The sequence below is a fragment of the Streptomyces sp. NPDC091371 genome, from assembly GCF_040684275.1.
GTDB lineage: Bacteria > Actinomycetota > Actinomycetes > Streptomycetales > Streptomycetaceae > Streptomyces.
This window is the reverse complement of the sequence record NZ_JBFBFP010000005.1, coordinates 110838-166772: the sequence shown is the minus strand read 5'-3', so window position 1 is coordinate 166772 and position 55935 is coordinate 110838. Positions and strand designations below refer to the sequence as shown.

Annotated in this window: 55 protein-coding genes and 1 pseudogene (2 of these 56 running past the window's edge); 28 read left to right on the top strand and 28 right to left on the bottom strand. The window is 72.2% G+C overall.

Annotation, left to right across the window (positions count from 1 at the left end):
• Positions 1-317, top strand: partial view of a DUF4240 domain-containing protein gene (locus AB0O21_RS09080; RefSeq protein ID WP_365168324.1) — the 3' portion only. The gene continues 202 nt to the left of window position 1, outside the view; only the last 317 of its 519 coding nucleotides appear in the window; its start codon lies off the left edge, out of view; its stop codon occupies positions 315-317.
• Positions 318-322: 5 nt separating this feature from the next.
• On the opposite strand, the gene AB0O21_RS09075 is transcribed toward AB0O21_RS09080, so the two are convergent.
• Positions 323-1093, bottom strand: coding sequence for an SDR family oxidoreductase (locus tag AB0O21_RS09075; RefSeq protein WP_365168124.1), 771 nt, complete (start codon positions 1091-1093; stop codon positions 323-325).
• An 86-nt stretch (positions 1094-1179) separates the two neighbouring features.
• Between AB0O21_RS09075 and AB0O21_RS09070 the strand changes: the two genes are divergently transcribed.
• Positions 1180-1839 carry a TetR family transcriptional regulator gene (locus AB0O21_RS09070; RefSeq protein WP_365168121.1) on the top strand — a complete coding sequence of 220 codons (660 nt, stop codon included), beginning with the start codon at positions 1180-1182 and terminating at the stop codon, positions 1837-1839.
• A 37-nt stretch (positions 1840-1876) separates the two neighbouring features.
• Here AB0O21_RS09070 and AB0O21_RS09065 read toward each other — a convergent pair whose 3' ends face one another.
• Positions 1877-2344, bottom strand: a complete 468-nt coding sequence (locus AB0O21_RS09065; protein WP_365168119.1) for a hypothetical protein — start codon at positions 2342-2344, stop codon at positions 1877-1879.
• Positions 2345-2533: 189 nt separating this feature from the next.
• Entirely contained in the window at positions 2534-3943 is a 1410-nt protein-coding gene (gene glnA / locus AB0O21_RS09060) for a type I glutamate--ammonia ligase (RefSeq protein WP_365168116.1), read from the bottom strand.
• A gap of 184 nt (positions 3944-4127) precedes the next feature.
• On the opposite strand from glnA, the gene AB0O21_RS09055 reads away from it, so the two are divergent.
• Positions 4128-4598, top strand: a complete 471-nt coding sequence (locus AB0O21_RS09055) for an RDD family protein (protein WP_365168114.1) — start codon at positions 4128-4130, stop codon at positions 4596-4598.
• A gap of 87 nt (positions 4599-4685) precedes the next feature.
• Here AB0O21_RS09055 and AB0O21_RS09050 read toward each other — a convergent pair whose 3' ends face one another.
• The 5 genes from AB0O21_RS09050 to AB0O21_RS09030 all read right to left on the bottom strand — a co-directional run bounded on the left by AB0O21_RS09050 (position 4686) and on the right by AB0O21_RS09030 (position 8046).
• Positions 4686-5384 carry a DUF4191 domain-containing protein gene (locus AB0O21_RS09050; protein WP_365168112.1) on the bottom strand — a complete coding sequence of 233 codons (699 nt, stop codon included), beginning with the start codon at positions 5382-5384 and terminating at the stop codon, positions 4686-4688.
• A 10-nt stretch (positions 5385-5394) separates the two neighbouring features.
• Positions 5395-5592, bottom strand: coding sequence for a hypothetical protein (locus AB0O21_RS09045; protein WP_365168322.1), 198 nt, complete (start codon positions 5590-5592; stop codon positions 5395-5397).
• Positions 5593-5783: 191 nt separating this feature from the next.
• Positions 5784-6734, bottom strand: coding sequence for a lipoyl synthase (gene lipA / locus AB0O21_RS09040; protein WP_365168110.1), 951 nt, complete (start codon positions 6732-6734; stop codon positions 5784-5786).
• 108 nt (positions 6735-6842) lie between these two features.
• Positions 6843-7658 carry a lipoyl(octanoyl) transferase LipB gene (lipB, locus tag AB0O21_RS09035; RefSeq protein WP_365168108.1) on the bottom strand — a complete coding sequence of 272 codons (816 nt, stop codon included), beginning with the start codon at positions 7656-7658 and terminating at the stop codon, positions 6843-6845.
• Positions 7659-7701: 43 nt separating this feature from the next.
• Positions 7702-8046: a hypothetical protein gene (locus AB0O21_RS09030; protein ID WP_365168106.1), complete on the bottom strand. Its 345-nt coding sequence runs from the start codon at positions 8044-8046 to the stop codon at positions 7702-7704.
• 173 nt (positions 8047-8219) lie between these two features.
• Here AB0O21_RS09030 and AB0O21_RS09025 point away from each other — a divergent pair, with 173 nt between their 5' ends.
• On the top strand, positions 8220-9659 hold the full coding sequence (locus AB0O21_RS09025) for a regulator (protein ID WP_365168103.1): 1440 nt from the start codon (positions 8220-8222) through the stop codon (positions 9657-9659).
• 64 nt (positions 9660-9723) lie between these two features.
• Complete coding sequence (locus tag AB0O21_RS09020) at positions 9724-10158, top strand: hypothetical protein (protein WP_365168101.1); 435 nt, start codon at positions 9724-9726, stop codon at positions 10156-10158.
• A gap of 49 nt (positions 10159-10207) precedes the next feature.
• Here AB0O21_RS09020 and AB0O21_RS09015 read toward each other — a convergent pair whose 3' ends face one another.
• The 3 genes from AB0O21_RS09015 to AB0O21_RS09005 form a co-directional block, all read right to left on the bottom strand.
• On the bottom strand, positions 10208-11467 hold the full coding sequence (locus AB0O21_RS09015) for an FAD-dependent oxidoreductase (RefSeq protein WP_365168099.1): 1260 nt from the start codon (positions 11465-11467) through the stop codon (positions 10208-10210).
• A 165-nt stretch (positions 11468-11632) separates the two neighbouring features.
• On the bottom strand, positions 11633-12520 hold the full coding sequence (locus AB0O21_RS09010) for a TIGR01777 family oxidoreductase (protein WP_365168096.1): 888 nt from the start codon (positions 12518-12520) through the stop codon (positions 11633-11635).
• A gap of 89 nt (positions 12521-12609) precedes the next feature.
• Positions 12610-13320 carry a VIT family protein gene (locus tag AB0O21_RS09005; protein ID WP_365168320.1) on the bottom strand — a complete coding sequence of 237 codons (711 nt, stop codon included), beginning with the start codon at positions 13318-13320 and terminating at the stop codon, positions 12610-12612.
• Between the two features lie 144 nt (positions 13321-13464).
• Between AB0O21_RS09005 and AB0O21_RS09000 the strand changes: the two genes are divergently transcribed.
• Positions 13465-14559, top strand: a complete 1095-nt coding sequence (locus tag AB0O21_RS09000) for a PP2C family protein-serine/threonine phosphatase (RefSeq protein ID WP_365168094.1) — start codon at positions 13465-13467, stop codon at positions 14557-14559.
• Between the two features lie 120 nt (positions 14560-14679).
• Here the strand turns inward: AB0O21_RS09000 and AB0O21_RS08995 are convergent, their stop codons facing one another.
• On the bottom strand, positions 14680-14931 hold the full coding sequence (locus AB0O21_RS08995; protein ID WP_365168092.1) for a hypothetical protein: 252 nt from the start codon (positions 14929-14931) through the stop codon (positions 14680-14682).
• Between the two features lie 106 nt (positions 14932-15037).
• Here AB0O21_RS08995 and AB0O21_RS08990 point away from each other — a divergent pair, with 106 nt between their 5' ends.
• Positions 15038-15409, top strand: a complete 372-nt coding sequence (locus tag AB0O21_RS08990) for an ArsC/Spx/MgsR family protein (protein WP_365168090.1) — start codon at positions 15038-15040, stop codon at positions 15407-15409.
• A 129-nt stretch (positions 15410-15538) separates the two neighbouring features.
• Here AB0O21_RS08990 and AB0O21_RS08985 read toward each other — a convergent pair.
• Positions 15539-15592: pseudogene (locus tag AB0O21_RS08985) on the bottom strand (hypothetical protein); the annotation flags it as partial.
• A 56-nt stretch (positions 15593-15648) separates the two neighbouring features.
• Between AB0O21_RS08985 and AB0O21_RS08980 the strand changes: the two are divergent.
• Positions 15649-17040 (top strand): PLP-dependent aminotransferase family protein, encoded by a 1392-nt coding sequence (locus AB0O21_RS08980; protein ID WP_365168087.1) that lies wholly within the window; start codon positions 15649-15651, stop codon positions 17038-17040.
• Between the two features lie 21 nt (positions 17041-17061).
• On the opposite strand, the gene AB0O21_RS08975 is transcribed toward AB0O21_RS08980, so the two are convergent.
• A complete protein-coding gene (locus AB0O21_RS08975; protein ID WP_365168083.1) occupies positions 17062-17523 on the bottom strand; it encodes a GNAT family N-acetyltransferase in 462 nt (153 codons plus the stop codon).
• Between the two features lie 320 nt (positions 17524-17843).
• On the opposite strand from AB0O21_RS08975, the gene AB0O21_RS08970 reads away from it, so the two are divergent.
• Positions 17844-18446 (top strand): dihydrofolate reductase family protein, encoded by a 603-nt coding sequence (locus AB0O21_RS08970; protein WP_365168318.1) that lies wholly within the window; start codon positions 17844-17846, stop codon positions 18444-18446.
• 31 nt (positions 18447-18477) lie between these two features.
• Positions 18478-19014 (top strand): hypothetical protein, encoded by a 537-nt coding sequence (locus tag AB0O21_RS08965; RefSeq protein ID WP_365168081.1) that lies wholly within the window; start codon positions 18478-18480, stop codon positions 19012-19014.
• Here the strand turns inward: AB0O21_RS08965 and AB0O21_RS08960 are convergent.
• On the bottom strand, positions 19007-19939 hold the full coding sequence (locus AB0O21_RS08960) for a Gfo/Idh/MocA family oxidoreductase (RefSeq protein ID WP_365168316.1): 933 nt from the start codon (positions 19937-19939) through the stop codon (positions 19007-19009). The genes AB0O21_RS08965 and AB0O21_RS08960 overlap by 8 nt on opposite strands.
• A 224-nt stretch (positions 19940-20163) precedes the next feature.
• Here AB0O21_RS08960 and glnII point away from each other — a divergent pair, with 224 nt between their 5' ends.
• The 3 genes from glnII to AB0O21_RS08945 all read left to right on the top strand — a co-directional run bounded on the left by glnII (position 20164) and on the right by AB0O21_RS08945 (position 22584).
• Positions 20164-21183, top strand: coding sequence for a glutamine synthetase (glnII, locus tag AB0O21_RS08955; RefSeq protein ID WP_365168078.1), 1020 nt, complete (start codon positions 20164-20166; stop codon positions 21181-21183).
• 133 nt (positions 21184-21316) lie between these two features.
• Positions 21317-21646 (top strand): hypothetical protein, encoded by a 330-nt coding sequence (locus AB0O21_RS08950; protein ID WP_365168075.1) that lies wholly within the window; start codon positions 21317-21319, stop codon positions 21644-21646.
• Positions 21647-21984: 338 nt separating this feature from the next.
• Positions 21985-22584 (top strand): winged helix-turn-helix domain-containing protein, encoded by a 600-nt coding sequence (locus AB0O21_RS08945; RefSeq protein ID WP_365168072.1) that lies wholly within the window; start codon positions 21985-21987, stop codon positions 22582-22584.
• Between the two features lie 96 nt (positions 22585-22680).
• On the opposite strand, the gene AB0O21_RS08940 is transcribed toward AB0O21_RS08945, so the two are convergent.
• Together AB0O21_RS08940 and AB0O21_RS08935 are read right to left on the bottom strand one after the other, a co-directional pair.
• Positions 22681-24045: a PepSY domain-containing protein gene (locus AB0O21_RS08940; RefSeq protein ID WP_365168313.1), complete on the bottom strand. Its 1365-nt coding sequence runs from the start codon at positions 24043-24045 to the stop codon at positions 22681-22683.
• 217 nt (positions 24046-24262) lie between these two features.
• A complete protein-coding gene (locus tag AB0O21_RS08935) occupies positions 24263-24967 on the bottom strand; it encodes a hypothetical protein (RefSeq protein WP_365168069.1) in 705 nt (234 codons plus the stop codon).
• Positions 24968-25032: 65 nt separating this feature from the next.
• On the opposite strand from AB0O21_RS08935, the gene AB0O21_RS08930 reads away from it, so the two are divergent.
• From AB0O21_RS08930 to AB0O21_RS08920, 3 genes are all read left to right on the top strand, one after another.
• Positions 25033-25632, top strand: coding sequence for a rhomboid-like protein (locus tag AB0O21_RS08930; protein WP_365168066.1), 600 nt, complete (start codon positions 25033-25035; stop codon positions 25630-25632).
• On the top strand, positions 25629-26474 hold the full coding sequence (locus AB0O21_RS08925) for a tyrosine-protein phosphatase (protein WP_365168063.1): 846 nt from the start codon (positions 25629-25631) through the stop codon (positions 26472-26474). Before AB0O21_RS08930 ends, AB0O21_RS08925 begins: the two co-directional genes overlap by 4 nt.
• A gap of 591 nt (positions 26475-27065) precedes the next feature.
• The gene (locus AB0O21_RS08920; protein WP_365168311.1) at positions 27066-29021 is read left to right on the top strand and encodes a hypothetical protein; all 1956 of its coding nucleotides are present in this window, start codon (positions 27066-27068) and stop codon (positions 29019-29021) included.
• A 100-nt stretch (positions 29022-29121) separates the two neighbouring features.
• Here AB0O21_RS08920 and AB0O21_RS08915 read toward each other — a convergent pair whose 3' ends face one another.
• Positions 29122-29391, bottom strand: a complete 270-nt coding sequence (locus tag AB0O21_RS08915) for a hypothetical protein (protein ID WP_365168060.1) — start codon at positions 29389-29391, stop codon at positions 29122-29124.
• A 119-nt stretch (positions 29392-29510) separates the two neighbouring features.
• On the opposite strand from AB0O21_RS08915, the gene AB0O21_RS08910 reads away from it, so the two are divergent.
• From AB0O21_RS08910 to AB0O21_RS08895, 4 genes are read left to right on the top strand one after another with little or no spacing between them, the layout of a single operon-like run.
• Positions 29511-30416, top strand: a complete 906-nt coding sequence (locus AB0O21_RS08910) for a metal-dependent hydrolase (RefSeq protein ID WP_365168057.1) — start codon at positions 29511-29513, stop codon at positions 30414-30416.
• The gene (locus tag AB0O21_RS08905) at positions 30413-31462 is read left to right on the top strand and encodes a PDR/VanB family oxidoreductase (RefSeq protein WP_365168054.1); all 1050 of its coding nucleotides are present in this window, start codon (positions 30413-30415) and stop codon (positions 31460-31462) included. The genes AB0O21_RS08910 and AB0O21_RS08905 overlap by 4 nt, the downstream gene beginning before the upstream one ends.
• Before the next feature lie 23 nt (positions 31463-31485).
• Positions 31486-32202, top strand: coding sequence for a TetR/AcrR family transcriptional regulator (locus tag AB0O21_RS08900; RefSeq protein ID WP_365168051.1), 717 nt, complete (start codon positions 31486-31488; stop codon positions 32200-32202).
• A 25-nt stretch (positions 32203-32227) separates the two neighbouring features.
• Positions 32228-32764: a GNAT family N-acetyltransferase gene (locus tag AB0O21_RS08895; RefSeq protein ID WP_365168049.1), complete on the top strand. Its 537-nt coding sequence runs from the start codon at positions 32228-32230 to the stop codon at positions 32762-32764.
• On the opposite strand, the gene pulA is transcribed toward AB0O21_RS08895, so the two are convergent.
• Both pulA and AB0O21_RS08885 read right to left on the bottom strand, forming a co-directional pair.
• A complete protein-coding gene (pulA, locus tag AB0O21_RS08890; protein WP_365168046.1) occupies positions 32751-38108 on the bottom strand; it encodes a pullulanase-type alpha-1,6-glucosidase in 5358 nt (1785 codons plus the stop codon). The genes AB0O21_RS08895 and pulA overlap by 14 nt on opposite strands.
• 119 nt (positions 38109-38227) lie before the next feature.
• Positions 38228-39922: a carbohydrate-binding module family 20 domain-containing protein gene (locus AB0O21_RS08885; RefSeq protein ID WP_365168043.1), complete on the bottom strand. Its 1695-nt coding sequence runs from the start codon at positions 39920-39922 to the stop codon at positions 38228-38230.
• A gap of 480 nt (positions 39923-40402) precedes the next feature.
• On the opposite strand from AB0O21_RS08885, the gene AB0O21_RS08880 reads away from it, so the two are divergent.
• The 3 genes from AB0O21_RS08880 (at position 40403) to AB0O21_RS08870 (ending at position 42258) form a co-directional block, all read left to right on the top strand.
• A complete protein-coding gene (locus AB0O21_RS08880) occupies positions 40403-40990 on the top strand; it encodes a hypothetical protein (protein ID WP_365168040.1) in 588 nt (195 codons plus the stop codon).
• Positions 40991-41451: 461 nt separating this feature from the next.
• Positions 41452-41727 carry a hypothetical protein gene (locus tag AB0O21_RS08875; protein ID WP_365168038.1) on the top strand — a complete coding sequence of 92 codons (276 nt, stop codon included), beginning with the start codon at positions 41452-41454 and terminating at the stop codon, positions 41725-41727.
• A gap of 147 nt (positions 41728-41874) precedes the next feature.
• Entirely contained in the window at positions 41875-42258 is a 384-nt protein-coding gene (locus AB0O21_RS08870) for a VOC family protein (RefSeq protein WP_365168035.1), read from the top strand.
• Positions 42259-42830: 572 nt separating this feature from the next.
• Here the strand turns inward: AB0O21_RS08870 and AB0O21_RS08865 are convergent.
• From AB0O21_RS08865 to AB0O21_RS08845, 5 genes are read right to left on the bottom strand one after another with little or no spacing between them, the layout of a single operon-like run.
• Positions 42831-43856 (bottom strand): LacI family DNA-binding transcriptional regulator, encoded by a 1026-nt coding sequence (locus AB0O21_RS08865; protein WP_365168032.1) that lies wholly within the window; start codon positions 43854-43856, stop codon positions 42831-42833.
• Positions 43841-45442: a glycoside hydrolase family 13 protein gene (locus tag AB0O21_RS08860; protein ID WP_365168030.1), complete on the bottom strand. Its 1602-nt coding sequence runs from the start codon at positions 45440-45442 to the stop codon at positions 43841-43843. The genes AB0O21_RS08865 and AB0O21_RS08860 overlap by 16 nt, the downstream gene beginning before the upstream one ends.
• 47 nt (positions 45443-45489) lie before the next feature.
• Complete coding sequence (locus AB0O21_RS08855) at positions 45490-46362, bottom strand: carbohydrate ABC transporter permease (RefSeq protein ID WP_365168309.1); 873 nt, start codon at positions 46360-46362, stop codon at positions 45490-45492.
• 5 nt (positions 46363-46367) lie between these two features.
• Positions 46368-47402 carry a sugar ABC transporter permease gene (locus tag AB0O21_RS08850; RefSeq protein ID WP_365168027.1) on the bottom strand — a complete coding sequence of 345 codons (1035 nt, stop codon included), beginning with the start codon at positions 47400-47402 and terminating at the stop codon, positions 46368-46370.
• 9 nt (positions 47403-47411) lie between these two features.
• Positions 47412-48686 carry an extracellular solute-binding protein gene (locus tag AB0O21_RS08845; RefSeq protein ID WP_365168025.1) on the bottom strand — a complete coding sequence of 425 codons (1275 nt, stop codon included), beginning with the start codon at positions 48684-48686 and terminating at the stop codon, positions 47412-47414.
• Between the two features lie 222 nt (positions 48687-48908).
• On the opposite strand from AB0O21_RS08845, the gene AB0O21_RS08840 reads away from it, so the two are divergent.
• The 3 genes from AB0O21_RS08840 to AB0O21_RS08830 all read left to right on the top strand — a co-directional run bounded on the left by AB0O21_RS08840 (position 48909) and on the right by AB0O21_RS08830 (position 52572).
• Positions 48909-50540 (top strand): glycoside hydrolase family 13 protein, encoded by a 1632-nt coding sequence (locus AB0O21_RS08840; RefSeq protein ID WP_365168023.1) that lies wholly within the window; start codon positions 48909-48911, stop codon positions 50538-50540.
• Positions 50541-50566: 26 nt separating this feature from the next.
• On the top strand, positions 50567-51607 hold the full coding sequence (locus AB0O21_RS08835; RefSeq protein WP_365168020.1) for a LacI family DNA-binding transcriptional regulator: 1041 nt from the start codon (positions 50567-50569) through the stop codon (positions 51605-51607).
• Between the two features lie 74 nt (positions 51608-51681).
• On the top strand, positions 51682-52572 hold the full coding sequence (locus AB0O21_RS08830; protein WP_365168018.1) for a phosphatase PAP2 family protein: 891 nt from the start codon (positions 51682-51684) through the stop codon (positions 52570-52572).
• A 15-nt stretch (positions 52573-52587) separates the two neighbouring features.
• Here AB0O21_RS08830 and AB0O21_RS08825 read toward each other — a convergent pair whose 3' ends face one another.
• Genes AB0O21_RS08825 through AB0O21_RS08815 form a run of 3 tightly spaced genes read right to left on the bottom strand, consistent with a single transcriptional unit; the run spans position 52588 to position 54763 of the window.
• The gene (locus AB0O21_RS08825; protein ID WP_365168016.1) at positions 52588-53658 is read right to left on the bottom strand and encodes a hypothetical protein; all 1071 of its coding nucleotides are present in this window, start codon (positions 53656-53658) and stop codon (positions 52588-52590) included.
• The gene (locus tag AB0O21_RS08820; RefSeq protein ID WP_365168013.1) at positions 53658-53918 is read right to left on the bottom strand and encodes a DUF397 domain-containing protein; all 261 of its coding nucleotides are present in this window, start codon (positions 53916-53918) and stop codon (positions 53658-53660) included. Before AB0O21_RS08820 ends, AB0O21_RS08825 begins: the two co-directional genes overlap by 1 nt.
• Positions 53915-54763, bottom strand: coding sequence for a helix-turn-helix transcriptional regulator (locus AB0O21_RS08815; protein WP_365168010.1), 849 nt, complete (start codon positions 54761-54763; stop codon positions 53915-53917). The genes AB0O21_RS08820 and AB0O21_RS08815 overlap by 4 nt, the downstream gene beginning before the upstream one ends.
• Before the next feature lie 107 nt (positions 54764-54870).
• On the opposite strand from AB0O21_RS08815, the gene AB0O21_RS08810 reads away from it, so the two are divergent.
• Both AB0O21_RS08810 and AB0O21_RS08805 read left to right on the top strand, forming a co-directional pair.
• Entirely contained in the window at positions 54871-55335 is a 465-nt protein-coding gene (locus tag AB0O21_RS08810) for an ATP-binding protein (protein ID WP_365168008.1), read from the top strand.
• A gap of 207 nt (positions 55336-55542) precedes the next feature.
• Positions 55543-55935: the beginning of a helix-turn-helix domain-containing protein gene (locus tag AB0O21_RS08805; protein ID WP_365168006.1), read on the top strand. The gene runs 495 nt beyond the window's last position; the window shows 393 of its 888 coding nt (coding positions 1-393); the start codon lies at positions 55543-55545; its stop codon lies beyond the right edge, outside the window.

The following is a 55935-nucleotide window of genomic DNA, read 5'->3' as shown; positions in this document are numbered from 1 at the left end:
ACGGGGCGAGCGACGACGCGTTCGACTACTTCCGCTGCTGGCTGATCGGCCAGGGGCGGGAGGTCTTCGAGGGCGGTGTGCACGACCCGGACCAGTTGGCCGAGCTGCTGGGCGAGTTCGACGAGGAGATCGACGGGGACGGCGAGGAGCTGGGGTACGCCGCCGACGAGGCGTACGAGCAGCTGACCGGGGTCGTGGCGCCGGATCTGGGCGTCCCCCTGCAACCGGCGGAGCCGGAGGGCGCCCCGCTGGACTTCGAGAACGAAGCCGTGCTCGCGGAGCGCTTCCCCCGGCTCTGGGACCGTTTCCGGTCATAGTCCTCTCAGTAGTGCGTGCCGCCGTCGATACGGATCTCCGTACCGGTGATGAAGGCGCCGTCCTCGGAGCCCAGCATGGCGACGACGCCGGCCACGGTCTGCGGGCCGGCGAAGCCCTGGCCGAGGGCCGGGGCGAGCTTGGCGAACAGCGACCAGTCGGTGTCCTCGGGCAGGCCGGGGCCGGTGCCGGTGGTCATGCCGCTCTCGATGGAGCCGGGCGCGACGGACACGAAGCGCAGGCCCTGCTTGCTGTACTCGGCGGCCAGCGCGTGGGTCATGGACTGGATGCCGCCCTTGCTGGCCGCGTAGGCGGACATGTAGGGGTGCGCGAAGGACGCCGAGGTGGAGCTGAAGTTCACCACGACCGGCTGCTCGCCCGCGAGGAGCGCCGGCAGCGACTCGCGGATCATCAGGAAGGTGCCGGTCAGGTTGACCGAAATCACCTGGTTCCACAGGTCGAGCGTGGTCTCGTGGGTGTGCGCGGAGCGCAGGATGCCCGCGGCGTTGACCAGTACGTCGATCCCCGTGAGGGAGTCGACGGCGGCGGCGACGCCCGTCTTGACCGAGGCCTCGTCGGATATGTCGAGGACCGCGGTGGTCAGCCGGTCCGCGCGGCCGTCGGCAGCCGCCTGCTCGGCGGTGGCCTTGAGGCCGGCCTCGTTGACGTCCACGGCGTGGACGCGTCCGCCCTCGGCGAGGATGCGGTGGACGGTGGCCTGGCCGATGCCGGAGCCGCCGCCGGTGATGAGGACGCGACGTCCTTCGTAACGGTTCATGGGGTGAGCGTACCGAAGGGATGGCACGTTTTGCCAGGCTGTCAAAGCATGCAATCAGTGCTGGGCGCGGGAGGTAGTCTTCACCCGTGAGATCCCCTCGTCCGTACTCTCCCCAGGCCGGCTCCGGAGCCCAGTCGCTGACCGAGCGCCGCAAGGCAGCCACCCAGCTCGACATCGCCCGCGCGGCCTGCGAACTCTTCGCCGAGCGCGGCCCCGACGCCACCACCGCCGAGGACATCGCCCATCGCGCGGGCGTCGCGCTGCGCACCTTCTACCGCTACTTCCGCAACAAGCAGGAGGCGGTGGCCCCGCTCCTCGCGGGCGGCGGCGACGCCTGGCGCGCGCTGCTCGCGGAGGAGGACCCCGGCACCCCCCTGCCCGAGGCCCTGGAGCGGGCCGTCACCCGGGCGCTGAGCGACCTCCAGGCCATAGAGGAGGGCCTGGAGGTGACCCGCGGCCTGCTGCGCGCGGCGGCGGACGACGAGGCCCTGCGGGCGGTCTGGTACCGCGTGAACCAGGACTCCGAGGAGCGCCTGGCCCCGGTGATCGCCCGGCTGGCCGGGGAGGAGGCCGACGGGATGGGCGTACGCCTGCTCGCCGCGGCGGCGACGGACGCCATCCGCGTCGCCCTGGAGCTGTGGTCGGCCACGGACGGCCCGGTCACGGGCCCCGGCTCCCCCGCCGAACTCGCGGTCCGGTGCCTGCACGACCTGACCGGCGCGATGCCCCTGCTCCGCCGGGGCTGAGCAGGGGCATCGCACTCGGGGGTGCGGTCAGCGGCGGTCAGCGGCCGCCGCCCCAGTCGCCACCGCCCCAGTCGCCGTTGCCCCAGTCACCGTTGCCGCCACGGCCGTCGTTCCAGTTGCCCCAGTCACCGTTGCCGCCACGGCCGTCGTTCCAGTTGCCCCAGTCACCGTTGCCGCCGCGACCGTCGTTCCAGTTGCCCCAGTCCCAGTCGCCGTTGCCGCCGTAGCCGCCACGGCCGTCGTTCCAGTTGACGTCACGCCAGTCGTTCCAGTTGGAGTCGCGCCAGTAACCCCAGTCGTCGTTGTAGCCGCCGTAGCCGCCGACTCCGCCGGTGTCCCAGCACCAGCTGGGCCGGTCACGCCAGTCGCGGTCACAGCACCAGTTCCACCTGGCGTCCGAGCGGTTGGAAGGGTACCGCCAGCAGTCGTAGCCCCCGTCGCCCCCGCCACCGCCGCCCCCCGTGAGGGCCGACGCCGAGGCGCCGGCGGCCGGAAGCACCCCCATGACGATTCCCGCAGCCCCTGCCATGACTGCCGCAACGATCCTACGGCGCATTTCCATGCACCTCCGAACATGTCGCTTATCGGGCCTTTAGGTCATTTCCACCCTCACTCCGCCCCGCCGAGCTGTCAAAGCGGAAAGGCCCCCCACCACTCTCCGAAGAGAGCGGTGGGGGGCCTTTCACCAGGCACTTTAGAGGTCGAAGTACAGCTCGAACTCGTGCGGGTGCGGACGCTGCGCGATCGGGGCGATCTCGTGCGTGCGCTTGTAGTCGATCCAGGTCTCGATCAGGTCCGGGGTGAAGACACCGCCGGCGAGGAGGTACTCGTGGTCCTCCTCCAGCGCCTTGAGGACGTCCTCCAGGCTGGTCGGGACCTGCGGGACGCTCGCGTGCTCGTCGGGCGAGAGCTCGTAGAGGTCCTTGTCGATCGGCTCCATCGGCTCGATCTTGTTCTTGACACCGTCGAGGCCCGCGAGCAGCAGCGCCGCGAAGGCGAGGTACGGGTTGGACGACGGGTCCGGGGCGCGGAACTCGACGCGCTTGGCCTTCGGGTTCGAGCCCGTGATCGGGATGCGCATGGCGGCGGAGCGGTTGCGCTGCGAGTACACCATGTTGACCGGCGCCTCGAAGCCCGGGACCAGGCGGTGGTACGAGTTCACCGTCGGGTTGGTGAAGGCCAGCAGCGACGGGGCGTGCTTGAGGATGCCGCCGATGTAGTAGCGCGCGGTGTCCGACAGGCCCGCGTAGCCGGCCTCGTCGTAGAACAGCGGCTCGCCGTTCGCCCACAGCGACTGGTGCACGTGCATGCCCGAGCCGTTGTCACCGAAGATCGGCTTCGGCATGAAGGTCGCGGTCTTGCCGTTGCGCCAGGCGACGTTCTTCACGATGTACTTGAAGAGCATCAGGTCGTCGGCCGCGGCGAGCAGCGTGTTGAACTTGTAGTTGATCTCGGCCTGGCCACCGGTGCCGACCTCGTGGTGCTGACGCTCGACCTGGAGGCCCTGGGCGTCCAGCTCGAGGGAGATCTCGGCGCGCAGGTCGGCGAAGTGGTCGACCGGGGCTACGGGGAAGTAACCACCCTTGTAGCGGACCTTGTAACCACGGTTGTTCTCCTCGGAGCCCGTGTTCCAGGCGCCGGCCTCGGAGTCGATGTGGTAGAAGCCCTCGTTCGCGGAGGTCGCGAAGCGCACGCTGTCGAACACGTAGAACTCGGCCTCGGGGCCGAAGAACGCGGTGTCGGCGATGCCGGTGGAGGCGAGGTACGCCTCGGCCTTCTTCGCGATGTTGCGCGGGTCGCGGCTGTAGGCCTCACCCGTGATCGGGTCGTGGATGAAGAAGTTGATGTTGAGCGTCTTGTCCTTGCGGAACGGGTCCAGACGCGCGGTGGTGATGTCGGCACGCAGAGCCATGTCGGACTCGTGGATGGCCTGGAAGCCGCGGATCGACGAACCGTCGAAGGCGAGCTCCTCCGCCGGGTCGAATGCCCGAGCCGGGATCGTGAAGTGCTGCATCACACCGGGCAGGTCGCAGAAGCGGACGTCGACGAACTTGACGTCGTTCTCCTCGATGTACTGCTTCACTTCGTCGGCGTTCTGGAACATCCAACTCCTCCTACTCCCACCCCGGGGCAGGGGCGGGCTTTATAGCTCGTGGTGCGTCAGTGCGGTGCCGCACGCTGACCCGACCATAAGCAGGCGGGATTTCTCAAGCATGACCCATTTGTTTCGCTCAAGTTAACCAGGGTCCGCTCGGAGAGCCGTGGAGCACCACCGGTACCGTGGTCGGGTGGACAACAGGCAAGCAATCGGATCCTGGCTCTCGGGCCCCCGCGCGGCCGCCGAAGAGATGGGCGTCGACTACGGCCATCCGGGGCAACGCCTCGGCCTGCCGCAGGAGGGCCCCGGCTCCATGGCCCGCTTCGGACGGCGGCTGGGCGCGATCGCCCTCGACTGGATCGGCTGCGAGCTGATTGCCTACGGCCTCATCACGGGCGGTGGCGATAAGGGCGCGCTGGCCAACTGGACGTACGCGCTCTTCCTCACACTCACCCTCCTGACGGTCGGCACCGTGGGCTTCACGCCCGGCAAGCGAATCCTGGGCCTCCGCGTGATCTCGGAAGACGGCGGGCGCCTGGGCATCGTCCGAGTGGTCGTGCGCACACTGCTCATGGCCCTGATCGTCCCGGCCCTGGTCCGGGACCGCGACGGCCGCGGCCTGCACGACCGCCTGGCCCGCGCGGTCCAGGTGCGGATCTAGCGCCCGGAGTACGGAATCAGGGGCGCCCCCCGGGCCGGTCGGCTCGGGGGGCGCCCCTGTCTCGTATACGAAAATCAGGTCAGCGGGTCAGCGCATCTTCCCGCCGCGTGGCATGCGCATGCCCTTCGGCATCGGGCCCTTCGGCAGGGGCATGTTCGACATCAAGTCGCCCATGGCGCGCAGCTTGTCGTTGACCTCGGTGATCTGGGGGCCGGCCAGGACGCGCGGCAGCTTCAGCAGGGTGGTGCGCACCTTCTTGAGGGGCACCTCGCCTTCGCCCGTGCCCACGATGAAGTCGTGCACCGGCACGTCGGGCATGATGCGGGCCATCTTCTTCTTCTCGTTCGCGAGAAGGAGCTTCACCCGGTTGGGGTTGCCCTCGCCGATCAGCACGACGCCGGCCTTGCCGACGGCCCGGTGGACGATGTCCTGGCTCTTGTTCATCGCGATGGCCGGGGTGGTCGTCCAGCCCCGTCCCACGTTGTCCAGTACGGCCGCGGCCGCTCCCGGCTGCCCCTCCATCTGCCCGAAGGCAGCCCGCTCGGCCCGTCGTCCGAAGACGATCGCCATCGCGAGGAACGCCACCAGGAAGCCCAGGATGCCCAGGTAGACCGGGTGGCCGATCAGGAAGCCGATCGCAAGAGCGACACCGAAGGTGACGATTCCCACGCCCGCGACGATCAGACCGACCTTCGGGTCGGCCTTGCGCGTCATCTTGTACGTCAGGGCGATCTGCTTCAGTCGCCCGGGGTTCGCAGCAGTCTCTGCGTTTGACTTCCTCGCCATACAGCGAAGTTTACGTGGCCTGCGGGGTCCGGGTCGCCGCGGCCTCAAGTACGTGTTCGGTTTCGACGCGGTCCTTGGCCCGGCGCCGGTCCTCGAGGACCGCCGTCCAGGCGTTGCGGCGGGCGCCGCTCATCAGCAGGGATTCGAGGCCCCGGAAGGCGTCGGACAGGGACGGGATGGCGATGGCGCGTACGGGCGCGGCCTGCATGATGTCGATCCCTTTCACGGTGCCGTGTGTGCGGTGCGTGGAATTATCGTCACTGACTGGTGTTACCAGCGCATGACCGGCCGGTCAAACGTGATGAAAGATTGACGCGGCCCGCCGGGCTCTCCCTCGAGAAAGAGCCTAGGGGCCGCGTCGACGCGGGGTTACCCGTTAGTAAGGATTTGTGCGCGACTTCACACGCTTGCGGCGCGCTTCTCCATCGCCTGGGTGTAGAGGCGGCCCGCACGGTACGAAGAGCGGACCAGCGGGCCCGACATCACGCCGGAGAAGCCGATCTCCTCGGCCTCCTGCGCCAGCTCGACGAACTCGGCCGGCTTCACCCAGCGCTCGACGGGGTGGTGCCGCGGCGAGGGGCGCAGGTACTGGGTGATGGTGATGAGCTCGCAGCCGGCCTCGTGGAGGTCCTTCAGCGCCTCGCTGACCTCCTCGCGCTCCTCGCCCATGCCGAGGATCAGGTTCGACTTGGTGACCAGGCCGTAGGCGCGGGCCTGGCGGATCACGTCGAGGGAGCGCTCGTAGCGGAAGCCGGGGCGGATCCGCTTGAAGATCCGGGGCACCGTCTCGATGTTGTGCGCGAAGACCTCGGGGCGGGAGGCGAAGACCTCCTCCAGCAGCTCCGGGACCGCGTTGAAGTCGGGGGCCAGCAGCTCGACCTTGGTGTGGCCGGCCTCGCGGCCCGCCGTCTGCTGGTGGATCTGGCGCACGGTCTCCGCGTACAGCCAGGCGCCGCCGTCGGCCAGGTCGTCGCGCGCGACGCCGGTGATGGTGGCGTAGTTCAGGTCCATGGTGACCACGGACTCGCCGACGCGGCGGGGCTCGTCGCGGTCCAGGGCCTCGGGCTTGCCCGTGTCGATCTGGCAGAAGTCACAGCGCCGGGTGCACTGGTCGCCACCGATGAGGAAGGTGGCCTCGCGGTCCTCCCAGCATTCGTAGATGTTCGGACAGCCGGCTTCCTGGCACACCGTGTGCAGTCCTTCGCCCTTCACCAGGGCCTGCATCTTGGTGTACTCGGGGCCCATCTTCGCCCGGGTCTTGATCCACTCGGGCTTGCGCTCGATGGGGGTCTGGGCGTTACGGACCTCGAGGCGCAGCATCTTGCGTCCGTCGGGTGCGACTGCGGACACGACCGGCTCCCTGTGACTTCGATTCTTCGGCGTCCACCAGGGTACGCCCGTAATTCGTACGCTCTTACGTCCGGCCAACCTGCGGCGGCCCGGACCCATTCCCGGCCGCTAGCCGCCCACCGCGGGCTCTATCTCGCGGGGCTTCAGCTCCGCGTGCTCCAGTACGTCCTTCAGGTGGCGTTCGACGACCGGCAGCACCTCGGCGATGGTGACCTCCCGGCCCAGTTCGTACGAGAGCGAGGTCACACCGGCGTCCCGGATTCCGCAGGGGATGATCCGGTCGAACCAGGTGGCGTCCGGGTTCACGTTGAAGGAGAAGCCGTGCATCGTGACGCCCTTGGCGACGCGGATGCCGATGGCGGCGAGCTTGCGGTCCTCGCGGCGCTGGCCGGCGTTGGACGGGGCGTACTCGGGGCCGTGGAGCCGGGCGTCGAACTCGTCGTCGCCGGTGCGCGGGTCCTGCACGGGGGCCGTGAAGTCGAGGGTGAGCCCGCCGATCGCCGGGCGGTCCTCGATCGGGTCGCCCAGCACCCAGACCCCGGAGCGGCCCTCGATGCGGGTGGTCTCCAGGCCGAACTCGGCGGCGGTGCGGATCAGGGCCTCTTCGAGGCGGCGGACGTGTGCGACGACGTCCACCGGGCGGGGCAGCTTCATGATCGGGTAGCCGACGAGCTGGCCCGGGCCGTGCCAGGTGATCTTGCCGCCGCGGTCCACGTCGATGACGGGGGTGCCGTCGAGGGGGCGCTCGCTGGGGTCGGTGCGGCGGCCGGCCGTGTAGACCGGCTCGTGCTCCAGCAGCAGGCAGGTGTCGCCGATCTCGTCCGCGAAGCGCGCCGCGTGCACCCGGCGCTGTTCTTCCCAGGCCTCGGTGTACTCGACGGATTCGGGTCCGAAGCCCAGATGGACAAACCCAAGCTCAGCCACCGCAGCGCCTCCTCGTTGAACCTGCTGTGTGCACCTATCGCACTCAGCAAGGGTACGGCGGCCCCGCGGGCGGCTCGGCGGGGGTCGCTGAAGGGGTCGGCGGCGGGGGCTGCGGCGGGGCCTCCAGCGGGGGCCACGGGAGCTGTTTCGGCCTGCGCCGGCTCTTCGTCGGCCGGTCCGGGTCCTCGTCGGCGCGCGGCAGCCGGCGGTGGCCCTCGGAGTGGTCGTTGACCCAGCCGCACACCCCGCACGCGTAGCGCCCGTCGAGCCCCGCGATGAGGGTGCCGCAGCGCCTGCACTCGGCTTCGGTCAGCTCGGGCGGAGGCAGCGGAGCGGTGGATTCGGGTCGCTCCTCGGGGAGGTGCGCCCGGTGGGGCCGACGGGTCATGGGCCGCACCCTACGCGGGTGGAGGGGGTCGGTCCGTAAAGAGCCCTACGCATTCTGCACACGATCGGATGAATGTAGGGCAGAGAGGGCGGTGTGAGCGGAGTTCGCCGCTACATTCACGCCGTTCACAGGGCCGGGACTCCGGTCCGTCACGTCAGGAGACCGTGGAGCCGATGACGGAACGACCTGCCCAGCGCGTCCCCAACCGGCAGCTCGCGGCGCTGATCGCGGAAGCCGGGTTCTCCAACGCCGGGCTAGCCCGCCGCGTCGATCAGCTCGGCCTGGAACACGGTCTCGATCTGCGGTACGACAAGACGTCCGTGACCCGGTGGCTGCGGGGGCAGCAGCCGCGCGGGACCACCCCCGCGCTGATCGCGGAGGTCTTCACCCGGCGCCTCGGGCGGCGGCTGTCCGCGCAGGACCTCGGGCTCGACGCCTGCGCGCCCGTGTACGCGGGGCTGGAGTTCGCGGCCACCCCCGAGGAGGCCGTGGACATCGCGAGCGGGCTGTGGCGCAAGGACTCCGGCTCGCACGCCGAGCTGCGGAAGATCGCCTTCACCCCGGCCGGGCTGGTCGTGCCCAGCCGTGACTGGCTGATCGGGCGGGCCGACGAGCGGGTGGGCCGCGCCGCAGAGCCGGCGGCGGCCCGCGTGCCGGTGCAGGGCCGGGCCTCGGTGCCCCGGCAGCGGCAGATCGACCGGGGTCCCGGGCAGCGGGTGACGGGCGGGGACATCGCCGCGCTGAGATCGGTGAGCGAGCTGTTCCGCACCCTGGACCACGCCTACGGCGGCGGGCACGCCCGGCAGGCGCTGGTGCGCTACCTGGAGCACGAGGCGGAGCCGATGCTCCGCGGGACCTACGGGGAGACCACCGGGCGCCGGCTGTTCGCGGCCGCCGCCGACCTGACCCGGCTCGCGGGCTGGACCTCGTACGACATCGCCGCGCACGGACTCGCCCAGCGCTACTTCGTGCAGGCGCTGCGCCTCGCGCAGGCCGCGGGCGACCGGCCGTACGGCTCGTACGTGCTGGTCACCATGAGCCGGCAGGCGGTCTACCTGGGCCACGGCCGGGAGGCGGTGCAGCTGGCCCGCGTCGCGCAGCAGGGCGTCGGTTCGGGCCCGCCGCCGGTGGTGCAGGCGCTGCTGCACTCGGCGGAGGCGCGGGGGCACGCGGTGCTCGGCGAGGTCCGGGCGTCGACGGCCTCGCTGGTGCGGGCGGAGCGGGCGCTGGGCGCGGCCCGGCCGGGGGACGACGTGCCGCACTGGGCGCGGTTCTACGACGAGGCGCAGCTGGCGGACGAGTTCGGGCACTGCCACCGGGACCTCCAGCAGTACCGGGCCTCGGCGCAGCACGCGGAGCGGTCGCTGCAGCTGCGGGCGCCGGGGTACGCGCGGTCGCGGCTGTTCTGCCGGGTGGTCCTGGCGACGGCGCGGCTGGGGCTGGGCGAGCTGGACCAGGCGTGCGCGCTGGGAGCGGAGGCGGCGCAGCAGGCGATGGAGATGCGGTCGGTGCGGGCGGTGGAGTACGTACGGGACTTCGAGCGGCGGCTGGAGCCGTACCGGGACGCGTCGGCGGTGCGGACGTACCGGGACCGGGTGGCGGCCTTGTCGTGAACACTGGGGGCGGGATGCCGGCCTCCTCTTGCGTGAAGATCATCCGCTGTGCGACGGTCCGCGCATGAGAGACGCGATGCGCCGCAAGATCGGCATCGTCGCTGGGGTGTACCTGGCGATCGCCCTGCTTCCCGGGCTCTGGGTCGAGGGCTTCCTCGGTGAGGATCCGGAGTTCGCCGACGTGGCCCTCGAGGGGATCATGGCCACCGCCGTGCTGGTCGTGCTCGGGCAGATCATCCTGATCAGCCCCAGCTCGGACTGGCGCCGGGCACCGGTGGGCGCCGTTCTGCTCCTCTCGGTACTGGGCTACGTCCAGGACTTCCTGCTCTGGCTGCTGATCTCCTGGGCCTTCGCGGAGATGGAGTCCTCGCTGCACGTGGACGGCCTCGGCACCATCGCCCTGGCGGCGCTCCTCACCCGGGGCCTGAGCCTGGCCCTGCTGTTGCTGCTGCCGCCGAGCGCGGAGCACCGGGAGGAAGCGGTCGCGGAGACCGCGTGAGACGAGGCCCGGCCCCGGGACCGGGGCCGGGCCTCTGCACGGGTGGTTCTCAGGCCGCCACCGGAACGGCGGGCTCCGCGGCGGCCGGGAGCGGGATGCCGAAGTCGCGCAGGACGGCGGTGGTGGCGCGGCGGGCCGAACGCAGGGCGCCCTGGACGGTGTTGGTGTCGCGGTGGTCACCGCACACGTACAGCCCGGCGAGGACCCGCACCGGGCGCCGCGGGTCGCGCGGCGGGGGCATGGCGGGGACGGCCTCCGGGGTGTGGTGGACGGCCAGCAGTTCCCAGTCGCGGGTGGTGCGGTCGTAGAGCCGGGCGAGGCGCGAGGCGACCGTACGGACGGGTGGTGGCGGGCCGAGCACGGTGGTGGTGACCAGGCTGCGGCCGGCCGGGGCCCGGGTCGGGTCGACGGCGCTCATCACGGTGGTGTGGGAGACGGGCCACTTGGGGTCCCCGTCCAGGAGCAGCGAGCCGTCCCAGGGCAGGGGTGTGGCGGTGGCGTGGTGCAGGACGGTGACCTCGTGGAAGGCGGGTACGCGCAGGCCGGGCAGGAGTCCGGCGGCGGCGCGGGCGCCGGTGGCGAGGAGCACGGAGCGGCAGCTGAAGTCGCCGTGCTCCTCGGTGGTGACCAGGTTCGTGGCGACCGAGCGGACCCGGACCCCGGTCCGGACGGTGCCGGGCGGCAGGGCCTCGGCGAGCAGGTCGGGCAGGGTCGCCGCGCCGCCCTCGGGCACGGCGAGGCGGCCGCGGGCGAAGGTGCGCAGGGCGAGGTCGGCGACCCGGCTGGAGGTGGTGAGTTCCGGGTCGCGGAGCAGGGTGGCGAGCAGCGGCCGGAGCACTCCGTTGACGGTGCGCGGCGGCAGGCCGCGGGCGCGCAGGGCGGCGTGCGCGGTGCGTTCGGGCCGGGCGAGCAGTTTTTCCTCGGGCAGGGCGGCGAGCCGGCCGAGGGCGGCGCTGAGCCGGGCCTGGTCGAGGGAGCCGCTGGCCAGGGCGCGGGCGGGGGTGAGGGCGGCTGCCCGCAGTTGCCTTCCGTCGGTGTGGACGAGGACCCCGGGCGCGAAGGGCCGCAGGGTCAGGGCCTCCAGGCCGGGGGTGTGTTCGAGTTCCGTGTACGAGGTGTTGAGCAACTGGCCGACCCGGTCCAGCCGGAAGCCGTCGGCGGACACGGTGGCCATCCGGCCGCCGGGGTCGTCGGCGGCCTCCAGGACGGTGACCGTGACCCCCGCTGCGATCAGGTGGTGCGCGGCCGCGAGTCCTGAGACTCCGGCTCCTACGATGACTACGTCTGCGTGGTTCGAGCTGCTGAGCACGTGCCCCTCCCCGAGGTCGGCGCGGCTGTGTGGGGATCCTCCTTCCCCCAACCGGCTCCGCGGGAACCCGAGTTCGGCGTGCTATTACGGTCGGTTCCGGTCGCACGACGGTCGCATCAGGGGCACGAACGGTCGCACGGCGGTCGCCGCTGAGCTTCTTCGAGTTCAGAGAGCGGCGCGGATGGCGTCCTCGATACCGGGGTCGCGGAAGGTGAAGCCGGACTCCAACAGCCGTGCGGGGCGGACCCGCTGACTGCCGAGCACGTCCGAGGAGAACTCCCCCAGCACGATGCGCAGGGCCGGCGCCGGTACGGGCAGCAGCGCGGGGCGCCGCAGCACCCGGGCCATGGCGGCGGTGACCTCGCGGTTGGTCAGCGGCTCGGGGGCGGTGAGGTTGACGGGGCCTTCGAGGGAGGGGGTGTCGATGATGTGGCGCAGGGCCGCGATCTCGTCGTGGAGGGAGATGTGCGACCAGTACTGGCGGCCGTTGCCGAGCCGGCCGCCGATGCCGGCGCGGAACACGGGGAACAGCCGCCCCCAGGCCCCGCCTTCGCGGGCCACGACCAGGCCGGTACGGGCGAACGCGGTACGGATCCCGGCCTCCCGGGCGGGGGCGGCGGCCGCCTCCCACTCCACGCAGACGGAGGGCAGGAACCCCTCTCCGGCGGGGGCGCTCTCGTCGACGGCCCGTTCGCCGGTGTCGCCGTAGTAGCCGACGGCCGTGCCGACGACGAACACCTGCGGCGGCTCGTCCAGGGCGGCCATCGCCCGGGCCAGGGCGGCGGTGCCGAGGACCCGGCTGTCGCGGATCTCCTTCTTGTACGCGGCCGTCCACCGTCGCTCGCCGACCCCGGCCCCGGCCAGGCCGACGACGGCCCCGCAGCCGGCCAGTCCCGCCGGGTCCACGTAGCCGCGCGCCGGGTCCCACCTCGCTTCGTCGCCTGCGGCGGGCTCGCGGCGCACGAAGCGGACCACCTCGTGCCCGTCCTCCCGGAGGGACCGCACGAGGGCACTGCCGATGAGCCCGGACGAACCGGTGACTGCGATGCGCATGCCGTTATCCTGCCGGGTCCCGCCGCGGTTCGGCAGCCCGGCTCCGCCGGGACCTGGGGCTCCGCCCCGGGGCCGGGCGGTAGCCCGGTTCAGGCTGTGGTGCCCAGCCAGGTGCCGACGCCGTACGTGACGGCCATCGCCAGCGCGCCCCCGCACACGTTCCGCAGCACCGCGCGGAGCGCAGGGGCCCCGCCCAGCCGTGCGCTCAGCACCCCGCACAGGGTGAGCGCGGCGAGGACGGCCGCCACCGTCACCGGGACCCGCTCCGAAGGCCCCGGCAGGATGATGGCCAGCAGCGGCAGCAGCGCACCCACGGTGAAGGCGATGAGGCTGGCGAAGGCCGCGTGCCACGGGTTGGCCAGTTCGTCGGGGTTGATCCCGAGCTCCACCCGCGCGTGGGCCCGCAGCGCGTCCCGTTCCGTCAGCTGCTCGGCCGCCTCCCGGGCCACGGACCGGCTCAGGCCCCGCGCGGCCAGCAGCTCGGTGAGTTCGTCGAGCTCCGCTTCCGGCTCCTCCGCGAGCTCCCGCCGTTCCAGGTCGAGCGCGGCCCGTTCGGAGTCCCGCTGCGAGCTGACGGAGACGTACTCCCCCGCCGCCATCGAAAGGGAGCCCGCCAGCAGTCCGGCGATCCCCGCGGCCAGGATCGCCGGGCGCGAGGTGGTGGCCCCGGCCACGCCGACCACGAGGCCCGCGGTGGAGATGATGCCGTCGTTGGCGCCCAGCACGCCCGCGCGCAGCCAGTTCAGCCGGGTGCTGATCTCCCCGCTCTGTGAACCCCCGCCCGTACCGTGCGCCTCGATGTGCGCCCGTGTCGGGGTCTTCCCGGAGTTCGGTGGGCCTTCGTCTGCCGTCACGCCACCACTGTCCCGGCACGCGCCCCGCCGGGCCACCCGGCGGGCCCGGTCCGGGGTGCGCGGGCCCGGCCCCCGTACCAGGGTGGAGGGGTGAGACGCGGACGCGAGGAACCGGGCTGGCTGCGCGGGGAACCGCCACCGCGCTGGGCCCGGCTCGCGCCCGCGGTGGCCCTGGTGGTGCTGGTGCTCGCCCAGGCCCTCACCCCGGGCGACGTGGAGATCGGCTTCTTCCTGGCCGGCCTGCCCCCGGTGGCCGCCTTCGCGTACGGCGCGGCCGGCACCGCCTTCTTCGCGGGCCTCGTGCTCCTGCTGATCGGGGCGCCCGGCCTGGGCATCGCTCAGGCCCGGGGTACGGACCTGGCCACGGTGGCCGCCGTCGGGGTGCTCAGCGTGGTGATCGCCTGGGTGCGGCGGCGCCGGGACGCGCAGCTGGTCAGCGTCCGGACGGTGGCGGAGGCGGCCCAGCTGGCGGTGCTCCCGCCGGTGCCGCAGCGGGTGGGCGGGGTGGGGTGTTCCGGCCTGTACCGGGCGGCGCAGCGCGGCACGCTGGTCGGCGGCGACCTGTACGACGTACGGGCCGGGCCGTTCGGGGTGCGGGCGCTGGTCGGGGACGTGCAGGGCCACGGTCTGGCGGCGGTCGCCACGGTGGCGGCGCTGCTCGGGGCCTTCCGCGAGGCGGTGCTGGACGACTCCGGGCTGGCGGCGGTCGCGGCCCGGCTGGACCGGCGGCTGCTGGCGGACGCGTCGGCCGGTTCCGAGGACCATCCGGAGCTGTTCGCGACGGCCGTCCTGGTGGAGTTCCCGCCCGGGCTGGACCTCGTACGGATCGTGTCGTGCGGGCATCCGCCCGCCCTGCGGCTGCGCGGGGCCGTGGTGGAGGAGGTGGCGGTGGAGCCGGGTCCGCCGCTGGGCCTGGGGCTCGCGGGGCCCGCCCCGCCGGCGGTGGTGGAGCTGCCGCTGCGGCCCGGGGACCGGCTGCTGCTGCACACCGACGGCGTGACGGAGGCCCGGGACAAGGGGGGCCGCTTCTACCCGCTGGCCGCGCGGGTCCCCGTCCTGGCCAGGGACCCGGACGGGCTGGTCGCGGCGGTCTGGCGGGATCTGGCCGCGTTCACGGCCGGCGGCCCCCCGGACGACGTGGCCATGCTGCTGCTGTCGCTCGACGGCCCCGCGTCACCGCGCTGACACGCCCGCGCGTGACACCGTGAAGCTGACGCGCCGCCAGGAGGAGCTCGTCTTCAACGAGAGGTGAGCCACCGGGCACGGCCCGCCGGGGCCTGCACCCGGCGGGCCGGCCGCGGCGGCTCACGCCTCCTGGATGAACGCCCGCACCATCTTGCACGTGACGTTGGACGGCCGGTGGATCCCCGTCCGGACGGCCATCGTCCGGATCTTCCGGTTGGTGGCGCGACGGGCGTCATAGGTCCCCGAGTCGAGCAGGGATATCGCCAGCCGCATCGCCTTCAGGCGGCGGTTGTGGCTCTCGTACCACTCGCGGGGCAGCCCCGCCGGCAGCGGCTTCTTCTTGACGTGCTGGATCGTCATGGCAGTGGCCATCTACAGCCTCCCAAACGGTAGTTGGCGTCCTGTCCTTCTCCCTCGATTTTACTGGGCCCCACTGACAAAAGCCCTGGCCGGGCAGGCCCTGGATAGGCTGGGAGGCATGGAGATCTGGATCAACCCCGCCTGTTCCAAGTGCCGCAGCGCACTGACCCTGCTGGACGCGGAGGGCGCCGAGTACACGGTGCGCCGCTACCTGGAGGACGTGCCCTCCGAGGACGAGATCCGCGAGGTGCTCGGCCGCCTCGGGCTGGAGCCGTGGGACATCACGCGCACCTCCGATGCCCTGGCCAAGGAGACCGGCGTACGAGAACTGCCGCGCGAGGAGACCGAAGCCGCGCGGGCGCGCTGGATCGCGCACCTGGCCGCGCACCCGAAGCTGATCCAGCGTCCGATCATCACCGCCGAGGACGGCACGGCCGTGGTGGCCCGCTCCGAGGAAGCGGTCCGCGAGGCCCTGTCCCGCACGGCCTGACCGGCCGAGACCAGCCGGGCGATCACCTCGGCGCCCAGGGGCGGCAGGGGTGGGGAAGCGGGCGGTCTCGTCCTGGAGCCGCAGCCAGGCCGGGTCGAGCAGCACGAGCCGGCCGACCCGCTCGGGCCGGTGGACCGCGTACTGCGCGGCGATCCAGGCGCCGTAGGAATGCCCGCCGAGCACCACCGGCCCGGCCGGCCCGAGCCCGTCCGACACCTCACCACCCAGGAGCCCGGCGCATGAGCACCCCCGACGGCGGCACCGACCTGCACCTCGACCTCCCCGCCGGAGGAGCCCGCCGGACCGCCCTGGCCCAGGCCCTGCGGGACGCCGTGCGCAGCGGCCGGCTGGCCCCCGGCACCCGGCTGCCGCCCTACCGGACGCTCGCCGCCGACCTGGGGCTGGCCCGCAACGCCGTGGCCGACGCGTACGCCGAACTGGTCGCCGAGGGCTGGTTCACCGCCCGCCAGGGCTCCGGCACCCGGGTGGCCGAAGGCGCCGCGACCGCCGCGGCACCCTCCGCCGCCACCGCGCCCTCCTCCGCGTCCCCCCTGCACGACCTGCTCCAGGGCAAACCCGACCCCGCCTCCTTCCCGCGGAGCGCCTGGGCCGCGAGCGCCCGGCGGTCCCTGGCCGCGGCGCCCACGGAGGCCTTCGGCCCCGGCGATCCCCGGGGTCGCCCGGAGCTGCGCCGCGCGCTGGCGGCCTACCTCTCCCGGGCACGCGGCGTACGCACCGCCCCCGACAACATCGTCGTCTGCTCCGGCTTCGCGAACGGCCTGCGGCTGCTGGCGTCCGTCCGCCCCCGCGACTGGGCGGTGGAGGCCTACGGACTTCCCTTCCACCACGGCATCCTCGAGTCGGCCGGAGTCCGCGCCCACCCCGTCCCGGTGGACGAGGACGGCGCCGTGACCACCCACCTCCCGGCCCGCGCCCGCACGTTGCTGCTCACGCCGGCCCACCAGTTCCCAACGGGCAGCCGCCTCCTGCCCGCCCGCCGCGCGGCGGCCGTGGACTGGGCCCGCAACACCGCGGGCGTCATCGTGGAGGACGACTACGACGGCGAGTTCCGCTACGACCGCAAACCGGTCGGCGCCGTCCAGGGCCTCGCCCCCGGACACGTCGTGTACGCGGGCTCGCTCAGCAAGAGCCTCTCCCCCGCGATGCGCCTGGGCTGGCTGGTCCTCCCGGACCACCTCGTCGACCAGGTCCTGGCGGCGAAGGGGCTACGCGAGTCCTGGGCGAGCGCACTGGACCAGCTGGCACTGGCGGACTTCATCGAGTGCGGCGCCTACGACCGCCACGTCCGCCGCATGCGCAAGCGCTACCACCAGCGCCACGACCAGGTCCTCTCGGTCCTCGCCGCCCAGGCCCCGCACCTGCGGGTGACGGGCATCGCGGCCGGCTTCCACGCCGTCCTGGAACTGCCCCCGGGCCGGGAAGCCCCGGCCCTGGCCGCGGCCCGCGCGGCCGGCCTCGCCCTGGACGGCCTCTCGGCCTACCGCCACCCCGCCGCCCCGCACCCGCCCCGCGAGGGCCTGGTCATCGGCTACGCGGCCCTCCCGGACGGGGCCTTCGCCCGCGCCCTGCACGCCCTGTCGGAGGTGATCCGCCGGGTGGCGACGCCCTGACGGGTGGGGCGGACCGCCGCCCTACCGCGCCCCGCCCGGAGCCATGTCGTACGTGACCCACATGGTCCGCGTGGCGACCTGGTCGTACTTCGCGCGCGCCCGGTGGTTGTCGTCGGCGGTGATCCACCGCACCACGCTCCACCCCCGCTCCGCGGCCAGTTCGCGCAGGGCGCCGAGCAGCAGGTCGGCGGCGCCCGAACCGCGGTGCTCCGGGGCGACGAACAGGTCGTCGAGGAAGCAGCCCACGGTCGCGGACAGCGGCCGGGCGAAGGGGCGGTAGTGGGCCAGGCCGAGGAGCCGGCCTTCGGCGTCCTCGGCGACCAGGGCGCCGACCTCGTGGCCGGGGTCGTTCACCCACGCCCACACGGTCGCGGCGGCCTCCTCCGTCTGCTCCACCTCGTAGAACTCGGCGTAGCCGCGGTAGAGGGCACGCCACTGGGCGAAGTCTCCCGGCTGGGCAGCGCGAACGCGGATGTCAGACATGTGCGGACCCCTGTACTCGACGACGACGCAACCGATCATGCTGCAACCGGCAGCCACCGCATTGCGCCACGACGTCGAATCCGCGCTCCCCGGAACGCCACCATGGCCAGAAGGCCGTCACTCCTCCCCCAGGAACCCCGTCACCAGCCCGTTCAGCACATCGGCCCGCTCCAGATGTACGTCGTGCCCCGCTCCCGGGACGCTCACGGCCAGCGTCTGCGGGCGCCGCCGGAGCATCTCGTCGGCCTCCGGCGCGGCGATGATCCCGTTCTGGCCGATGACCGCGAACGTCGGGCAGGCGACCCGCTCCCACTCCTCCCCTGGACGGCTTCATCGCCGGCCCGAACGCCGAGCCGGGCAACCCGCTCGGCGACGGAGGGGACCGTATCCACGAATGGATCTTCGACGTCGAGGCCTGGCGGGAGCGCCAGAGCATGAAGGGCGGCCGCGGCGGCAACCCGGACGACGGCGTCGTGCGGGAGCTCTTCTCCCGGGCCGGGGCCTACGTCATGGGACGGCGGATGTTCGCCGAGGGGGAGCTCGGCTGGGCCGACCCGCCGCCGTTCCGCGCGCCCGTCTTCGTGCTGACCCACACCCCCCGCGAGCCGTGGGTACGGCAGGGCGGCACCACCTTCACCTTCGTCACCGACGGCCCCGAAGCCGCCCTGGCCCGGGCCCGGGAGGCGGCGGGAGACAAGGACGTGCAGATCTCCGGCGGCGCGGACACCGTCCGCCAGTACCTGAACGCGGGACTCGTCGACGAACTCCGGGTCCACCTGGCCCCCGTCCTCCTCGGCGCGGGGACCCGGCTCTTCGACGGCGTCTCGCCGGAGCTCACCTTCGAGCGCGAAGGGGTGATCGACTCCCCCGCCGTCACCCACCTGACGTACCGCGTCCTGCGTACTCGTAGGGTGGCCGAATAACAAAAGGAACAAACCGCACCAAAGGACCAAAGTGGCCGACCCGACCCCCACAACGCCCCAGCCGCCCCAACCGCCCGCCCCCTTCCCCCCTCCCCGCCGCGGCGCCGACTGGATGTTCGGCGGGGTCTACGGGACCGTGCTGGCCAGCGGCCTGCTGGCCGCGCTGGACCAGAAGGGCGGGGACTACACCCCCTTCTACGACGCCAGCTGGGTCCTCGTCACGGCGGCCGCCGCCGGGCTCGCGCACGGGTACTCGCACCACATGACCACCCACCAGCGCGGCTCCGCCGCCCACCGCTGGCACCTGCTGGTGCGCGCGCTGTGGAACGAGTGGCCGATGATCGCGGCCACCCTCCCCACCGTGCTGCTGCTGGTGGTCTCCGGACTCGCGGGCTGGGACTCCGGGGTGACCGCCGTCGGACTCGGCCTGAACACCGCGCTGCTCTTCGCCTGGGGGTCCTTCGTGGCCCTCCGGGTCGGCTACCGGATCGGCTCGGCGCTGCTCATCGGCCTGGCCGACGCCACGATCGGCCTGGCCATCATCGTGGCCAACGCCCTCATCAAATAGCGCGCTCGGGCACGGGCAGCTGCGCCTCCGCCTCCGCCAGGATCTCCGTCAGCCGCGCCCCGAACTCCGCGCCGCGCACGTCCGGCACCCCGGTCCGGGCCGCCGTGAGCAGCGCGTCCAGGGCCCGGCCGTACGCCCCCGGTACGTCGCTCCAGTCGGGCAGCGCCCGCACGCCCTCCGTCCCGCGCAGTTCCAGCCCCACCCCGGCGGCCGCGCGCGGGGCGCCCAGGCTGAGGACGGCGGTGCTGGCGGCGCCGGAGGCGTGCCGCAGGGCCAGTTGGACCACGTCCGACGGGCCCCGCGTGGCGCTGACGGCGGTGACCTCGCCGAGGATCGGGATCAGCACGGACAGCGCGTGCGGGCCGACGTCCCACAGCCCGCCCTTCTCCTTCCGCCACGGCGAGTCGGCGTACGCGCTGGGCGTGCCGTCGGGCGGGAAGACGGCGCCGAGCCAGTGGGCGGCCGCGGTGAACCAGCCCGCGCGTCCGGCCTGCTCCGCGACCCACCCGGCGGTGGGCTCGGCGAAGCGCAGGGTGAGGAAGACGACGGAGGCGACCCGGTGCCGGGCCACCGCGTCGGCCACGGCCCGGGCGTCCTCCACTCCGGTCGCGACGGGCTTGTCCAGCAGCAGGTGGCAGCCGGCGGCCGCCGCCCGCACGGCGAGCGGGGCCTGGACGTCGGGCGGCAGGGCGAAGGCCACGGCGTCACAGTCGGCGAACAGCGCGTCGGGGTCTTCGTACACCTTCACGCCGTACTCGCGCGCCAGCTCTGCCGCGGCTTCGGGCCTGCGGCCCCACACTCCGGCGAACTCGGACCCGGCGTGCGCGGCGAGGGCGGGGGCGTGGGTGCGGCGGGCCCAGGGGCCGGTACCCAGCAGCCCAACCCTGGGGTGGGAGTGTGCGGCAGGGCCCAAATCAGACGAAATGCTCACGCGCCCAGTCTGCCCCACAGCCCGCCCCACTCCGACGGACGCTCCGCCGCCAACCGGCTTCCGCCCCGCACAGCCCACCCGACCTGCGGCGTAAACGTCGGTAACACGGGGTTCACACACGGGCAACGGAAGGGAAATCGCGGGCGGGCACGCTGCGGTCATCACCGCAGCGATGAAGCAGCGACCAGCAGCACCCGCAGAGTCTGAGGATGGGTCCCGTGAGCTACAAGGCTGAGTACATCTGGATCGACGGCACCGAGCCGACGGCGAAGCTTCGCTCGAAGACGAAGATCCTCGCCGACGGCGCCGAGCTCCCGATCTGGGGCTTCGACGGATCGAGCACCAACCAGGCCGAAGGCCACGCCTCCGACCGCGTCCTGCAGCCGGTCTTCTCCTGCCCGGACCCGATCCGCGGCGGTGACAACGTCCTCGTCCTGTGCGAGGTCCTGAACATCGACATGACCCCGCACGAGTCGAACACCCGCGCGCTGCTGCGTCCGATCGCCGAGAAGTTCGCCGGGCAGGAGCCGATCTTCGGCATCGAGCAGGAGTACACCTTCTTCGACGGCACCCGTCCGCTCGGCTTCCCCGTGGGCGGCTTCCCGGCCGCGCAGGGCGGCTACTACTGCGGTGTCGGCTCGGACGAGATCTTCGGCCGCGAGATCGTCGAGAAGCACCTGGACCACTGCCTGGCGGCGGGCCTGGAGATCTCCGGCATCAACGCCGAGGTCATGCCCGGCCAGTGGGAGTTCCAGGTCGGCCCGGTCGGCCCGCTGGAGGTCTCCGACCAGCTGTGGATCGCGCGCTGGCTGCTCTACCGCACCGCCGAGGACTTCAACGTCTCCGCGACGCTGAACCCGAAGCCGGTGCAGGGCGACTGGAACGGCGCGGGCGCGCACACCAACTTCTCCACGAAGTCGATGCGCGAGGACTACCGCGCGATCATCTCGGCCTGCGAGGCGCTCGGCGAGGGCAGCAAGCCGATGGACCACGTGAAGAACTACGGCGCCGGCATCGACCTGCGCCTGACGGGCCTGCACGAGACCGCCCCGTGGAACGAGTTCAGCTACGGCGTCTCGGACCGCGGCGCCTCGGTCCGCATCCCGTGGCAGGTGGAGAAGGACGGCAAGGGCTACATCGAGGACCGCCGCCCGAACGCGAACGTGGACCCGTACGTGGTGACCCGCCTCATCGTGGACACCTGCTGCACGGGCCTGGAGAAGGACGGCCTCGTCTAAGCACCGGTCCCACCCCTCCCCCCTCCGCGACGCCCGACGCCCGCCGAGCCCCTGTGGCCACGGCGGGCGTCGGGCGTTCGTATGTGCGACCCTCGGCGCCGCCGTTGTCAGTGGCGTGTGCGACCGTGTGCCCATGTTGGCGATCAGGATCCAGACGGAGCGCGGCGAGTCCTACGAGCGGCCCGCGCTCGGCACGTTGTCCGAGCTGGTGGGGCGCATCGGCGCCGACGGTGACCGCTTCGTCATCGTCGAGCGGATCCTCGAAGAGCCGGACCGGTACATACAGGTCTGGCACGACGAGGGCGAGGAGTACCAGCTGGAGCACCGGGACGGGTCGGCGGACCGTCACTTCCAGGCGTACCTGCCCACGGCCGCCGAGGTGGTGGACGTGATGGCCGGCTGGGCCCGGCAGGAGAAGGGCTGGGACGCCGGACCCGCTTGGCGGCGGCTGAACCTGAAGTGAGCGGTCCGGCCGCCGTCCGTCAGGCCCAACAACGGAGTCACGAGCGGAATTTGAGATTCCGATCCACGACGTGAGACGGGGTCTGCCCCCGGGCTCGGACGTCTGCTTGAATGGGGCGCATGGACAGCCATTCGCACACCTCGTCAGGTCGCAGCGACCTCGAGCCGTTCTGGCCGTCCCGTCAGGACCACGATTACGACCGGGTGTGTTGCCGCGCGAAGAACGCGCCGGCCCTCTAAAGCCTTCCCTTTAGGCCTTCGGCCTGCGCGGAACGACATCGATGACGTACGTACGCACGTCTCCCTGCCGACCCCTCCGCGTGAAAGAGCTGACCTCTCATGGCGAACACCCGCTCGCTCGTCTCTGCCGCCTCCGCTGCGACCTCGCCCCTGACCTATCCCCCCAGTCCGCGCCACCGGCTGCGCGCCGTGGACCGTGACGAGGTGGCCCGGGTGGTGGATCTGCTTCCGCCCGGTGCCACCTGGCTGCCCGCACCCCAGCACACCCTGCCGACCCTGCCGGGGCAGCCCCCGATGGTCGGCTACCTGGTGCTCGTGCCGGCCGACCAGCAGCCGCCGCTCACCCAGGTACCGCTGCCGGTACCGGTGCCCGCACCGGCACCCACCGCCGCCGGCTCGTCCACCGCCACCGACGACGACTCCCTGGTCCGCATCGACACGGCGCAGCGCACGGCCGAGGTCGCCGGGCAGGTGCTCGACCTGACCTACCTGGAGTTCGAGCTGCTGGCGCACCTGGTGAAGCACCCGCACCGGGTGCACAGCCGGGACCAGCTGGTGACCACGGTCTGGGGCTACGGGCACGTCGGTGACGGCCGGACCGTGGACGTCCACATCGCCCGCCTGCGCCGCAAGCTGGGCGCCGCCCACCGCGGCGCGATCCAGACGGTCCGCCGGGTGGGCTACAAGTACGCCCCCTGACCGGCCGGTTGAACCCGCACCCGGTGGGCCCGCACTCCCGGAAGGGGAGTACGGGCCCACCATTGACTTCGGCCGGCTTCAGCCGGCCCCGGCGGACTACGCGGCGGCCTTGGCCCGCCGGCCCGCCACGAAGCCCAGGGCCACGTCGATCACGAGGAAGGCGACCAGGCTGATCCCGAGCAGCGGGACGAACCAGCCGACCACGGCGGTCACCGCGGCCAGCGGCAGCAGCACGGCAACCGGCACCTTCCGCCAGGCGCCGCGCGGCTGGGCGCGGCCGACCGACAGCTTGCGGTCCTTCGTCGGGCGGCGCAGCCACCACATCCGGTAGCCCCAGAACACCAGGAACATCAGGGCGACGGCGAGCGCGGCCAGGGCGATCTGGTTGGCGAGTCCGAAGGTCCTGCCCATGTGCAGGTCGATGCCGAAGCGGGTCATCTTGGCGAGCACCGGGTAGTCGGCGAAGCGCAGTTCGTCGATGACCTTGCCGTCGGCGGGGTCGACGGCGACCGCGTCCAGGTGCACCGGCAGCTGCTTGTCCTGCTCCTTGATCACGTACCCCTTGCCCTTGGCGGGCAGGGTGATGCGGAGCTCCTCTGTGACCCCGGCCGCGCGGGCGGCGTCCACGGCCTTGTCGATGCCGATGTCCGCGGTCGGCGCCGCGGGCGGCATCTCCTCGCCGGGGGCCATGGTGTGACCGGCGTGCTCTCCCCCAGCTACCGCTGGGAGGTGCCCCCTGCCGCCGGCGGCCGCACCGCCCGGCTTCAGCTTGGCGGAGACGCTGGGGGTGGCGCCGCCGAGGCCGTCCTGGAGCTGCCCGATGTTCTCGCCGGCGTACTTGGACCAGGTCAGGCCGGTGATGGAGAGTACGAGGAGCCCGGCGACGGACCACAGTCCGACGGCCCCGTGCCAGGACAGGGTGCGGCGGCGGCCGGTGAGCTTCCGGTCCGGGAGGACGAGCTCCGCGCGGCGCTTGCGGCGGCGGCCGATCCACAGGGCGAGCCCGCCGAGGGCGACGACCCACATCCAGCTCGCGGCCATCTCGCTGTAGTTCCGGCCGAACTCCCCGAGGTGGAGGCTGGCGTGGAACTCGCTCAGCCAGGCCCGCAGCGGCAGCGCGTCACCGGAAGTGGCGAGCTGCCCGCGCACCTCGGCCGTATACGGGTCGACGAACACGGTGAGGGTCTCGCCCTCGGGCAGACCCGGCTTCTCCATGATCACGCGGGTGGTGGCCTCCGCGTCGGGCCCGGGCCACACGGAGACGACCTTGCCCTCGGGCGCGGCGTCCTTGGCCGCGCCGACCTGGGCGCTGAGCGGCAGCGCGCTCTCGCCGACGCGGGAGACGGTCAGCTCGTCGGAGTAGACGATCTTCTCGGCCTGCCAGGAACCGGCGTACAGCAGCCCGGTGGTGGCGGCGAGGAACAGCAGCGGGGCGATCAGCAGGCCCGCGTAGAAGTGCATGCGCAGGAGCAGCGGCCGCAGGGCGGCCCAGCCGCCGCGGCGCTGGGGTATGGCGGTGGAGTCGGCGTCGGCGTCCGGGGTCTGGACGTCCTGAACCTCGTCAAGGGACATGTGGGGTCCTAGGTGTTGGCGAAGACATGGGGAAAGCGGCCCCAGATCTGTCTCGCCTCCTCCTCACCGGGCAATGCGCCGGGCAATACGCCGAGGAGTGCGCCGGTCAGGCGCGGGCAGGACGGCCGGGGGCCGTGGTGCTGAACGCTCGGTACGCGGGCGGCCCCCGGCGCACCACGGCATGGGCGTGCAGCGCTCCCCGCAGGCGGCGCGGCGGCTCGGAACGGTGCCGGAAGGAGGGCGGCACCGGCAGGGCGGCCACCCGGGCCCGTACGAGGGCGAACGCGCGGGCGAGCGGCCGGGCCGCGTGCAGCGCGGCCGCGCCCAGGGTGCGGGCCAGCCGGAAGACGGCGGCCTCGCCCCGGGCCAGCCAGGCGGCGCAGAGCAGGCCGGCGAGCACGTGCGCGGCGATCATCCCGACGCCCCCGTGCCCGGCCATGCCTGCCATGTCGGCCACGCCGGGGGCTTCGGCGGCCGCGGCCCCCATCGCCCCCATGTCCATGTCCGGCATGTGATGGTGCGAGGGCGGCGGAACGGAGGCAGGTACGGGCTTCGCCGCCTGGCTCCCCGAGAAGACGAGGTGCAGGATCCCCTGTACGGCGAGCAGCGCCGCGGTGATCCCTGCGGGGCCCCGGCGCCGTCCGGCGGCCAGCCAGGCGAGCCCGCCGGTCAGGGCGAAAGCACCCAGAAGCCCCTCGAGGGGAATGTCCGTCCCGGACATGTACGAATGCCCCACCGCACCCAATGCGACGCACATCGCCGCGAAGGTCGCGGCCCGCGTGGTGCGCATCGGCGCGGAGGTCAGAGGCATGGCCGGGACATGTTCGCACGGGGCCCGGTGGTGCCCGCCAGAGGGCCGTATCCGATCATGGGGGAGTGAATCCGATTCTCCTGGGAGTGGTGTATTCCGGCGGCGTCCAGCTCGGGGCCCACGCCCTGGACCGGCTCGAGCCGGCGGAGCGGGAGCGGCTGCTCCGGAGCTGCTCGACGAACGTCGAGAATCTCACCGACGGCCGCTGGGAGACGCTGCTGACCAGCGCTTTCGTCGTCGAGGAGCCGATGCCCCTGGCGTACGCGCTGCTGCTCGTCGCGGTGCTCGGATACGCCGAGTACGCGTACGGCGCCTGGTGGACGGCGGCGGTGTTCCTGTTCGGGCACGCCGCGGCGACCCTCCTCGTGTACGGCGCCCTGCGCAGGACAACCGATACCCGGACCCGGCGCGCCCTGGACGTGGGGACCAGCTACGGGTTCAACGCCGTACTCGGCGCGCTGACCTCGGCCCTACCGCGCGGAGCGGTGCGCACCACCGCCCGGGCCGGGCTGCTGGCGCTCGCCGCCGCACCCGTGGTCAAGCGCGGCCGGACCTTCACGGACGCCGGGCACCTGGCGGCGCTGGGGATCGGCGTCGGCCTCTCGCTGGCCCTCGACTACCTTTCCGAAGCAAAACATCGGAAAATGACACGAATCGACATATGAAGCACATGCACGACCCGCAGACCGCTACCGCCGGAGCCGCCACAATGACCGCCACGCTGCCCTCCACCACCGTCGCCAACCTCCGCGACCTCGGTGGCACCCCGCTGACCGGCGGCCGCACCGTACGGCCCGGCCTGGTCCTGCGCTCCGGCCAGCTCGACCGGCTCGACCTCGACGCCGACCCGACGGTCGCCGCGCTGGGCCTGACCACCGTCATCGACTTCCGCAGCGAGGCCGAGCGCACCTCGTACCCCGACCGGGTGCCGGCCGGGGCGCGGAACCTGGTCGGCGACGTCCTCGCGGACAAGATGAACTCGGGCAAGATGCCCGCGGCCGCCCAGCTCAAGGACCTGCTGTCCGACCCCGTGGTCGCCGAGGAGCGGCTCGGCGGCGGCAAGGCGCAGGCCCTGTTCGGCGAGGTCTACCGGTCCCTCGTCAGCTCCGGCTCCGCGCAGGCCTCGTACCGGATGCTGCTCACCGAGCTCGCCGACCCGCAGGCGGGCCCGCTCCTCTTCCACTGCACGGCCGGCAAGGACCGTACGGGCTGGGGCGCCACGATCATCCTGTCGCTGCTCGGCGCGGACGACGACACGCTGATGGCCGAGTACCTCTCCGTCAACCCGGCGGTCAAGCAGGCCTTCGCCCCGATGATCGAGGGCTTCACGGCGGCGGGCGGGGACCCGGACATAGCGCTCGCGCTGATAGGCGTCTTCCCCTCGTACCTGGAGGCCGCGCTGGACGAGGTCGAGACGCGGTACGGCTCCATGGAGAAGTACGTGCGCGAGGGCCTCGGCGTCTCCGACGAGACGGTCGAAGCCCTGCGCGCCCGCCTGATCGCCTGACGGCGGGTCGGGCACTGGCGGCGGGCCGGGCGCCTCGCGGCGGGCCGGGCGCCTCGCGGCGGGCCGGGGAGCGGCTGCGGCCCGCGAGCCCCGGGAGCCGCTGCCGGCGGCGGGCCCGGGCGGGCGGCCCCAGCGGGCAGCGGCGGCGGGCCGCAGGCCCGGGCGGCGGGCCCGGAGAGCGGCTCCGGGCTGCGGGCCCGGGCGACTGGCCGGGCAGCGGGCCCGAGCGGCGGGGCCGGGCAGCGGGCCCGGGCGGCGGGGCGCGGCAGCTCCCGGCAGCGGGCCCGGGCGGCGGGCCCGGGCGGCGGGCCCGGGCGGCGGGCCCGAGCGGCAGCTCCCGGCAGCGGGCCCGAGCGGCAGCTCCCGGCAGCGGGCCCGAGCGGCAGCTCCCGGCAGCGGGCCCGGGCGGCGGGGCCGGGCAGCGGGCCCGAGCGGCAGCTCCGGGCGGCGGGCCCGGGCGGCGGGGCCGGGCAGCGGGGCCGAGCGGCAGTTCCGGGCAGCGGGGCCGGGCGGCGGGGCCGTTGGGGGTGGCCGTCGTTTCACCCGAACGGGCGCGCTGGTGGCGGGTGACCATCCGACGATTCGCTCGTTCTGCTGAACGTGACTGCGCCGGATACCGCCACCCGCCCCCCGTCTCCCGTGCCGCCCGACGTCGAGCAGGCCGAGGCCGCGATCGTCGAGCACTACCCGCGGCTGGTGCGGCTCGCCTACCTGGTGCTGCCCCCCTCCCTCGGCCGCAACCGCCGCGTGCTCACCGCCCACTCGCTGGCCCAGCGCGCGCTGCCGCGCGGGCGGCGGGACGCGGTGGCGGCCGCCGCGGCCGTGCAGGGCGGGATCCCCGGCGGGGTCCCGGGCCAGCGCGGCGGCCCGGCGGGCGACCCGGGGTACGCGTACGTCCGGCTGCGGGTCCTGCGCACCGCCCTCGAAGCCGGGATCCCGCTCACCTTCCGCGCCCTGCCGCGCCGCGCGCAGCTCCCGCCGCTGCTCCCCCAGGTGTGGGGGCTGCGGCTGTTCCCGCGCGCGGGCGGGGCCGAGGAGCTCGCCCTCGACCAGTGGCTGGCCACCCTGAACGGTCCCGGCCGGGCCGCCTGCGTACTGCGGGCGCTGGAGCGGCTGCCCGAGCCGGAGGTGCTGCGGGTGCTCACCGAGGCGGGCGTCGCGGACCCGGCGGCCGCCGTCGCCGAGTCGGGGGACCCGGCGAACGACGCCCTCTTCGCCTCCCCCGAGTTCGACCCGTGCGTGCTCCAGGCCCGGCCCACCGACCTGCTGCGCCGCCGCCGTCTCGGGCGGGCCGCACTGGCCGCCGCGGCCGCGCTCGCCGTGTGCGGGACGCTCCTCGCGCTGCCCGGCGGGGGCTGGGGCTCGGACGGGGCGGCCGCCCCCCTGTACTCCCGCAACGCCGCGGCCGAGCAGGCCCTGGACCCGGCGAAGCTGGTCCGCGCCGAGCCCGCGCTCTGGCGCGCGTCCTCCCGTACGGACTTCTCCACCTGGCCCGCCCGCGGAGACCGCACCGCCGACACCGCGCTGCTGCGCCGGGCGCTGGCCGTCTGGGCCCGGCCCGGCTCCTCCGTCGTGGTCTCGGCCACCCCGGGCACGCCCTCCGGGCCGCCGATGGGGCCGGCGCAGCTGCTGTTCGCCGGCGCCGTGGACCAGGCCGTCGTGGTCCTGCTGTACGACGGCCTGCGCGTGGTCCGCTACGCCGAACCGCGCACGGGTGCCGCGGGCGCGGCCCTCGACTTCGCCCGGACCGACGGCGCCTCGGCGGACACCGCGACCGCGCTCGTACTGAGCCGCGTCGACGGCAACGTCCGCTATCTGACGGCGCCCTGGGTCACCGGCGCGGCCCTGCGGGACCTGCTCAAGCCCGGCGAGGCCCCGGTGGTGCTGAAGCCGGCCCCGGACGGGACGACCCCGCCGGTGCCGAGCCCCGCCCCGGGCGGCAGCTGTACGAGCTGGAACGCGCTGGCCCTGACCGGCGACGGCGCGACCCGCCTGATCACCGACCTCGGCGAACTGACCCCGGCCCGGCTGACCTCGGGCGCACCGGGCGCGGAGCGCGATGTGACGGAGGCCGCTGAGCTCGCGGACTGGTCGCGGATCGCCTGCCTGCTGCCCTCGGTCCGCTCGCACGGGGTCCGTGCGGTCAACGCCTGGACGTACGCGAAGCAGCCGCTGCCCGAGGGGGACGGAACGGCGACCTGGCTGTGCACGCGGGCCGAGACCTGGCAGGGCGCGGCGGACCGGGTACAGGCGCAGTTCCTGGCCCCGGGCGCCCCGCTCGCCGCGCAGGCCGCCCGGTCGGAGGGCTCGCCGGCGTGCGGTCCGCGGGAGCCCCGGGTGCTGGCGGGCGTGCTGTGGAAGTCCCGCGCGGGCCAGTGGTACGTACTGGCGGCGGGCAGCGCGCAGTTCGCTTCGCTGTCGGTGTCGGGCGGCGGGGTGAACGGGTCCGCGCACGGCAACCGGCTGGCGGTGAAGGCTCCGGCGGGCGCACAGGTCGACCTGTCGGGCAAGCTGACGGACGGGTCGAAGGCGGGGGCACTGCGCTAGCCGGAGGGCGGCGCGAAGAGGTCCCTCCGCCCGGCGGCCGCCGGGCGGAGGGACCTGTGACGAACGGTTGCGACGAACGGCTGCGACGGACGGCTCGAGGTCAGGACGGGGAGTTCAGCACCAGCTCTCCGGTCTCGTTGACGCCGTCCGCGAGGCTCGCGACGTCGGAGAGGATCTGCGCGGACTCGCCGACGCCCCAGGTGGTGAGGTCCGCGGGCTCCTGGACGGCGCTGAGGTCGAGGCTCTCCAGCGCCGCGTCGACCGCACCCGCACCCGCGTCCTGACCCGCGTCGGCGGAGGCCACGGGGGCCATGGTGCCGAGGGTGGCAGCGGTCGCGAAGCCGGTCAGCAGCATATTCTTGATCTTCATGCCGTGACCAACGAAGCTCCGGGGCCTACGTCACTCTCGCGTCAACTCCCCGGGCCCCGCCCGCAGGAAGTGGGTGCAGAGGGGTTTTCCTCTCCCTTACCCATCAGTACATTGACGCCATGTCTAATACGCCGCCCGCGCCCGCCCCCGTGGCGTCGGAACACATAGACCTGAACCCCCGGAACGTGGCGTTCCGATGGGATGACACCCCGCTCCACTGGCTGCCCGACGACCCCTTCGCCGGGCACATGATCAACGTGCTGCACCTGCTGCTGCCCGCCGGCGAGCGGTGGTTCGTGCACGTCTACAAGCAGGTGCTCCCGTACATCACGGACGAGCAGCTGCGCGCGGACGTCGTCGGCTTCATCGGCCAGGAGGCCATGCACGCCGCCGCGCACGACGACGTGCTCCCCCACCTGAAGCGGCTGGACCTGGACCCGACCCCGTACACGGCGCAGGTGGACTGGCTGTTCGAGAAGCTGCTGGGCGACCGGACGCTGCCGCCGGGCAAGGCGCGGCACTGGTGGCTGATGGAGCGGGTCGCGATGATCGCGGCGATCGAGCACTACACGGCGTTCCTCGGCGACTGGGTGCTCAACGCGGACGAGCTGGACCGGCGGGGCGCCGACCCGATGATGCTCGACCTGCTGCGCTGGCACGGGGCGGAGGAGGTCGAGCACCGCTCGGTGGCCTTCGACCTCTTCATGCACGTCGACGGCAACTACCGCCGCCGCGCCCGCACCTGGGCCACCGCCTTCTCGGCCCTGGTCTTCCTGTGGCAGCGCGGGGTGCGCTTCTTCATGGAGAACGACCCCCACCTGGTGGACGGCAAGGCCTCCTTCGGGCAGTTCTTCCGGGCCGGGCAGCAGGGCGTGCTGCCCTCCACGGGCGCGATGCTGAAGTCCATCCCGAAGTACCTCTCCCGTACGTACCACCCCTCGCAGGAGGGCTCGACGGCCCAGGCGGTGGCCTACCTCGCCTCCTCCCCCGGAGCCAACGGCGGCCACGGCGGGGTGAAGCCATGAGACGCGCCGCCCTCACCGCCGCCGCGGTCGCGGGAGCCGCCTGGGCTGCGAAGCGGGCGCTGAACCGCCGGATCGGGAAGTCCCCGCTCTGGCCGCTGCCCGCCCTGGAGACCCCGGTCTCCGGGTACTCCCCGCGCCGGACGCTGCGCGCGCTGATCACCTCCCGTACGGAGCCGGCCGCGGGCGTGCTGCGGCTCGTCCTGGAATCGCCCGAGCTGCCGGCCTGGGCCCCGGGCGCGCACGTGGACATCACCCTGCCCTCGGGGCTGGTCCGCCAGTACTCCCTGTGCGGGGACCCCGCGGACACCGGCCGCTACACGATCGCTATCCGGCTGATCGAGGACGGCCGGGGCGGCTCCCGCGAGGCCCACGCCCGGCTGGTGGAGGGCGCCGAGCTGGAACTGCGGCCGCCGCGCAACCGGTTCGAGCTGGTCCCGGCACCCTCGTACGCGTTCGTCGCGGGCGGCATCGGAATCACCCCGCTCCTCCCGATGCTCCGGGCGGCCACCGCGGCGGGCGCGGACTGGACCCTGCTCTACGGGGGCCGTTCGCGCGCCTCGATGCCGTTCCTGGCCGAACTGGCGGCGTACGGGGACCGGGTCACGCTGGCCCCCGAGGACGAGACGGGCCTGCCCGACCTGGGGTTCCTCGCCGGCACCCGGCCCGGCACGCTGGTCTACTGCTGCGGCCCCGAACCCCTGATGGCGGCCGTCACCGCGGCGGCCCCGGACCCGGCGGCGGTCCACCTGGAGCGCTTCGCCCCGGCCGCGGCGTCCGGCCCGGCACGGCCCTTCACGGTCGAACTGCGCCGCTCGGGGCGCGAGATCGAGGTCGGCGCCGACGAGTCCGCCCTTGCCGCGGTCCGCCGGGAGCTGCCCGCCACCCCCTACTCCTGCGAGCAGGGCTTCTGCGGCACCTGCCAACACCGGGTGCTGGCGGGCGAGGTGGACCATCGCGACGACCTCCTCACGGACGGCGAGCGCGCGGACTCGATGCTGCTGTGCGTCTCGCGCGCGAAGGAGGACCGCCTCGTCCTGGACCTCTGACCTGTCCGAAGTAGGCTGTCGGCATGACAACCGGCGTACGGCGCAGGATGGGTGTCGAGGAACGGCGGCAGCAGCTGATCGGGGTTGCCCTGGAGCTGTTCAGCCACCGCTCGCCCGACGACGTGTCCATAGACGAGATCGCGGCGGCCGCGGGGATATCCCGGCCGCTGGTCTACCACTACTTCCCCGGCAAGCTGAGCCTGTACGAGGCCGCGCTGCGCCGGGCGGCCGACGAGCTGGCGGCGCGGTTCGAGGAGCCCCAGGAGGGGCCGCTCGGCGCCCGCCTGCTGCGCGTGATGGGGCGGTTCTTCGCCTTCGTCGACGAGCACGGGCCGGGCTTCTCGGCGCTGATGCGGGGCGGTCCGGCGGCCGGGAGCAGCCGCACCAACGCCATGATCGACGAGGTCCGGCAGGCGGCGTACGAGCAGATCCTCAGCCACCTGGGCATCGGCGTCGAGAACCCGCCGGCCCGCCTCGAGCTCGTGGTGCGGTCCTGGGTGTCGCTCGCCGAGTCCACCGCGCTGATCTGGCTGGACGGGCGCCGGATCCCGCGCGCCGAGCTGGAGTTGCAGCTGGTCCACGACTTCGCCGCACTGGCGGCGGTGAGCGCCGCGTACGACGCGGAGATGGCGGGGATCCTCGTACGGATCCTGGTGGACGAACCGGCCGACGGGCCCTTCGGGGAGCTGGTCGGGCGGCTGGCCGCGCTCGTTCCGGTCGGGGTGCCGGGCCCACGATGATCATGCGTATGGTCATAATGCCCGCGTGATCATTGATGACGGGATCTTGTTCCGGCAGGCCGGGGAGAAGGACGCCGACACCCTGGTGGCGCTGTACGACCGGGCTGCCGCGTGGATGCGGGACAACGGGATCGACCAGTGGAAGCCTGGTGACAAGGACGCCGACCACTTCCGCGCGCGGATGCGCGACGGGGAGGTGTGGCTCGCCGGGGACGCCGACGGGCGGGTGATCGGCGCGTACGAGCTGTGGTGGTCCGACGAGGAGGCCTGGGGCGTCCAGCCGCCCGTGGCGGGCTACGTCCACCGGCTGATGGTGGAACGCGAGGCCGCGCCCGCCGGTTCCGGGCGCCGCATGCTCGAACACGCCGAGCGGCGGATCGCGGGGACCGGGCGGGAGCGGGCGCGGCTGGACTGCGTCTCCACCAACCCCCGGCTGCTCGCGTACTACCAGGGCGCGGGCTACCGGGTGGTCGGGGAGTTCCCCAACAAGGAGGGGAAGGACGGCAGGGTCTACGGGGTGATCCTGCTGGAGAAGCGGCTCGACCGGCTCACCGTCGTGTGAAGACCGAGACCGTGCGGGCGGGGACGGTGAACTCTCCCGTCTTCGTGTCGTACGCGGACTGCTTGACCGTGGCGTCGGAGCCGGCCGCCTGCACCGGGTGCAGGGCGTAGGCGGTGCCCGCGAGGGCGGGGACGCGCTGGGGCTGGGCGGTGGGGGTCGCGTTGAAGACCACCACCAGGTCCCCGAGGGCCATGGTGATCACTCCCGGGGTCTCGTCCGTGCCGGAGAGCGGGAAGGCGAGCCGGCTCTGGACGGCCTCCGCTGTGGTGAGGGCGAAGGCGGGTTCCGTCGTACGGATCCTCAGCAGGTCCCGGTAGGCCGCCGAGGTGGCGGTGATCTCCGGGCAGCCGGGGGCCGGTCCGCTCAGCAGCGGCTTGGCGTACACCCACTTCGAGGCGTTGTCGGCGGCCGGGGGCAGGCCCCGGCCGAAGCCGTTGCCGTCGCGGCAGTCCCAGTGCAGGGCGTTGAACCAGTCGCCGCTGTCGTAGGAGTTGCGGTCCAGGGACTTGGAGCGCAGCAGGTCCGTGCCCGCCTGGGAGAGGGCCGGGCCCTGGGAGAGGGCGGCCGTCGCCATGGCCAGGACCTGCATGCGGGCCCGGTCGGCGGCGGACGTGCCGGCGGGCAGCTTGTAGGCGAGGGCGTCGTACAGCGACTCGTTGTCGTGGGCGTCGGCGTAGGCGAGGGCGTCGCCGGGGGCGGCCGCGTAGCCGGCCGGGGCCCCGTTGTAGTCCACCTCGGAGCCCTTGACGCGGCGGCCGGCGGTGTCGGTGAAGGCGTACGAGGCGAGGTTGCCGGACAGCCCGACCTTGATCAGGTCCTGGGCGTGCAGGAGGCGGGCCTTCTGCTCGGCCGGGGTGCCGTTGGCGGGGGACGCGTTCGGGGCCGTGAACAGGCCCGAGGCGAAGCCCTGTACGCGCGGGTCCTCGTCGAAGGGGCCGCCGCCGCGGACGGCGTCGCGGGCCCGGTCGGAGAAGGTGGCGATGCCGGTGCCGGCCATGTTCTTCTGCGTGGCCTGCACGAAGCGGGCGTCGTCGGCGATCTCGCCGAAGTTCCAGCCCTCCCCGTAGAGGACGATCTTCTTGCCGTCGACCCCGTCCTTGGCGGGGGTGAGCTCGTCGAGGGCCTTGCGGACGGCCAGGATGTTGGCCTTCGGGTGGTGGCCCATCAGGTCGAAGCGGAATCCGTCGACCTTGTACTCCTTCGCCCAAGTGACGACGGAGTCCACGACGAGGCGGCCCATCATGGCGTTCTCGGGGGCGGTGTTGGCGCAGCAGGTGGAGTTGGCGACGGAGCCGTCGGCCAGCAGGCGCTGGTAGTAGCCGGGGACGACGCGGTCGAGCACGGACTTGTCCGACTGGCCGGCGGCGACGGTGTGGTTGTAGACCACGTCCATGACGGTGCGCAGCCCGGCCCCGTTGAGGGACTGGACCATCCTGCGGAACTCGACCGTGCGGGCGGTGCCGTTCGGGTCGCTCGCGTAGCTGCCCTCGGGGACGGTGTAGTGCAGCGGGTCGTAGCCCCAGTTGTAGGCGTCCTTCGCGGCCGCGGCGGCCACGCAGGCCTGCTGCTGGTCGGAGTCGGGCGCGTACACCTTGAGGTCGCAGGCCGGTTCGGTGCGGTCGGCGGCCTTCTCGGGGATGGTGCCGATGTCGAAGGCCGGGAGGAGGTGGACGTAGGAGGTGCCGGCGGCGGCCAGGTCGCGCAGGTGCCGCATGCCCGCCGAGCCGGTGTCGGTGAAGGCGAGGTACTGGCCGGGGTGGGTGCTGGTGCGGTCGGCGACGGAGAAGTCGCGGACGTGCAGCTCCTGGATCTGCGCGGAGGTGAAGGGGACGGGCGCGGGCTTGCGCAGCTCCTTCCAGCCGGGCGGGGCCAGCTTCGGGTCGGCCAGGTCGACGACCAGGCTGTGGGTGGAATCCGCGGTGAGGGCGGTGGAGTACGGGTCGGTGACCAGGTTGCGGACCAGCTGCCCGGTGCTGGGGGCCCACACGGTGACGGCGTAGCGGTAGCGCTTGCCGGTCCAGTCGCGGTCACCGCGCGCCGACCAGACGCCGGTGGCGTCGTCGCGGCGCATCGGGAGGGTCCGGCCGTCGATCTCCAGTGAGACCTGCTGGGCGGTCGGGGCCCATACGGAGAGCGTGGGCCGGCCGTCCTTGAAGACCGGGCCGAGCTGCGCGTTCGTCGCGTACAGGTCGTCCAGGACACCGGCCGACTGCACGCCCGTGGCGGCGAGGAAGGCCCCGTTCGCGGCGCGGGCGCTCGCGACGAGCTGCCCGCGCAGGGCGTCGCGTACGCGGTCCCGGTCGCGGGGGTCGACGGTGAACGCGGCGTACGAGGCCAGGTGCGGGAACTTCTGCTTCTGCGCGGCGGTGAGCTCGGACCGGGCCCCGAGCCGCAGCCACTGGGCCGGGCCGGTCAGGGTGCCGTTCGCGGCCTTGACGGCGCCCTCGCGGGAGGCGAGGAGCTGCACGGAGGCGGCGGAGGCGGGGGCGTTCCAGGCGAGGGTGTCGCGGTCGATCCAGACGGCCTGGGCCTTGGTGAGGTCCAGGGCGGCGGAGGAGCCGGCGGGCTGCGGGAGGAGGTACTTCTCCTTGCCGCCGAGCATCCAGACCTCGTGGCCGGTGGCCTTGAGGTCCAGGGACTGGTCGGAGGGGAGGTCCTTCTCGTCGCCCTTGTGGAGGATGTAGCTCAGGGAGGTCGCACCGGCCCCGAGCGGAACCTCGTACACCGCGCCGAAGGAATCGGTGCGGACGGGCATCAGCGGCTTCGACCAGTCGGTCGGGTTCGCGGCGCCCGTCCAGACGTGCAGCCCCCAGCCGTCGTAGGCCCCGTCGGGGCGCTGGTAGTGCAGGACGGCCTTGGCCGTGTCCTGCGGCGGGTAGGCGGGCCGGTCGGTGCGGGCGGGTTCCTTGCCCTGTTCGAGCCAGATCTCGCCGGTCTTGGTCACGTCGATGGTGCGGTCGGCGGAGACGTCCTTGCTGCCGTCCTTGTCGATGACGAGGTAGCCGACGGAGGAGGCTCCGGGCTTGAGTTTGACGTAGGCGAAGGCTCCGTAGGCGTCGCGGCCGGTGAAGTCGTGGCCGGCGGGCCAGGGGGTCTGCTCGCCGTCGGCGATGTCGCCCCAGGCGTAGAGCCGCCAGTTCGTGTAGTCGCCGTCGGGGCGGTTGTAGTGGACGACGGCGTAGTCGCGCTGGGTCGCGGTGGGGACCTCGGCGGGCGGGGCCTGTCCGGCAGCGGACTGGGCGAGCGCGCTCGCGGTGCGGCCGGCGGAATCGACGGCGACGGCCTTGTAGCGCAGGGGCGTGCCGGCGGGCGCGGTGATGTGCTGGGTGACCTTGTAGGGGGCGTGGTCGGCGGATCCTAGGACCTGCCACTTGCCGTTGCCGCTCTGCGCGGCGAAGACGACCCGGTTGAGCCCGCCGCCGGTCACCTCGGCGGTGAGCTCGACGGTTCCGGTGGCGCCGGGAGCCGGGGCCTTGAGGGTCAGGGCGGGCTTGGCCGTGGGGGGCGCGAGCGGCTTGTCCGCGCGCAGCACGAGGGAACCGAGCGCCGGCACGGTCACACGGATGCTGCCGTCGACGACGGGCACGGAGCCCGTTCCTCCGTACAGGGCACGGAATCCTGTACCGGGCGCGCTGTCGACGGGCACGTCAACGGTCACCGGCGCGTGACCGTTGTTCACCGCGACCGCGTACTCCGTCCGGGCGCGGGCGTCGGTGCGCGTGAACGCGTAGACGGAGTCCCGGGCGACGCGCTCGGTCTGGACACCGTCCCGGAGCGCCGGGTGCGCCTTGGTCAACTGCGACAGAGCCGCCACCTGGCGGTACAGCGGGTGCCCCGGATCGTACGCATCGCTCGCGTGCGTCCGCTCGGTGCCGAGCTGATCGTCATCGAGGTAGTCGGCGACCCGGGTCCCGAACAGCGGCTGCCGGGCGTCCTTGTCCCCGCCGGCGCCCGTGAAGCCCTGCTCGTCACCGGAGTAGATCACCGGGTTGCCCCGGGAGAGGAACATCAGCTCGTTGGCGAGCCGGTACCGGTCGAGCAGCTCCTGCTCCCCCGCCCCCGGCCGGTCCTGCTTCAGGAAGGTCCCGAAGCGGCCCATGTCGTGGTTGCCGAGGAAGGTCACCTGCTCGTAGGCGTTGGCCTTGTCCGTCGTGTAGCGGTAGTCGTCCCCGAGCACGGCGGCCAGCCGCGAGGCGCCCGCGCCCTGGGAGGCGTACGCGCGAACGGCGTCCTGCAGCGGGAAGTCGAGGGTGGCGTCGAGCCGCCCGCGCGTCACGTACGGGGAGGTGACGGCCGTGTCGGCGGAGTACACCTCGCCGAACATGAAGAAGTCGTCACGGCCGCGCTTGGCCGCGTACGTGTCGAGCGCGGTGGCCCACTGGCTCCAGAACTCCGTGTTGACGTGCTTGACGGTATCGATCCGGAACCCGTCGATGTCGAATTCCTCGACCCACTTCTCGTAGATCTTCTCCATCCCGCTGACGACCTCGGGGCGCTCGGTCCACAGGTCGTCGAGGCCGAAGAAGTCGCCCTGCTCGGAGGACTCGCCGGCGAAGGTGGAGTCGCCCCGGTTGTGGTACATCGTCGGGTCGTTGAGCCAGGCCGGCGACTTGAGGTTCTTCTTCGCCTCCGGCACGAACGGGGTTCGGGGGAAGGAGTCCCCGTCCACCTTCGGGAACTTCGCGGCCCCCTTCGCCTGGCCGCCCGCCGCGTAGTCCTTGTCGTCGAAGGGCACGCCGTCCTTCGTCAGGTACGGGAACGCCCCCTTGGACAGGTACGAGTAGGAACCCTCCCGGTAGTCGACGACGTCGGCGGTGTGATTCGTGATCACGTCGAAGAAGACCTTCATCCCCTTCCCGTGCGCCTTCTCGATCAGCCGCTCCAGATCCGCGTTGGTCCCGAAGTGCGGGTCGACCTGGGTGAAGTCGGTGATCCAGTAGCCGTGGTAGCCGGCGGAGACGTCATCCCCCTTCCCCTGCACCGGCTGGTTCTTGAAGATCGGCGCCATCCAGATGGCGGTCGTCCCCAGCCCCTTGATGTAGTCGAGCCGGTCCGTGAGCCCCTTGAGGTCGCCGCCCTGGTAGAAGCCCTTGTCCGTCGGGTCCAGGCCGGTCTCCAGCCGGCTGCCGGTCAGCCCGCCCCGGTCGTTGCGCGGGTCGCCGTTCGCGAACCGGTCCGGGAGGACGAAGTAGAACTGCTCCCGGGTGAGATCGTGGCGGGCCGGCTCGGCCGCGAGCTTCGCGTCCGAGGGCGGGGCGGGGGCCGTCGCGGCGGCGGCCGGGAGCGCGGGCAGGAGGGTCACGGCCAGGGCGGCGGCGACGGCTCCTGCGGCAGGGCGTATCAAGGCGAATCTCCTTGTGTACGTATTCGCTACGTATTCGCTACGTATTCGCATGGATGAGGGCCGCCCGGCGGTGGCGGGGAAGGTGGTGCCGGGCGGCCCTGGTCTGTGGGGCGGGTGGTTCAGCTGCGCCAGGTGTCGTTCAGCGTGACCTTGCCGCTCGCGGGGACGGTGGCCGTACGGTTGGCGCCGCTCTCCCAGGTGACGTTGCCGGAGGCGTCCTTGCGGATGTACTTGTACGCGAAGGACGTGCCGGCCGGGAGCGTGACGTCGAGCTTCCACACGGGGTAGGCGGCGGGGTCGAGCTTCAGCGCGCTGCCGGTGTTCCAGGCACCGAGCTCCGCCCGGTCACCGACGACGTGGATGTTCTGTCCCAGCACGGTGGTGGCGTTCACGGCGAAGGACGCCCCGGCCGCGACCGGCGCGGGAGCGCCTGCGCACGTACGGGCGTTCACGTGCAGCGCGACGGCGCTCCCGGCGCCCAGCGTGGCGGTGAACCGGCCGCCGGAGTCCACGGTCACCGCGCGCCCGCTCTGCACGTCGCAGTAGTCGCCGCCCGGGAGCGAGGTCTGGAAGGTACGGGTCAGCGCGCCCGCCTCGTGGTTGATCGCCACGTACGCCTTGGAGCCGCGCCCGAAGGCGATCTGGTCGCCGCCGTTGTCCCACCAGTCGGTGACGCCCTGCCCGCGAGCCGCATTCCGCAGGCCCACCATGGAGGCGATCTCCCGCCAGGCGTGCTGGCACTTCCACCCGTCGGCATAACAGGCGCCCACGGCACCCCCGTTGGGCGGGCCGGCGTCCTTGTCGCTCCACTCGTAGCCGGAGTGCACATCGGGCGACCCGTAGGGCCAGGCCAGCATGAACACGCTGGCGAGGGTGTAATCCGACCCGTTCTTGTAGTTGAGTGTGTCGCCGCCGCGCTCGGTGTCGTGGTTGTCGACGAAGACGGCGGACTGCCCGCTCGCCATGTACCCCCACGCCTCCCCGAAGTTCTTCAAGTAGGCGAGGTTCTCGTTCTGGAAGACCCGCTTCAGGTCCCGCGCGTACCGGAACTCCTGCACGTCACCGCTGCCGAGGTACTCGGCGGGCGACACGGCCTCCCCGGCCCCGTATATCGCCTCCTGTTTCCAGTACACAGCGGGATTCGTCAGCCGGGACTTGATGTTGGCGAGGTCGGCGGCGGGCATGTGCTTGGCGGCGTCGATCCGGAACCCGTCGACCCCAAGGGACAGCAGGTCGTTCAGATACCCGGCGATCCGCCCCCGCACGTACTCCTCACCGGTGTCGAGGTCGGCCAGCTGCACGAGCTCGCAGTTCTGGACGTTGGCCTTGTCCTGGTAGTTGGAGATCGTCGCCCGGCAGTCGTCCATGTCAGAACCGGAGTAGACGCCCGGGTAGTTGTACTTCGTGTACGAAGACCCACCCGTCCCGGTGCCGTCCCCGGCGGCCATGTGGTTGATCACCGAGTCGGCGACCACCTTCACACCTGCGGCGTGGCACGCATCAACCATGCCCTTGAAGGCAGCCCGGTCACCGAGCCGCCCGGCGATCTTGTAGCTGACGGGCTGGTACGAGGTCCACCACTGCCCGCCCTGGATGTGCTCCTGCGGCGGCGACACCTGCACGTACCCGTACCCGGCGGGCCCGAGGGAATCGGTACAGGCCTTGGCAACGGAGTCGAACCGCCACTCGAAGAGGACGGCGGTGACGTCCTTCTCACCGGGCGGCGTGGCCTGCGCGGGGCCGACGGGCGCGACAAGTACGGCTGCCGCAACGGCCAGCGCCGCGAGGGCAGCGGCTCTACGGGTGCGGGGCATGTGGGGCCTCCTGGCGGAGAGGGGGGATTGTGGCGACCGTATGGGCCCGCCAACACCGCTGCAATACCTTGCGCAAGAAATTGCAGAATTGTTTCTTCCACGTGTCCTGGCGGGGTGCGTACAGGGCGGCCGCATGGAAGCAGCCGGGTAGGGTCCGGCAGGGCAACCAGACCGCCCGCCCTCGGCGCATGGGCCGGGCAGGCCGGGAGCCGTTCCGATGGAGGACGGCTCGGACGCCGACCTGGATCGCCGGGGATGCCCAACCCCGCTGCGGCAGGGGGGCAGGCCACGCCAAGCCGCTCCCATCTCGGTTACAGGACCAGGCAGTCGGCCAAGCACCGCCAGAACTCCGCCAAAAGCCCATCGAGGCAGGACGGGCGCGTCGGATCGCTACGCGGCAGCGGCGGCTCTTTTTGCAGCTGACAGCTCGGTTGATGCTTAATGGTCCCTCAAAATAATCAGAAATGACTGGAGTTCACAGTGAAGAGCGTGGTGCGGGGGACAGCGTGTGCGATCGCATTGGTGGTGGCACTGACCGGCTGTGGAAGTAATGGGGACAGCACCGACGGAAAGGGCAAAGCCTCCAAGCCGTTGTCCTTGGAGCAGATCCGGGCGGCGCTCCCCACCGACACCAGCCTGAGCAACGGCTTCGTCGGAGACGACGCGGTAGCGATCGACGGGGAACCAGCCCGTGGGCACTGCGCCGAGACCACTGGAGCCACGTGCGACGGGCTGGTGGCCGCAGGCGCGAAGGAACTCGCGACAAGGAATAGGAACCTCCACAGCAAGGTCGAATTCACCCTCTTCTCATTCGATTCCCCGAAGACCGCGACCGCGGTGATGAAGAGCCTGGCGGCGAAGCAACGCAAGGACATAGAGCCCGCTCCGGCACCGGTGAAGGTGGAGGCCGGAGCGGACGAAACCGACGCGTTCGGGAACGACGATGTGACAGCTGTGACCATGCGCGTTGGCAGCGTCCTCGTGTACGTCTGGGCAGTGGATGCCACGATCGAGGAAGCGAACGTCGCGGCCAAGCACCAGGTGGACCGTCTCAAGGCCGCCGTCTGACCCACGGCCCTGGTGAGCGACGGACCGGTCCTCGGGTTCGACACCAGACGGGCCGCGGACGCCGGGACATGAGAACCGCGGGTCTGGTGCAAGGTGGCCGACCGCCCGGCACGAAAGCGGAAACAGCGGCCCGGGCACGGGTCCGGCCCCCCACCGGGGGGCCGGACATCCCTGACCGTCCCGCCCGTCTTCTTTCCACCCGGGCCGCTCTTTTGGGGGTTTCCCGACCGTCCCATCGTCCTTCCGCGTCGGGCCAGTCCGAGATTCCAAGGACGGGCCCATCAGGGACGTCCGACCCCGTTCCCGAGGAGGCCCGCCCCGGCCCGGGCCCTCCACCTCTGACCACGACGAACACCGACGAGAAGCCCCTACGGGACTGACGGGCGCCGGCCGGGGCCTTTCAAGGGCGGACGGGCCCACGATCCGCACCTCACCAACGTCGCGCTGGGAGACTGACGCCCGTGGAGCCCCAGATCATCGTGAGTCTGGCGTCTACAGGAGTCGCAGGGCTGGCGGTCGCCGCGAGCCTGGTGACGACGCTGCTCTCCCTGCGCGCGCAGCGGGAGAACACCCGCGACACGCTCGACGCACAAGAGCGCCTGTCCGCCGCGCAAGAACGCGCGCTTCACGAACGCTCACACGCGCAGGACCTGCGCGACAAGCGCGCCGAGCCGTATCTCGCCCCGGGTCGCCATGGAGCAGCTGGCCCGCACGAGCGGAGGCCCGTACCCGGCTGATGGTCGACGCCATACAGCTCATCGCGCAGGTCCGGGCCGAATTGCAGGAGAGGACGAGTCGCGGATACTTCATCATCTGGCGGTTGTCCTGACAGACCGGGCGCAGCTCGTTGGCGTCTGGAGTGGAAGTCGGCAAGGCTGGGGCGCATGGTTTCGGTATTGCAGAACGTGGCGATCGACTGTGCGGATGCCTACGAGCTGGCCCGCTTCTGGAGCGGTGTGACGGGCCGTCCGATGGATCCGGATGTCAGACCGGGTGACCGGGAGACTCAGGTGCTGCTGGCGGAGGGCCCGGCGCTGTACTTCAACGAAGTGCCCGAGGCCAAGACGGTCAAGAATCGGATCCATCTGTGCTTGCGCCCCGAGACCTCGCGCGATCAGGAGGTGGACCGGCTGCTGGGCCTCGGCGCCACCTTCGTCGCTGATCACCGGAATCCTGACGGATCGGGCTGGGCAGTGCTCGCCGATCCCGAAGGCAACGAATTCTGCGTTCTGCGCAGTGAGTCCGACCGAGCCGCCATGACTCCCTGACGCTGACGCACCGTCGACTGCGCGGCCTCGCGGTGGTCGGACCGGCTGAGCTGAGCCCAGCCCCAAACAGCCGTCGGTCGCCGTCATCGAGGAGCACGTAGCGATCTGACGCGCCGACCGGCCCTGAGGTCCTTGTGGTCGAGGTCTGTTGGTGGCTGGCCGCCTGCCCGCTCCGGGAACCGGCTTCGGAGGGCCCGAGGCGGGGCGCCCCCTCGCTCACGGGGCCGGACATCCCCGACTCACCCGTCTCTCGTCTTTGTCCCCCGGCCCGTTCTTTTGGGGGTTTCCCGGCAGTCCTTTGTCTTTCCGGGGCGGGACGGCCTGTCAAGGGTGGCCGAAGGCCATCGCGCAGCGACGCGACGAAGGAGCGCCCTTGACAGGCCGTCCCGACACGGAAGGACTATGGGACTGACGGGAAACCCCCAAGCCCTCTCTGATTCCGGCCGACTCGGACCCCGCCAACCGCGAAGCCGCCGCCCGCAGCCGGCGGCGGGTGGGCAAACACCGCCCCGCCGCCACCCCCCGAGGGGGCAGAAGTCCCGCTCGCGCGTGGACCCGTACGCCCCCGCCCCCTACGGCGCCTGCCCCGTCGACCCCCGTACGACCAGCTCCGGCTGGAAGACGTACTCCGTGCGCTGCACCGGGGTGCCCGAGACCGCCTCCAGGAGGGCGCCCACCGCCGCCGTCGCCATCGCGCGGACCGGCTGGCGGACCGTCGTCAGCGGCGGGTCCGTGAAGGCGATCAGCGGGGAGTCGTCGAAGCCGACCACCGATAGGTCCTCCGGCACCCGCAGCCCCCGTTCGCGGGCCGCGCGGATGACGCCCAGGGCCATCGGGTCGCTGCCGCAGACGATGCCCGTGCAGCCCCGCTCCAGCAGGGCCATGCCCGCCGCGTGCCCGCCCTCCACGGTGAAGAGGGTGCGCTGGACCAGCCCCTCCGCCGCGGCCCCCGGGACGGCCGCCACGAAGCCCGCCTCCTTCCGCGCCGACGGCACGTACCGCGTGGGCCCTATCGCGAGGCCGATGCGCCGGTGCCCCAGGTCTTCCAGGTGCCGTACGGCCATCTCGGCCGCGGCCCGGTCGTCCGGGGAGATGAAGGGGGCGTTGACGGCCTCGTTGAAGCCGTTGATCAGCACGAACGGCACCCCGCGGGCGGCCAGCCGCTGATATCTCGACGGATCGGCCGACGAGTCCGCGTGCAGGCCCGACAGGAACACGATGCCCGTGACCCCGCGCTCCTCCAGCTGCTCGACCAGCTCGTCCTCGGTCGCCCCTCCCGGGGTCTGCGTACACAGCACCGGCGTGTACCCGTGCCCGGCCAGCGCCTGCTCGATGACCTGCGCGAACGCCGGGAAGATGGGGTTCGTCAGCTCCGGGATCAGCAGCCCGACCAGCCCGTTGCTGCGCCGCTTGAGCCGTACGGGCCGCTCGTAGCCCAGCAGGTCGAGCGCGGCCAGCACCTTGTGCCGGGTGCCGGCCGCGACGCCCGGCTTGCCGTTGAGCACGCGGCTGACGGTCGCCTCGCTGACCTGGGCCTGCGAGGCGATGTCCGTCAGCCGTAGCGGGGAGCCCGACGGGGAGGTCACACCTGCCACCACACCGTACTGTCGGCGGGCAGCACTCCCGGCTCCACCACATCCGTGCTCGACAGCAGGACCCTGCCGCCCGACACCGCCATCCGCACGTCCGCCCCCGTCGTGTTGGCCGTGCACACGAAGTCCCCGCGGCGGAAGGCCAGTACGCCCTCCGGGACCTCCGGGCCCGACAGCCACTCCACGCCCTCGCCCGCGCCCAGCTCCGGGCGCTCGCGCCGCAGTCGCAGGGCGGCCCGGTACAGCTCCAGGGTGGACGCCGGGTCGCCGGTCTGGGCGGCCACGCTCAGCCCGGCCCACTCGGCCGGCTGCGGCAGCCAGCTGCCGCCGGCGCCGAAGCCGTACGGGGCCTCGTCCCCCGACCACGGCAGCGGTACGCGGCAGCCGTCGCGCAGCCCGTCCTGGCCGTTGGCCTTGAAGAAGGAGGGGTCCTGGCGCACCTCGTCCGGGAGGTCCGTCACCTCCGGCAGGCCGAGCTCCTCGCCCTGGTAGACGTACGCCGATCCGGGCAGCGCCAGCATCAGCAGCGCGGCGGCCCGCGCCCGGTCCAGGCTGCCGAAGCGGGTGCGGTGGCGGACGACGTCGTGGTTGGACAGCACCCAGGTGGTCGGGGCGCCGACCGGGCGCATCGCGTCGAGGGACTCGTCGATGGTGGCGCGCAGCGCCTCGGCGTCCCAGCCGGTGTTCAGGTAGTGGAAGTTGAAGGCCTGGTGCAGCTCGTCGGGGCGCAGGTACATGGCGGTGCGCTGCGCGCTGGGCGTCCAGGCCTCGGCGACGCCGATGCGGTCGCCCGCGTACTCGTCGAGGACGCGGCGCCAGGAGCGGTAGATCTCGTGGACGCCGTCCTGGTCGAAGAAGGGCAGCACCTGGTTGCCGAGGAGCTTGAGCTGCTCGCCGCGGCCCAGATCCGGCAACCCGGGGGCCTTGACGAGACCGTGGGCGACGTCGATGCGGAAGCCGTCGACCCCCAGGTCGAGCCAGAAGCGCAGCACGGACCGGAACTCGTCCTGGACGGCGGGGTGTTCCCAGTTGAAGTCGGGCTGTTCGGGGGCGAAGAGGTGCAGGTACCACTCACCATCCGCCACCCGCGTCCACGCTGGCCCGCCGAAGATCGACTCCCAGTCGTTCGGGGGTTCACTTCCGTCCGCCCCCCGCCCCGGACGGAAGTGGAAGCGCTCGCGCAGCGGCGTCCCCGGCCCTTCCCGCAGCGCCTGCTTGAACCATTCGTGCTGGTCGGAGCAGTGGTTCGGCACCAGGTCCACGATGATGCGCAGGCCGAGCCCGTGCGCCTCGCGGATCACGGCGTCGGCGTCGTGCAGGGTGCCGAACATGGGGTCGATGGCCCGGTAGTCGGCGACGTCGTAGCCCGCGTCGGCCTGCGGGGAGGCGTAGAAGGGGCTGAGCCAGACGGCGTCGACGCCCAGTTCCTTGAGGTAGGGCAGTCGGCTGCGGATGCCTTCGAGGTCCCCCATGCCGTCTCCGTTGGAGTCGGCGAAGCTGCGCGGATAGACCTGGTAGATCACCGCTTCTCTCCACCAGCCGGGCTGGGTGCCGGTGGAGGTGGGGAGTGCGTCGGCGAGGTGCTGGGTCATGGTGTCCTTGAAGAGATCGGGCCCGAACGACGGAACAGACTGGGTGGTCAGCCCTTGGTGGCGCCTGCCGTCATCCCGGCGACGAGGTGACGCTGGGCGAAGACGAAGAAGATCGCTGCGGGGATCGCGATGAGTACGGAAGCCGCGCTCATGGCGCCCCAGTTGGAGGTGTACTGCGTGACGAAGGTCTGGAGTCCGCCGGCCAGGGTGAGGTTCTCGTCGCCGACCATGAAGGCGGAGGCGTACGCGACTTCGCCCCAGGCGGTGACGAAGGCGTAGAAGCCGGTGACGGCGAGGCCGGGCTTGGCGAGCGGCAGGATGAGCCGCCAGAAGGTGCCGAAGGGGTTGAGCCCGTCGACGCGGCCGGATTCGTCGATCTCCACCGGGATGGTGTCGAAGAAGCCCTTCATCATCCAGGCGCAGAACGGCACGGCGATGGTGAGGTACGTGATGATCAGGCCGACGGGCTGGTTGAGCAGCCCGAGGTCGCCCATCAGGTTGTAGAGCGGGACGATGAGGATCGCCATCGGGAACATCTGCGTGATGAGCAGGGTCCACATCAGGGGCTTCATGCCGGGGAACTTGAACCGGCTGACCGCGTATCCCGTGGTGGCGGCGATGAACACGCCGAGGACGGTGGTGACGCCGGCGACCAGGACGGAGTTCGCGAACCAGTCCAGGAAGTGGCTCGACTCCAGCAGGTACTGGTAGTTGGAGAGCGTGGGTTCCTTGACGAAGTCCGTGGTGATCGCGTGCTGGGCGGGCTTGAGGGAGGTCAGCAGGATCCACAGCACCGGGAACACGGCGATGACGGACGCGACGACGAGCGTGGCGTGCAGGCCGACGGAGGCGAGGGGGGAGCGGGCACCCCTCTCGCGGGCGCCCCTCTCGCGGGCGCCCCTCTTGCGCGTAGCGGTCACGTTGGTCACCACACCTCTCCCTGCTTGCGCAGCGAGCGCCGGTAGACCAGCGCGAAGATCATGAGCAGCAGGAGGATCAGCACGCCCCAGGTCGCCGAGACGGCGAAGTCGCGCGGGCTCGTGATGAAGGCCTCGCGGAAGGCCTGGGTCACGAGGATCTCCGTGGAGTCGCCCGGGCCGCCCCGGGTGAGCAGGAAGATCACCGGGAACATGTTGAAGGTCCAGATGGTGGAGAGCAGGATCACCGTCATGCTCACGGCCCGCAGCCCGGGCAGGGTGATGTGCCGGAACCGCTGCCAGGCGCTCGCGCCGTCCATCTCGGCGGCTTCGTAGAGCTCGCCGGGGATGGACTGCAGTCCGCCGAGCAGGGCGACCATCATGAAGGGGACGCCGAGCCAGACGTTGACGGCGATGACCGAGAACTTGGCCCACGTCGGGTCGTCGAGCCACGGGATCGCCGCGATGCCGCCGCCGTCGAGGACCTTGTTGAGGATGCCGTTGTCGCGGTTGAAGAGGAACCGCCAGGCGAAGACGGAGACGAAGCCGGGGACGGCCCAGGGCAGGATGAGCGCCATCCGGTAGGCGGCGCGGCCGCGGAACTCCCGGTTGAGCATGTTGGCCAGCACCAGGCCGAGGGTGAAGGTGATCGACACGCAGCCGACGGTCCACAGGACCGTCCACACCAGCCGCTGCAGGAACACCGGGTCGCTCAGCACGGCCGCGTAGTTGTCGAGTCCGACGAACTCGTACGTGGCCTCGATGTGGCGGACGCCGATGGTGCGGGAGACGTTGCGCTCGTTGGCGTCGGTCAGCGACAGGTAGATGCCCCTGACCAGCGGCCAGCCGATGATCACGCCGAGGACGAGCACCACCGGGGCGATCATGGCCCAGGCGTACCAGTGGGTGGCGAGGGCCCGCTTCAGCCCGCCGCGCTTCCTGCCGTCGCTGTCAGTCCTGCGGCTCGGGCCGCGGGCGGCGTCGGCGTTCCCGACTCCGTCGCCCGCGGCCTTCGCCACCGACTGGCTGGTGTGAGCAGCCATCTGTATCTACTACTTCCAACCCTTGAGGATCTTGCGGAATTCGACGCCGGCCGCCTTGGCCGCGTCCTCCGGGCTCGAAGCCCCGGTGATCGCCTTGGTGTATTCGACCTTCAGCGGCTCGAAGAGGGAGCCGTTCTCCGGGATCCAGGCACGCTCGACAGCCTTGTCGACGGCCGGCTTGAAGAAGGCGACCATCTCGCTGCTCTTCACGTCAGGCTGGTCGTAGGCGGCGGTACGGGTGGGGAGCAGGCTCAGCTCCTTGGCGGACTGCACCTGCACCTCCTGCGAGGTCATGTACTCGACGAAGGCGTGCGCGGCCGCGGTGTTCTTGGAGCCGGCGTAGACGGCCAGGTCGTGGCCGCCCTGCGGGGCGCCGGCCTTGACCGAGCCGGCCGGGACGGGGGCGACGCCGAGGTTGGCCTTGTCCTTGAACTGGTCGCCCGCGTAGGTGTCGGCGACGGCCCACGGACCGTTGATCATCATCGCCACCTCCCCGGTCTTGAAGGCGGTCTGCATGTTCACCCAGCCGTCGGTGGCGTTGGTGAGCGCAGCCCCCGAGGAGACCAGGTCGCGTGCGGTCTTGAAGGCCTTGACGCCCGCCGCGTTGTCGACCGTGACGGTCTTGTTCTTCGCGTCGACCAGGTCGCCGCCCTCGCCGTAGATCAGCGGGAGGAACCAGTAGGAGTCGTCGCCGCGCAGGTAGAGGCCCGCCTTGCCGGTCTTGCCCTTGATCGCGGCGGCGGCGGTCTTCAGCTCCTCCAGGGTGGTGGGGGGCTGGACGCCGGCGTCGGCGAGCATCTTCTTGTTGTAGAAGAGGCCGAGGGTGTCGATGACCTGCGGCACGGCGTAGGTCTTGCCCTCGAACTTGCCGCTGGCCGCGGCCTGCTTGAGGAACTCCGCGTCGACCTTCTTGGCGGTCTCGGCCGGGACCTCGTCGAGGTAGCCGAGCGAGGCGAAGTCGGCGACCCAGCCGACGTCGGCGCGGATCACGTCAGGAGCGTCGGAGCCGCTGCTGAAGGCGTTCTTGACCTTGTTCTGCGCGTCGCCGTACGGGACGTTGACGTACTTGACGGTGACCTTCGGGTGCTTCGCGGTGAACGCCTCGGCGATCTTCTGGAAGCTGGCCTTCTCGGCGTCGTTCGAGGTGTCCCACCACGTGACCGTGCCGGAGAGCTCGCCGCCGGACTTGGTCTCGCCACCGTCGCCCTTGGTGTCACCGCCGCAAGCCGTCGCCGCGAGCGCCAGGGTCGCGACCAGCGCGGTGGCCGCTATGCCACGCCGCATATGAACTCCTTCGATGATTCCGGCCGCGCCCTCGCGGTCCCGAGTTGCAGGGAACGTAACAAGCCTGCAAGCCGACCGAAAGACCTTGCGGCAATTTTCTGCAAGACGAGGTGATCGTTACATCCGTGTGTCCGTACGGTTGCCGGAGCTTGCTGTTAGTTCGAGTCACCTTCGACTGCCCGGGCCCGCAACCAGGGGGCGTGTACTCGCGTTGACCCCGATATGACCCATGAGCTGACCGCGTCCCGGCTTGCAAGCGCTTCCAGCAACGCGACCGCGAGTACCGGCGCGGGGGACGCCGCGGGGGACGCCTGGTGGCGCGATGCCGTCATCTATCAGGTCTACGTACGATCCTTCGCCGACAGCGACGGGGACGGCGTCGGGGACCTGCGCGGGGTGCGCGAGCACCTCCCGCACCTGGCCCGCCTCGGGGTCGACGCGGTGTGGCTGACCCCCTTCTACGTCTCCCCGCAGGCGGACGGCGGCTACGACGTCGCCGACTACCGGGCCGTCGACCCGCTCTTCGGGGACCTCTCCGACGCCGACGCCCTCGTCACGGCCGCGCACGCGCTCGGGCTGCGGGTCATCGTGGACGTCGTCCCGAACCACACCTCCGCCGAGCACCCCTGGTTCCGCGCGGCCCTCCGCGACCCCGCCGCCCGGGCCCGCTACCACTTCCGCCCGGGCCGGGGCGCCTCCGGGGAGCTCCCGCCCAACGACTGGGAGTCCGTCTTCGGCGGCCCCGCCTGGACCCGGCTGCCCGACGGCGACTGGTACCTGCACCTCTTCGCCCCCGAGCAGCCCGACCTGAACTGGGACCACCCCGAGGTCGCCGAGGAGTTCGCCTCCGTCCTGCGCTTCTGGCTCGACCTCGGGATCGACGGCTTCCGCGTCGACGTCGCCCACGGCATGGTCAAGGCCCCCGGCCTGCCCGACATCGGCCACGGCGCCCAGGCCACCCTCATCGGCACCGAACCGCTCCCCTTCTTCGACCAGGACGCGGTCCACGAGATCCACCGCTCCTGGCGCCGCCTCCTCGACTCCTACGGGGGCGGCCGCATCGGCGTCGCCGAGGCCTGGGCCCCGACCTCCGAGCGGCTCGCCCTCTACGTCCGCCCGGACGAGCTGCACCAGGCCTTCAACTTCCGCTTCCTGAACTGCCCGTGGGACCCGGCCCGGATGCGCACCGTCATCGACGAGTCCCTCGCCGCCACCGCCTCGGTCGGCGCCCCGACCACCTGGGTGCTGTCCAACCACGACGTCGTACGCCACCGCACCCGCTACGGCAGCCTCGACCGCGCCCGGGCCGCCGCGCTGCTGATGCTGGCCCTGCCCGGATCGGCGTACGTCTACCAGGGCGAGGAGCTCGGCCTGCCCGAGGTCACGGACCTCCCGGACGCGGCCCGCCGGGACCCGGCCTTCCTGCGCACCGCCGGCCAGGACGGGCTGCGCGACGGCTGCCGCGTACCGCTGCCCTGGGCCGGCACGGAGCCCCCGTACGGCTTCGGGCCCGGCGGCGCCTGGCTGCCGCAGCCCGCCGGCTGGGGCGACCTCAGCGTGGCCGCCCAGACCGGCGACCCGCACTCCACCCTGGAGCTCTACCGCGCGGCCCTGGAACTGCGCCGCGCCATGCCGGGCCTGGGCGCACCGGAGGCGGGCCCGCTGACCTGGCTTCCCGCGCCGGAAGGCGTACTCCTCTTCACCCGCCCCGGCTTCGCCTGCACCCTCAACACCCGCCCCGCACCCGTGGAACTCCCCGCACCCGGCCGTCCGGTGCTCTCGTCCGCCCCGGTCGAGACGGACGGCCGCACGGTCCGACTTCCGACGGATTCGTGCACGTGGTGGGCAATGTGAACCTCCGACCGGTACAGTCCAACCCCGTGACCGCACGGCTAGCCGACATCGCAGCCCAGGCGGGGGTCAGCGAAGCCACAGTCAGCCGCGTGCTCAACGGCAAGCCCGGTGTGGCCGCCGGCACCCGTGAGTCCGTGCTGGCCGCGCTCGACGTGCTCGGCTACGAGCGGCCCGTGAAGCTGCGCCAGCGCAGCGCGGGGCTCGTCGGGCTGATAACCCCCGAGCTGGACAACCCCATCTTCCCGGCGCTCGCCCAGGTCATCGGCCAGGCCCTGACCCGGCAGGGGTACACCCCCGTGCTGGCCACGCAGACGCCCGGCGGGTCCACCGAGGACGAGCTGACCGAGATGCTGGTCGACCGCGGGGTCTCCGGGATCATCTTCGTCTCCGGCCTGCACGCCGACACCACCGCCGACATGGGCCGCTACGACCAGCTCCGCGGCCAGGGCGTCCCGTACGTCCTCATCAACGGCTTCTCCGACAAGGTGCAGGCCCCCTTCGTCTCCCCCGACGACCGGGCCGCGATGCAGCTCGCCGTCACCCACCTCACCGCGCTCGGCCACACCCGGATCGGGCTGGCGGTCGGGCCGAAGCGGTTCGTGCCGGTGCTCCGCAAGATCGAGGGCTTCCGGCTCGGGATGAAGGAGCGGCTCGGGCTCGGCGAGGCCGAGGTCGAGGAGCTCATCCAGCACTCCCTGTACACCCTGGAGGGCGGCCAGGCCGCCGCGTCCGCGCTGATCTCCCGGGGCTGCACGGCCGTGGTGTGCGCGAGCGACATGATGGCGCTCGGCGCGATCCGGGCCGCCCGGCAGCAGGGCCTCAGGGTCCCCCAGGACGTGTCGGTGGTCGGCTTCGACGACTCCCCGCTCATAGCGTTCACCGATCCGCCGCTGACCACCATCCGGCAGCCCGTGCAGGCCATGGGGCAGGCCGCGGTCCGGACGCTGCTGGAGGAGATCGGCGGTACGCCGGCCCCGCACAGCGAATTCGTCTTCCTGCCGGAGCTGGTGGTGCGCGGCTCCACGGCCTCCGGCCCGGGGCAGGCTCGGGGGCGGGGTCGTCCGTAGGGCGGAGAGGCTGCGCCCAAGACCGTCCCGAGGGATGATCGGAGGCGGTAAGCCATCTGGCAGACTCCTATCCCATGGGTGAAGCGAGCGTGAAGACACTGGAAACCGGGACGGATGTCTCGTCACACCCCGTGACGGAGACAGACACCCGCCCGGCGTCCGATCGCACCCTGGTCTCCCGGCTGCGCTCGCCCCGCCGGCCGCGGATCTGGTTCGAGGTCCTCCTCATCGCGGTCAGCTACTGGACGTACTCGCTGATCCGCAACGCCGTGCCCGAGCAGAAGGCGGCCGCCCTCGCGAACGCCGACTGGATCTGGCGCGTCGAGCACGATCTCGGCATCGCCGTGGAGAAGTCCGTCAACCACGCCGTCGATTCGGTGACGTGGCTGGTCGTGGGCATGAACTACTACTACGCCACGCTCCACTTCATCGTGACCATCGGCGTGCTCGTGTGGATCTACCGCTTCCATCCCGGGCGTTACGCGGCCACGCGCCTGGTCCTCTTCGCCACCACGGGCGTTGCCCTCGTCGGCTACTACTTCTACCCGCTCGCGCCGCCCCGGCTGATGAACGGGCAGGACTTCATCGACACCGTGCTCGTGCACCACACGTGGGGCTCCATGGCCTCCGGCAACCTCAAGCACATGTCGAACCAGTACGCCGCGATGCCGTCGATGCACATAGGGTGGTCGCTCTGGTGCGGGCTGACGATCTTCGCGGTCGCCTCCGCCCCCTGGGCCCGGATCCTGGGCCTGCTCTACCCGACGGCGACGCTGGTCGTCATCGTGGCCACCGCGAACCACTTCTGGCTCGACGCGGTGGGCGGCCTGCTCTGCCTGGCCTTCGGCTACCTCGTCTCGCGGGCCTGGTACGGCTCGCTCCCGCACCGGCTCCCGCGCCACCCCGAGCACGCGGGCGCCCACCCCTTCTCCGAGGCCCTGGCCAACGCCTTCCGCCGCGCCTGACCCCACCCCGGCCGGTCACCGCTCGATGCGGGCCAGGGCTTCCCCGAGGGTGCGGGTGTACATCTCGTCCACCAGGATGGACAGGCCCCGGAACCCGTACGCCAGGCGGCGCTCCGAATCCAGGATCCCCCGCAACCGGGGCGCGGCCACGGCGGCCGCGGGGCCGATCTCTCCGAGGTGGCGGACGGCCTGCCGTACGGGCTGGGCCGGGTTCCCCGTCCATCCCGGGTCCACGGCCGCCAGCAGCACCGGCACGGCGGGCTCCGGGTCCCCGGTGATCCGCCAGTAGGCGTGCGCCGCCGAGGTACGGATCCACGCGCCGGGCGATTCCATCAGGCCGCGCACCGTCCCCGCGTACCGGGACGCCGCCGGGCCCAGGTCCGCCAGGAAGGGCAGCCCGTTGCCGGCGCTCCCCGAGCCGACCGCCGCCCCGCACACGGCCAGGGCGAGGGTGTCGTCCCCGGTCACCCGCCAGTGCGCCCACGCGGCCGGCCGCAGGTGGTGACGGCGGGCGCGGGGGTCCCGGCCGGTGGCGAAGTCGGCCAGCCGGTCCGCGGCGGCCTCCGCAGGGGGGCCGATCCGGCCGAGGACGCGCAGGGCCTGGTAGGCGTAGTCCCTGTCGAGGTCCAGGCACGGGACCACCTCCGGCACCGCGGGCCCGGCGTCGGGGCCCCACGCGGCCAGGACGTCGAGCACGAGGGCCAGGCCATGCCGCTCCGGGTCCCGCAGAACGCCCCGCACCATCGGCAGCAGCTCGGCTGCGGGCAGCTGGGCCAGGGTGTGCGCGTGCAGGCGCCCGAAGGGGAAATGGGACCGCTCCAGGGCGGACACCGCACGGCTGTCGCCCATCCCCGCGAGGGCGAACGCGCACGCGGTGACGGTGCCGCTGGAGGAGGCGAAGGCCGTGAGGGCCCGGGCGAGCCGGTCGGCCTGCCCGGAGACGACCCGGCCGGCCTGGACCAGCGCGTGGTCGGCGTCCCAGCTCCCGCGTCCGGCGATGACCGCCTTGATCACGGTGTCCCAGCACTCCGGGTCCGGCCGCCGATACCGGAACACGGCCTCGACGGCGGGACCCAGTCGTCTCACTACGAAGCCGAGGCGTGGGCGACGAAGCCGGTCCAGGCGGCCGGGGTGAGGGCGAGGCGGGCGTGTTCGGGGCGCTTGGAGTCCCGGACGAGGACGGTGCCGGGGGTGTGGGCGACCTCGACGCAGTTGGGTCCGTCGTTGGTGCTGTAGCTGCTCTTGGTCCAGGCGACTTCGATGCAGTCGGGCCCGTCGGCGGTGCTGTAACTGCTCTTGACCCACGTCAGTTCGGAGAGGCCCTCGGCCGACGGCTTGATGCTCATGTCTCCCCCAGTACCTTCTCGATGACCTTCAGCGATTCACGAGGCGTCAGAGCCTGTGCCCGGATCATGCCATAGCGCATGTCCAGGATCTGGACCTCTTTGGGCTCGATGATCAAGCGGTGAGCGAGCTGAGCTTCGTTGTGCCCGACCGTCGTTCCGTCGCTGAGACGCATGACCTTGAACGATGCGGCGAGACCAGAGTGCTCTTCGACCGCAGTGGGCATCACTTGGAGCTCCACGTTGCGCAGCCCGCCCACCTCCAGCAGGTGTTCCAGTTGGCGGCGCAGCACCATCCTGCCCCCGATGGGCCGCCGGAGGACAGACTCCTCTTGTACGACGGTCAGCAACGGGGCCGGATGCTGCCGGAGGATCTCCTGGCGTGCCAGCCTTGCGGCCACCAGGCGCTCGACCTCTTCCTCCGAGAACGCGGGGCGCCTGAGCCCGAAGAGGGCACGTGCGTACTCCTCTGTCTGGAGCAAACCGGTCACCACGACGTTGTCGTACGACCCGATCTCCACGGCCTCGGATTCCAACTTGGCCAGATCACGAACCTTCTTCGGATACCGCGCCCGCTGGATATCCGCCTTCATCGCGGCGATTTTCCCACCCGCCCCCAGGATCTCGTCCGCCTTGTCCAGGAACTCCGGGCGCGGAATACGGGCGCCGCGCTCGATCTTGTAGATCAGGTTCTGACCGTAACCCATCCGCTCACCGAACTTGGCACGGTCGAGTCCAGCCGCCTCCCGCCACATTTTCAACTGGCGTCCCACCGTGGCGATGACCGCCCCCGATTCGTCGTCCGGGTCGAGTTCCCAGCTCGACTCGTCGGCGCCGTCTGTGCTCATGCCACCTCCATTGACCGGGAGGACACCACGGGACCCGCTTGGACAACCGTCGTACACAGCGCCCTCAACCCTGTTCAGGTTACGCACGGATAGCCACGCTGAGTCACGTGAATCAGGAAATCAGTCTCGTCGCCACGCTCCCCTCCACCCCGCGCGGAGCGCGTGCCGCTCGCGCGCTCACGGTGGCCCAACTCGCGGAACAGTCGCTTCCGTTCGAAGACGCCGCACAGGTTGTCGCCGAACTGGCCGCGAACGCCGTAACCCACGGGAGGGTGCGCGGGCGCGACTTCCGGCTGGCGTTGCTCCTCACGCCCGGGCCTACGCTCCGTATCGAGGTGTCGGACACCCGGCGGGAGGCCGGCCCACCCGCAGTGGCCGAAGTTCCGCAGCCCGGGGCGGAGTCGGGACGGGGGCTCGCCCTGGTGTCCGCGTTGGCGACGCGCTGGGGAACAGACCACGGGCCGGCGCCGCTGAAAACCGTATGGGCGGAAATGGATTTCGGAGGTCCGATTTCACCGGATCGAGGTTTTCACGACCCGGTCGGCCACCACCCGGTCACACTCGACGCCTAAGGACTAGATAACCGGGGGAAACGGCCTTACCAAACCTCCCCCTCCCCTCTCACTCGGTCGGGTGAATCACCCCAACCGGGCTGGCGCATATGCCAATTCGCCGGGCACTCTGACTCCCGACAAACCCATAAAACGCGTTCGGCCCCCGCACGGGACTGCCATCCCGCCGAGGGCCTGACCATCGAGAAGGAAACACAGAGTCCTTCCATGGCTGACCAGCAGCTTAGCGCGCCCCCGCGCGCCTCGTCGGGCATCCGGCACATCAACCACGACCACCGTCGCGGCTACGTCAAGATCGGCAACCATCTCGCCCAGCACCGTGCGCTGAGCATGACGGCGATCGGGCTGGCCACGCACATCCAGTCCCTCCCGCCGGGCGCCAAGGTGACCATCAAGGCCCTCGCCGCCCGCTTCCCGGAGGGCGAGGTCCGTATCGCCGCCGCCCTGCGCGAGCTGGAGGCACACGGCTACCTGGCCCGCTTCCAGGAGCGGCTCCCGTCCGGGCGTGTCGTGACCTGCACGGTCTCGTACAACAACCCGCCCGCGAGGTTCGCGGAGGCGGGCCGCGAGCAGCGCGGCCGGCACACGGCGTCTGCGCCG

Bases quoted from the DNA above. Each gene is read 5' to 3' on its own strand.
- AB0O21_RS08845 (WP_365168025.1), bottom strand. From the start codon at position 48,686: ATGCGGCGTGGCATAGCGGCCACCGCGCTGGTCGCGACCCTGGCGCTC.
- AB0O21_RS08935 (WP_365168069.1), bottom strand. From the start codon at position 24,967: ATGCCTCTGACCTCCGCGCCGATGCGCACCACGCGGGCCGCGACCTTC.
- AB0O21_RS08820 (WP_365168013.1), bottom strand. From the start codon at position 53,918: ATGAGCATCAAGCCGTCGGCCGAGGGCCTCTCCGAACTGACGTGGGTC.
- AB0O21_RS09030 (WP_365168106.1), bottom strand. From the start codon at position 8,046: ATGACCCGTCGGCCCCACCGGGCGCACCTCCCCGAGGAGCGACCCGAA.
- AB0O21_RS08830 (WP_365168018.1), top strand. From the start codon at position 51,682: ATGGGTGAAGCGAGCGTGAAGACACTGGAAACCGGGACGGATGTCTCG.
- AB0O21_RS09020 (WP_365168101.1), top strand. From the start codon at position 9,724: ATGAGAGACGCGATGCGCCGCAAGATCGGCATCGTCGCTGGGGTGTAC.
- AB0O21_RS08910 (WP_365168057.1), top strand. From the start codon at position 29,511: ATGTCTAATACGCCGCCCGCGCCCGCCCCCGTGGCGTCGGAACACATA.
- AB0O21_RS09065 (WP_365168119.1), bottom strand. From the start codon at position 2,344: ATGGGGGTGCTTCCGGCCGCCGGCGCCTCGGCGTCGGCCCTCACGGGG.
- AB0O21_RS09025 (WP_365168103.1), top strand. From the start codon at position 8,220: ATGACGGAACGACCTGCCCAGCGCGTCCCCAACCGGCAGCTCGCGGCG.
- AB0O21_RS08905 (WP_365168054.1), top strand. From the start codon at position 30,413: ATGAGACGCGCCGCCCTCACCGCCGCCGCGGTCGCGGGAGCCGCCTGG.
- AB0O21_RS09050 (WP_365168112.1), bottom strand. From the start codon at position 5,384: ATGGCGAGGAAGTCAAACGCAGAGACTGCTGCGAACCCCGGGCGACTG.
- AB0O21_RS09045 (WP_365168322.1), bottom strand. From the start codon at position 5,592: ATGCAGGCCGCGCCCGTACGCGCCATCGCCATCCCGTCCCTGTCCGAC.
- AB0O21_RS08945 (WP_365168072.1), top strand. From the start codon at position 21,985: ATGGCGAACACCCGCTCGCTCGTCTCTGCCGCCTCCGCTGCGACCTCG.
- AB0O21_RS08840 (WP_365168023.1), top strand. From the start codon at position 48,909: ATGACCCATGAGCTGACCGCGTCCCGGCTTGCAAGCGCTTCCAGCAAC.
- AB0O21_RS08850 (WP_365168027.1), bottom strand. From the start codon at position 47,402: ATGGCTGCTCACACCAGCCAGTCGGTGGCGAAGGCCGCGGGCGACGGA.
- AB0O21_RS08925 (WP_365168063.1), top strand. From the start codon at position 25,629: ATGAAGCACATGCACGACCCGCAGACCGCTACCGCCGGAGCCGCCACA.
- AB0O21_RS09010 (WP_365168096.1), bottom strand. From the start codon at position 12,520: ATGCGCATCGCAGTCACCGGTTCGTCCGGGCTCATCGGCAGTGCCCTC.
- AB0O21_RS08975 (WP_365168083.1), bottom strand. From the start codon at position 17,523: ATGTCTGACATCCGCGTTCGCGCTGCCCAGCCGGGAGACTTCGCCCAG.
- AB0O21_RS08990 (WP_365168090.1), top strand. From the start codon at position 15,038: ATGGAGATCTGGATCAACCCCGCCTGTTCCAAGTGCCGCAGCGCACTG.
- AB0O21_RS08870 (WP_365168035.1), top strand. From the start codon at position 41,875: ATGGTTTCGGTATTGCAGAACGTGGCGATCGACTGTGCGGATGCCTAC.
- glnA (WP_365168116.1), bottom strand. From the start codon at position 3,943: ATGTTCCAGAACGCCGACGAAGTGAAGCAGTACATCGAGGAGAACGAC.
- AB0O21_RS08900 (WP_365168051.1), top strand. From the start codon at position 31,486: ATGACAACCGGCGTACGGCGCAGGATGGGTGTCGAGGAACGGCGGCAG.
- AB0O21_RS08980 (WP_365168087.1), top strand. From the start codon at position 15,649: ATGAGCACCCCCGACGGCGGCACCGACCTGCACCTCGACCTCCCCGCC.
- AB0O21_RS08995 (WP_365168092.1), bottom strand. From the start codon at position 14,931: ATGGCCACTGCCATGACGATCCAGCACGTCAAGAAGAAGCCGCTGCCG.
- AB0O21_RS08915 (WP_365168060.1), bottom strand. From the start codon at position 29,391: ATGAAGATCAAGAATATGCTGCTGACCGGCTTCGCGACCGCTGCCACC.
- AB0O21_RS08950 (WP_365168075.1), top strand. From the start codon at position 21,317: ATGTTGGCGATCAGGATCCAGACGGAGCGCGGCGAGTCCTACGAGCGG.
- AB0O21_RS09075 (WP_365168124.1), bottom strand. From the start codon at position 1,093: ATGAACCGTTACGAAGGACGTCGCGTCCTCATCACCGGCGGCGGCTCC.
- AB0O21_RS08885 (WP_365168043.1), bottom strand. From the start codon at position 39,922: ATGCCCCGCACCCGTAGAGCCGCTGCCCTCGCGGCGCTGGCCGTTGCG.
- AB0O21_RS08815 (WP_365168010.1), bottom strand. From the start codon at position 54,763: ATGAGCACAGACGGCGCCGACGAGTCGAGCTGGGAACTCGACCCGGAC.
- AB0O21_RS08860 (WP_365168030.1), bottom strand. From the start codon at position 45,442: ATGACCCAGCACCTCGCCGACGCACTCCCCACCTCCACCGGCACCCAG.
- AB0O21_RS08940 (WP_365168313.1), bottom strand. From the start codon at position 24,045: ATGCACTTCTACGCGGGCCTGCTGATCGCCCCGCTGCTGTTCCTCGCC.